Here is a 57,671-nt window from a genome sequence, read left to right as displayed (position 1 = left end):
CAGGTGCCGACCACCCGGCCACCGACCACGACCGTGGCCTGGAAGACACCATTGCCACCAGGGATGATGGCCTGCTTGTGCTCCGGGTCGAGCATCAGCGCGCGGTCCTTGTAGCCGAGCAGATACTCGTCGAAGCCGGGCAACACCAGCACCTCATCGGCCGCAATCCGGGGCGCGTCCAGCAGCGGGGTGTGCAGCACCGCCTCGGCGCCGTCGACCACAACGGTGGTCAGGTCGTCACCGGCGGCGGCGATGCCGCGCTTCGCGTCGGCGGCGGTCAGGCCGGTCCAACCGGCGAAGTCCTGCCGGGTGGTGGGGCCGTGGCTACGGAAGTAGCGCAGCGCCAGGGCGGCCAGCGCCTCGTCGCGGTCGAGTTGGTGCTGGTCGGGCGCCCACTCGTCGAGCAGTGCGAAGGTCTGCTCGGTGCCGATGTTGGGGGCGATGCAGGTGACGCCGCGCTGGGCCGCGTACCACAGCAGGTGGTAGCCGCGTTGGCCGGCGCCGTCGATGCCGGCTGCGACAAGCGCGGCGACGCACTCGGTGCGGGTCAGGCGGGTGCCGCCGGCCAGGGCCGCGCCCAGCACGTCGACGGCGCGGTCGGCCTCGGCCTCGGACAGGCCGAGGAACTCCCGCCGCTTCGCGGCACCGGCCAATGCGCGTACGCCGGTCAGTTCCAGCAGCCAGCGGGCGTCCCGGGCCGGAACCAGGTGGATGGTGCCGCGCATCGGCCAGGTCCGCAGCGCCTCCCGGCGTTCCAGCGCGGCGTGCACGTCCGCGTGGATCGACCCGGGCAGTCGTACGCCCAACGACCACATGCCGCTGGCCAGGTCCTGCGCCTGCATCGCGCCGAACCACTCCACCACCTCGGCGACCGTGGTGAGCGGCGGGGCGGTGGCGTGCGGGCGCAACCGGAGACCGGCCATCCGCAGGGCGAGCGCCTCGGCGCCGGTCAGCGCCGTCGAAACGGTGGGTGCCACGAGGTGGGCCGCCTTCCCTTGCTGCTGGTCCACCGCAGCATAGGAGTGCCCACCGACATCAGCGGGCCACGACATCCGCGAGCGGGCCACGACATCCAGGCGAGCCGGCATCCCCCCTGATCGCGCTACGCCAGCTTCGTCGGTGGCGGAGCGCGATCCCCCGTTCAGGTTCGCCGCCGCGGGGCGGCGATGCGAAGTCGCCGGCAGCGGTCTTCACAGGATGGCGCTTTCCAGCCCGGCCGAGAACCATATGAAGGGCACCTTGCGGAACTCTTGAGCAAAGGCGCAAGCCTGACCGGCCGCCCGCACCGCGCCGCTCAGCCCTGGCGGGGCTGCGGCACCCGTACCGCCGCCATGCCGGCGGCCGTGGCGGATTCGATCCCGAGGTCGGCGTCCTCGAAAACCAGACAGGCCTCCGGGGGTACGCCGAGCAGCTCGGCGGCGCGCAGGAACGGCTCCGGGTCGGGCTTGGGTCGGGTGTAGTCGCCGGCGCAGACCAGCACGTCGAACCGGTCGAGGATGCCCAGCGCGCCGAGGGAGGCGGTGACCGCCTCGCGGGTACTGCCGGAGACCACCGCGAACGGGATCCGTCCGTGGGCGTCGTCGATGTGGTGCAGCACCCCGGGGATGCCGGCCGCGCTGGGCAGCAGCTGCTGGTAGAGCGCCTCCCGGCGGGCGATGACCGCCTCCAGCGGCATGTTCAGCCGTTGCTGCTCGTTGAGCGCGGCGACGATGTCGGCGGTCGGCCGTCCGGCCCAGGCGTAGAACAACTCCTCGGGGAACTCGCAGCCCCACTCGTCGAGGGCCTGCCGCCACGCCGTGTAGTGCTGGGGCATCGAGTCGACGATGGTGCCGTCGCAGTCGAACAGGTACGCCTTGAAGTCGCCGGAGGGCAGGGGGAGCATCACGCGGCCCAGGCTATCCGGCCGTACGACGAGCGCCCGGATCAGAGCCGCTGGTACATCACGAGCAGGTCGACGTAGCCCTCGTCGGGGTGGTGGAAGCCCTCCGGGATCCGCCCGACCACCTCGAACCCGAGCGACCGCCACAACGCCACCGCCCGGGTGTTGCTGGCCACCACGGCGTTGAACTGCATCGCCCGGTAGCCGTCGGCGCGGGCCAGGTCGAGCACGTGCCGCCCGAGCGCCCGACCGATGCCACGCCCGGCCGCCCACGGGGCGACCATGAAGCTGGCGTTGGCGACGTGGGCGCCGGGGCCCAGCTGGTTGGGGGTCAGCTTCGCCGAGCCGAGCACCGTGCCGTCGGCTTCGACCGCGACCACCGTACGACCGGGTGCGGGCACCAGCCACATGCCCCGCGCCTGTTCCGCACCGACGTCGCGGGGCCAGGTGTACGTCTGGCCGGCCGCGACGATCTCCCGCAGGAAGGGCCAGATCCCCGACCAGTCGTCGGCCGTCGCAATCCTGATCTCCATGGCCGCGAGCATGCCAGCCGGCAGGCTGCCCGAGCCAACCGTTATCGCCGCGTGGGTCAGCGCATACCGCCGTGATCGCGACCAGGTCAGGCAGTGCCGCGAATGTTCACCGACGCGAAGTTCGGGTAACTGCGAAGCCTGCTCATGATCGAGGAAGGGGGCGTGTGATGGCGGCACAGGTCAAGGTGGCGGTCATCTACTACAGCGCGACCGGCATCACGTATCAGATGGCTCAGGCGGCCCGAGAGGCTGCCGGTGACGCGGGGGCCGAGGTGCGGCTGCGCAAGGTGCGGGAGTTGGCGCCCGACGAGGCGATCCGGTCGAACGCGGGGTGGTCGGCACACCACCTGGAGACGCAGCACATCGAGGAGGCGCAGCTGGACGACCTGAGCTGGGCCGACGTGGTGATCCTCGGGGCGCCGACCCGGTACGGCATGGTCGCCGCCCAGCTCAAGCAGTTCATCGACACCACCGGCCCGCTGTGGGCCCAGGGTGCGCTGGTCAACAAGGTCTACTCGGCGTTCACCTCCACCGCCACCAAGCACGGTGGGCAGGAGTCGACGCTGCTGTCGTTGTTCAACGTCTTCTACCACTGGGGTGGGATCGTGGTCACCCCCGGTTACACCGATCCCAGCCAGTTCGTCGCCGGCAACCCGTACGGTGCGTCGCACGTCAGCAACAACGGCGAGACCGCACCGGACGACGTCGCCCTGACCGCGACGGCGCTGACCGCCCGCCGGGCGGTGCAGATCGGCGCGGCGGTCAAGAAGGGCCTGGCCGGTTGAGCGTCGACGGACCGGTGGCCCGGGCGGGGGCTCTCAAACCCGCCCGGGCCACCGGCCGTCAGCAGCGCTACCCCGGATCCGCGCCGCTATGCCTGCACGGTGGGGGAGAGTTCACCGGCCGCTGCCGGCAGCAGGTCCCGCAGCAGGTCGGCCAGCACGGCCAGACCGTCGGGGCTGAGCACCGATTCGGGGTGGAACTGCACCCCGGCGAAGCCCGGGCCGCGCAGCGCGTGCACCGCCCCGTCGGCCTCGTCGCGGGCCAGTTCGACCGGACCGTACGGGCTGTCCTGCCGGTCGGCGGCGGCGCGGGCGGTGAAGGTGGCGTAGAAGCCGAGGCGTCGGGGCGTACCGAACATCGGCACCGTGCGTTGCAGACCCTGGTAGGGCGCGGCGCGACGGTCGACCGGCAACCCGAGCAGCCCGGCCAGCAGTTGGTGGCCGAGGCAGACCGCGAGCGTCGGTCGGCCGTCGGCCAGCAACACCCGCAGCAGGGCCCGTAACCGCTGCATCTTCGGGGTGTCGCTGTTCGGGTCACCGGGTCCGGGCCCGACCAGGACCAGGTCGTACCCGGACAGCGGGGCGTCGGCGTGCCAGGGCTGCACGGTGACCGTCAGGCCCAGCGCCCCCAACTGGTGGGCGAGCATCCCGGTGAAGGTGTCCTCACCGTCGACGATCAGCGCCCGACGGTTGGTCAGCGCGGGCACGGCGAGTGCCCCCGGCGGACGCTGGTCCAGCCAGAACCGGGACAGTGGCGCGTTGCGGGCCGCCAGTGCCGCGCGTACCTGCGGATCGTCGGCGAGCCGGCCCACCGGGCCGGACCCGGCGGTCGGCGCCTGCGGTCCCAGGCCCAGGGCCGCCAGCACGCCGGCCGCCTTGGCGTGGGTCTCGGCGACCTCGGCTGCTGGGGTGGAGTGCCGCACCAGGGTGGCACCGACCGGCACCCGCAGCGCCCCGTCGGGAGCGATCTCGGCGGTACGGATGAGAATGGGCGCGTCGAGGGTCTGCCGGCCCGTGTCGTCGTGACCGAGCAGGGCCAGCACGCCCGCGTAGTAGCGGCGGCCGGTGCGCTCGTGTCGGGCGATCACCCGACAGGCGTTCTCCATCGGGCTGCCCGTCACCGTCGGGGCGAACATGGTCTCCCGCAGCACGTCGCGGACGTCCTTCGAGCCGCGACCGGCGAGCAGGTACTCGGTGTGCGCCAGGTGGGACATCTCCTTGAGGTACGGCCCGACCACCTGACCACCGTGCTCGGCCACCGTGGCCATCATCTTCAGTTCCTCGTCGAGGACCATGTACAGCTCCTCGATCTCCTTGGTGTCGGCGAGGAAACGCAGCAGCGCCGCCCGGTCCGCCGCCGCGCCGGTGTGCCGGAAGGTGCCGCTGATCGGGTTCATCATGACCAGCCCGTCGTCGACGCTGACATGCCGTTCAGGGCTGGCGCCGACCAGCGTGCGTGTGCCGGTGTGCACCACGAACGTCCAGTACGCGCCGCGTTCGCGCAGCAGCAGGGAACGCAGCGCGGCCAGCGCGGCGGTCAGCGGCGCACCCTGCACCTGGGCGTGCAGGGTGCGGTGGATGACGAAGTTGGCCCCCTCGCCGCGGCCGATCTCGTCGGCGAGCACCCGGGCCACGGTGTCGGCGTACTCGTCGTCGCTGATGTCGAAGGCCGCGCCGGTGGTGCGTACCGGGCCGTCGGGCAGCGCGTCGAGGACCTCGGCCAGCGGCAACCGGGCCCGACTGTCGATGCGCAGGCACTCAAGCGGCACGCCGTCGTCGACGCAGGCGAAGCCCCGCTCCGCGACCTGCCGGAACGGCACCAGGGCCAGCGTGGTGGGGCCGGCCGGTCCGGCGGGCAACGGAATGTCGGCGAGCCGGTCGACGGTGCCGACCGGGCCGGTGAACAGGTCGAGATGCTCGGCGCCGTCGCGGCGGATCAGGGCGAACGGGCCCGGGTCGCCGTCGGCGAGCGCGGCGAGCAGGTCGGTCAGCGGTGTCATCGGGTCTCCTCGGGCCGGGTGCCGCCGTCGGGGGCGGCCCACGGGCCGGAAGAGTTGACCGGCGGCCGCCTCGTCGGGCGGCCGCGTGGGGAAAGCTACGCGCGGGGATGGGCCGCCGGGTCGGCGGGCCACCAGCAGGACAGTCGCGCGAGCATGGGCTCATGCTACGCGCGGGGCGGGCGGTGGGGAAGCCGTTCGGCGTACCCGGGCACGCGGCAGGGTTGTGCTCGCCGGGCCACCGGGTACGTTGACCGGCGATGAACATTCTCGCGCTGGACCTGGGCACCTCCTCGGTGCGTGGGCTCGTGCTGGGTGACGACATCCAGCCGGTGCCGGGAGCGTTGGCCCGGCGTCGGATCGACCTGACCGTCGACGACGAGGGCACCGGCACCCTCGATGCCCGCGGCTACCTGGCCTGCCTCTTCGACTGCCTGGACGAGTTGAACGAGCAGGGTTGGCTGCGCGAGGTGGAGATGGTGGCGGTCAGCGCGCAGTGGCACTCCGTACTGCCGCTCGGCGTGGACGGCCAGCCGCTCGGCCCGACGCTCACCTGGCTGGACACCCGGCCCGAGCCCGCCCCGACGCAGACCGGCCCGGTCGATCCCGATGCCTACCACCAACGCACCGGCACCTGGTGGCACCGCTGCTACTGGTCGGTGCGGCTGCCCTGGCTGCGGGCCCGGTGCGGCAGCCCGGTGGCCCGGTTCGTCGGCCTGGTCGAGTACGCCCTCAGCCAGCTGCTCGACGACGCGCCGATGTCGATGTCCCAGGCGTCCGGCACCGGCCTGCTGGACATCAGCACCCTCGACTGGGATCCGGAGGCCTGCGCGTTGGCCGGTGTCGGCGGCGACGAACTGCCGCAACTGGCACCGCCGCACTGGCGGGGACGGCTGCGTCCGGCGTACGCCCGCCGGTGGCCGGCGTTGGCGCGGGCGTCCTGGTCGCCGCCGATCGGTGACGGTGCCGCCTCCAACGTCGGCTCCGGCTGCATCGACCACACCCGGGCGGCGGTGACCGTGGGCACCTCGTCGGCGGTGCGGCTGCTGCAACGGATGCCCGCGCACGCGCCGCTGGCCCCGCTGCCCCCGCGGCTGTGGCGCTACCGTGTCGACCACGAGCACGTGGTCACCGGGGCGGCGTACTCCTCCGGAGGGAACGTGTTCGCGTGGGCCGATCGGGAGTTGCGGCTCCCCGAGGGCCCGGCCCTGGAGGCGGCGCTGTGGGGGCTGTCGCCCGGCGACCGGCGCCCGGTGAACGTGGCCCTCGGCGGTGACCGGCCACCGGGCAGCCGTCGCGCCGGCTCGGGTGAGCTGGGTGGGTTGAGCTTCAGCACCACCGCGGTGCAGATGCTGGCCGGACTGCTGTACGGCGTGTGCGAGCAGGTCGTCGACGACCTGGCCGCGCTGGAGTCCACCGTCGGCGCACCGGTGGAGGTGGTCCTCGGCGGCGGGGCGATGGCCGCCTCGCCGTGGTGGCGGGCGGCATTCGTCGAGGTGTTGGCACCCCGGCAGGTACGTTTCGGGCGGCATCCGGAGATCGGCGCGACAGGTGCCGCGCTGGTCGCCTGTGACCGCATCGCCGACGCCGTCGAACTGGCCGATATCGGCCAGACGGATGATCAAAGCTCGCCGGGTACGGCATAGGGTGACGCCCGGCGGTGCCCTCCTGAACCAGCGTAAGGGCAGGGCGTTGACACTGGTCCGGGACCTGGTTGGATAACGGGCGCTCCCCGGGCCGCGGCGGACGCGTGGGAGGAGGAGCTCGTGGCAGCAGGACCGGACCAGGCCTCGACGGTGTCGAATCATCGTCGGCGACGGTTCGATGTCCGGGTGGTGCCCCACCGCCGCCGTTCGGCGCTGCGGCTGCGGGACTGGCGGATGCGCACCAAGCTCGCCACGGTGCTGGTGATCCCGTCGGTCGCCTTCCTGGTCCTGGCGGGTGTGCAGACCCAGAGCCTGGTCAGCCGGGCCAACACGTTGAGTGACTTCGCCGCGCAGGTGGGCATCGGGCCGGAGATCGCCGACCTGGTGCACTGGTTGCAGCAGGAACGCGACCGCACCGCCGGTGAGCTGTCCGCGTTGCGGGCCGCCTCCTCCGAGGAGGAGAGCGCGCAGGTGTTGGAGGTGCTGAGGCCGTACCGCGACGGCGTCGACCAGGCAGCGCAGGCGCTGCACCGGGCCGCCGAGCCGGTGGGCAAGGGCGACTCCTCCTGGGCGGAGACCTACTCGGTGGCCTACCAGGCGTACCAGCAGATCCTCTACATGCGCAACGTGATGACCACAGTGGTGTTGAGTGACGACACCATCCTCGGCAACTATCACCGGGCGGTCGACGCGCTGTTGACCCTGCTCGCCCAGCCGTCGCCGGGCGCCGAACGGCCGGAGTTGTCCGACGCGGTGCTGCGCTACGTGCAGTTCGCCCGGGCCAAGGATCTCTCCTCGCGGGTACGCGCGGAGCTCTACGCCGCCGCCCGCAACGGTGGGTACCAGGACAACGACCGGGTGCAGCTCAACGATCTACGATCGCGGCAGTTGACGGCGTTGGGCGCGTTCCGTGTCGCGGCGAGCAACGCGCAGGTGACCCGCTACGACCAGATGAGCCAGCAGGATCCCTTCGTCCAGGCCGGCCGGCTGGAGGAACGGGCGCTGACCCAGAACCCGACCGCGCTGACGTTGCTGGCCGACGACGACTGGTGGACGTTCAGTGAGGTCCGCCATGACCTGCTGCGGGATTTCGAAGCGGGGATCCTCGCGGACTCGGCGACCCAGGCGGACCGGGCCAGCGCCGCCCAGCTGCGGGAGACGCTGCTGATGGTCGGCGTGATCATCACGGTGCTGCTGGTGGCCGTGCTGATCTCGGTGCTGATCGGCCGGTCGATGGCCCGGTCGATCCGCCTGCTGCGCTCGCAGGCGTTGCGGATCGCGCAGATCGAGCTGCCCGACGCGTTGGCCCGCTTGCGGTCGGTCTCCGGCGGTGTGCCGCAGATCGAGGTCTCGCCGGCGGTGGTGCGCTCGCTCGACGAGATCGGTGAGCTGGCCGAGGCGTTCGTCGCGGTGCACCGCAGCGCGGTCGGGGTGGCCGTCGAGCAGGCGAACATGCGACGCAACGTCAACGCGATGTTCGTCAACCTCGCCCGGCGCAGCCAGGTGCTGGTGGAACGGCAGCTGGAGCTGCTCGACGACCTGGAACGCGAGGAGAGCGACCCGGACCAGTTGGAGAACCTGTTCAAGCTGGACCATCTCGCCGCCCGTATGCGACGTAACGACGAGAGCCTGCTGGTGCTGGCCGGTACCGAGTCGACCCGCCGCTGGAACCGGCCGGTCGGGTTGAACGCGGTGCTGCTGGCGGCGAGTGCCGAGATCGAGCAGTACCAGCGGGTGCGGCACGAGGCGGTGGCCGACCTGCATCTCGTGGGGCATGCCGTCGGCGAGGTGGTGCACCTGCTCGCCGAGCTGTTGGAGAATGCCACCGCGTTCTCCCGTCCCGACACGATCGTGCAGGTGATGGCCCGCGCGGAGGGCGCCGGCGCGACGGTCGAGATCGCCGACCAGGGTCTGGGCATGAGCCCGACCGCGCTGGCCGAGGCCAACGCCGTACTGGCCGAGCCGCCGGCGGCGGACGTGGCGACGGTCGAGCGGATGGGTCTGTTCGTGGTCAGCCACCTGGCGGCCCGGCACGGCATCGAGGTGCGGTTGCACGGCGGGACCGGCGGGCTGGTGGCCCGGATCCGGCTGCCCGGTGCGTTACTGGCGGCCCCACCGCCGCCGGGTCTGGACCCGGTGCCGTCGCCGCGCGCGCTGCCGGTGCCCCGCTCACAGGCACCGGTGACCGCCGCGCAGCCGGTGGAGTTGCCGGTGGCCGGGCGGCGACCGACCACCGTGCCCCGACAGGCTCACCCCGTGCCGGTACGCGCGGAGGACGTGCTCGCCCCGGCGGCCGCACCGGCGTCGACCGGCAGCGGCTGGTGGTCCCGGGAGGGGCCGTCGTCGCCGGCGACCGCCGGCAGTCCGGCACCGCCGTCGGTGCCGGTGACCGGGGGCACCAACGACCGGGGACTGCCGATGCGGGTGCCGATGGCCCAGTTGCGCAGCGTCACCCAGCCGGCCCAGCCCGGGCAGCAGCAGGTGGCGCGGCACGACCCGGACCCGGAGGCGGTCGGCGGCATGTTGTCGAAGCTGTACAGCGGTGTGCGACGTGCCGAGGCCGAGGAGACCACCGAGATACCCGTGCCACCGCCCGGGACATGGAGTGAAGGAGGACCCAAGTGACAACGTTGTCTCAGGAGGCCCGGGACCTCAGCTGGCTGGTCAGCGGGTTCGCGGAACGGGTGCCCGGTGTGGCGCACGCCGTGGTGGTGTCCTCCGACGGACTGCTGGTCGCCATCTCCGATCACCTGCCGCGCGACCACGCGGACAAGCTCGCCGCGGTCACCTCGGGCCTGATGAGCATCACCGCCGGTGCGGCCCAGATGTTCGACGGTGACGTGGTCAAGCAGACCGTGGTCGAGATGGGCCGTGGCTACTTCCTGGTGATGCAGATCCGCGACGGCTCGATCCTGGCCACCCTGGCTGCGGCGGATGCCGACATCGGTGTGGTGGGCTACGAGATGGCCCGGCTGGCGAAGCAGGCGGGGGAGATGCTGACCCCGGCCCTGCGCGCCGAGCTGCAGCAGGCCCTGCCCCGCTGACCCGGGCCCCTCGCCCAGCGGCCGGGGCCCTTCGTGACATCGCGCTCAGCGCAGGCCGAGGGCACCGGGCGTGGCGGGTCGGGAAGCGAGCCACCAGGCTGCGGTGGCGGCGACGGCGACCGCGCCGCTGAACACGAACGGCGCGCCCAGGCCGGCGCGGGCGGCCAGCGCGCCGCCGGCCAGCGCGCCGAGTGCCGTGGCGCTGTAGGTGACCAGGCGGGCAGCGGCGATGACCCGACCCAGCAACCCGCCGGGCACCAGCCGCTGCCGTACCGACAGGGCGGCGACGTTGAGCACGGCGAACGCCGCGCTGGTGGCGACCACCACGACCACGGCCACGGTCCGGTCGGCGACGACCGCCAGCAGCACCGGTACGCCCGCGGTGACCGCCATCGACCAGGTGAGCACGGCGCGGTGGCGGAACCGGGCGATCAGCCGGTCGGCGGTGAACGAGCCGAGCAGACCGCCGACCGCCCCGGTGGCCAGCAGCAGTCCGAAGCCGAACGCGCCGAGGTCGAGGGCGTCGCGGGCATAGAGCACGAAGATCGCGAACCAGGCGGTGTCGGCGGCGGCCACGGCGGCGGTGACGAGCACCAGGGTTCGTAGCATCGGCTGGCGCACCAGCCAGCGCAGGCCGGCCAGGACACCGTCGCCGTCGGCGACCGGGGCGTCGTCGTCGCTGCCGGGCCGGTGGGCCAGGGTCAGCGGCAGGGACAACACCAGCATCACCGCCAGGGCGAGCGTGGCGCCGTTGACGGCGAACGGAATGGCGGCGCCGACGACGAACAGCAGCGCCCCCACCGGCGGGCCGACGAACTCGTTGCCGACGATCTCACCGGCGACGAGCCGCCCGTTCGCCTTCTCCAACTGGGCGTCCGGGACGAGCCGGGGTACGGCGGTCTGGCTAGCCGTGTCGCGGATGGTCTCGCCGACGCCGAGCAGGAACGCGGCGGCCACCACGAGGGCGATGCTCGCCCAGCCGAGGGCGATCGCGGCGGCGAGCGTGCCGAGCACGACGACCCGGCCGGTGTCGGCGACGGTGAGCAGGCCGCGGGCTCCACGGCGGTCGGCGAGGGCGCCGGCGAGCAGGCCGGACACCAGCCAGGGCAGGAACTGGGCGGCGGCCACGGCGGCGACCGCCAGGGGATTGTCGGTGAGCGTCGCGGCCAGCAGCGGGAAGGCCGCCACCCGGATGCCGTCACCGAGGTTGGCCAGTGCGGCAGCGCTCCAGAACGTCCAGAACGGCCGGCCCAGTGGCCGTCGATTCCGATCCATCCCGCGAGCCTAGACGCAACTCGCGTCCGGCTGACACCACCCGGGCCGTCGGTGGGTCAGCCCGGCAGGCCCCGGTCGCGCGGCGGAATCCGATCATCGTAGGTCCCGGATCGCCCGGAGTAGCGGCGACCGTCGAGGTACGGCAGGCCGTTGGGCGTACAGCCGTGCAGGCCGAGGGTCTGCTGCTGCATCACCGGCGCCGGTCGGCCACGGCCCGGGCACAGTTCGTGACCCATGCCGAGCCGGTGACCGACCTCGTGATTGACCACGTACCGGCGGTAGTGGTCGACGTCGGTGCCGAAGCCGGGTGCGCCCTTGACCCAGCGGGCGACGTTGACGACCACCCGGTCACCGTTACGGCAGGAGGTGTAGCCGTCGGGGACGTCCTGGCACAGCCGGTCCCGGGTGACCGGGGTGGCCAGATAGATGGTGAAGTCAGGACGACGGTCCGGGCCGACCCGGCGCAGCCGCCACTGCCCACCGGCGCTCCAGCCCTGCGGGTCGGAGAGGATCCGGCTGACCTCGGCGGCGAACTCGGCCAGCGCGATGCCCTCGATGCCCCGCTCGATCGCCACCTGGTAGCGCAGCAGCCGACCCGGCCCGGTCCTCGGTGCCGCCTCGCCACCGGCGACGTCCCAGCGGTTGGCGCCCCGCGCCGGGTAGCTGACCGGCGCTGGTGGCGTGGACGCGAGCGGTGCGGCGGCCACTCTCGGTCGGTTGGTCGGCGGCGCGGTCACGACCGGCGCGACCGGCGCGGCGGGCGCGGGCATCGCCGGGGCACAACCGGCCAGCAGGACGGCGACCAGCGGGGACACCCACGCCCGGCCGCGATCGGCGGGCACCCGAGGGGCGTACGACATCATGGTTCTCCCTCCACTGCCTGCCCGGGTCGGGGCGGCGGGGAGGAAGACGACCGGCACCTGTGGAAAGTTGATCCGCCGACGGCTCAACCTTTTCGGGGCCTCGCTCGTCAGGATCGGTCGTGAGGCAGGCAAGAGGTGACGATGGCCAGGGGTGACGCCGAGTTCGTGGAGTTCGTCCAGGCGGCCTCCGGCCGGTTGGCCCATGCCGCGTACCTGATGACCGGCGACCACCATCAGGCCGAGGACGCCGCGCAGACCGCGCTGGTGCGTACCTATGCGTCGTGGTCGCGGGTACGCCGCGACGACCCCTACGCCTACACCCGACGAGTGATGATCAATTACATAGTGGACAACTGGCGACGTCCGATCCGGGAGTACCCGGTCGACGAGGTTCCGCACCAGCGACGCGGTGACGTCGCCGACGAGGTCACCGCCCGGCGCTGGCTGCAACTCGCCCTCGGCGCCCTCACCGCCCGCCAACGGGCGATCGTCGTGCTGCGCTACCTGTTCGACCTGCCCGAACAGCAGGTCGCCCGCGAGCTCGACGTTTCCCTGGGCACGGTGAAGAGCACCACCTCCCGGGCCCTGGAGAGGCTGCGGCAGACCCTTGTCGACCTGCCGACCGCGCCGGGAGGCGACCGATGAACGAGACAGATCGCCTCCGCGCGGCCATCCGGGCCACCGAACCGGACGGCCGGGGTCGGTTCGACGTGGACACGATCATGCGGCAGGGACGTCGGCTGCGCCGTCGGCGACGGGTGGTCCGGGGCGGCGCCGCCCTGCTCTCGGTCGTCGTGGTGGCCGTCGGTGTGGCGGCGGCCGTGCTCCGCCAACCCGATCCGTCCGAGCGCGGCGCGCCGCCCGCGACCACCTCGTCGACTGCCGCCAAGGTCACCGAGCCGACCGTCGGCGCGGCGACGCCGCCACCGGCACCGCCGCCGATCGGTACGGTCCTGAGCACCGGCATCCGGTACGGCGGCGACGAGCGGGTCTTCTACTTCGTCGAGGTCGACGTGCCCCGGGCTCCCGAGGTGACGATCGGTCTGGTCGCCGGCCGACGTTCCGCCACCGGCGCGCTGACCGTGGATTACCTGATCAACGACGTCGAGGGCAGCGACCGCCGACCCGGCTTCCACGAGATCGGGTACGAGCCGTCGGCGCAGCTGCTCCCCGACGATCCGGTGCCCACGTTCGGCTATTTCGTCGGACCGGCCACCCGGATCATCGGCTCGGTCGGCGGGCAGCGGTTGAAGGCGGAGTTGGCCACGTGGAGCGAGGACGACGACGTGGTGGTCTTCTGGTTCCATCCGCAGGTGCTGCGCCCAGGGCAACGGCTCGACGGCATCCTCGCCTGGGACGCGCAGGGCCGGCGGCTCTGATCCGTACGCCGGCCCGGCGCGTCACCGGGTCTCACACCGCGTTGTCGGCGATGACCTGGCGGTACCAGTGGGCGCTGCGCTTGAGCACGCGCCGCTGGGTGGGGTAGTCGATGTAGATGAGCCCCCAGCGCTGGTCGTAGCCCTCGGCCCACTCGAAGTTGTCGAGCAGCGACCAGACGTGGAAGCTCTCCAGAGGCACGCCGTCGGTGACGGCGCGGTGGGCGGCGGCCAGGTGGTCGCGCAGGAACGTGACCCGGCCGGTGTCCTCGACGGTGCCGTCGGCGGCGAGGACGTCGGGGGTGGGCAGCCCGTTCTCGGTGACGGTCAGCGGGATCGGGCCGTAGTCGCGGGTGACCCGGGTCAGGATGTCGTACATCCCGTCCGGGTAGATCTGCTGCCAGCTCGCCTCGGAGGTGGGCCAGCGGCGCACCGTGCCGCCGTTGGCGGTGACGTAGATCGGGGTGTAGTACTGCACCGCGAGCACGTCGACGGGGGAGGAAATGATCTCCAGGTCGCCGTCGCGGATGCCCCGGACCATCCGACTGGTCGGCCCGAGGTCGGCCAGGACGTCCTCCGGGTAGCTGCCCTTGAGGGCGGAGTCGAGGTAGAGGCGGTTCTCGTACCCGTCGTACAGCCGGGTGGCCTCGGCGGCGGCGGGCGAGTCGTCGGCGGGGTAGCAGGGGTGCAGGTTGAAGGCCGGCCCGATGCGGCCGGCGCCATCCTCGGCGCGCAGTGCCTGCACCGCGAGGCCGTGGGCGAGTTGCAGATGGTGGGCGACGAGGTAGGCGGCGTCCGGGTCCTGCCGGCCGGGGGCGTGGTGGCCGAACAGGTAGCCGTTCTGCACGACGGTCTTGGGCTCGTTGATGGTGAGCCAGACGGGCACCCGGTCGCCGAGCGCCTCGAACACGGTCGCCGCGTAGTCGGCGAAGCGGTACGCCACGTCGCGGGACTCCCAGCCGCCGGCGTCCTGCAGCGTCTGCGGCAGGTCCCAGTGGAACAGGGTGGCCATCGGGGAGATGCCGCGCTCGTGCAGCCCGTCGACCAGGCGGCGGTAGAAGTCGATGCCCCGCTGGTTGGCGGCGCCGGTGCCGTCGGGCTGGATGCGCGGCCAGGAGATGGAGAACCGGTAGCTGCGCAGCCCCAGGTCGCGCATCAGATCGAGGTCTTCGGCGTAGCGGTGGTAGTGGTCGGCGGCGACGTCACCGGTGTCGCCGTTGCGGATGCGTCCCGGCGTGTGGCTGAAGGTGTCCCAGACCGACTCGCCCCGGCCGTCCTCCTTGGCGGCGCCTTCGATCTGGTACGCCGAGGTGGCCGCGCCCCAGCCGAAGTTCACCGGGAACTGCAACCGGGCGGCGGAACTGGCGGTCGGCTCGGTGGGTGCGACGTCCTCGCCGGGCTGGCAGCCGGCAAGGGCGGTGGCGCCGGCTGCGGTGGTGACCGCGCCCAGTGCGGCGCCGGCCGGTGTCACGGCGGTGGCCGACAGCGCCGCGCGGCGCAGCAGGTGGCGCCTGGTGAGCATCGACATGGGTTCTCCTCGTGGGTGGGGTGGCCGCCGCGCCCCTCGGGAGCGCTCCCAATACAGCGTAAAGGGTGGGCGGCCGCCGCTGGCGCATGATCGTCGCAGATCACGGACGACCGCGGTGGCGGCGGTGACAAAGGTGGGGGTTCTGGCGTCAGCCGGTCGGGCATCGGGTGTGGCGGGACCGGGGTGCGCCGAGTTCCGCGGGCGGACCGGCGGCGTGCTCCCGGAGGTGGTCGGCGGGGCAGCGCACGGTCGGCGGGCGGGGCATACTGCCGTGCGGGGCGCGCGGGTGATGCGCGTCTGACCCGTCGGCCTCTTTTCCCATCGTGAACGGGGGTTTAGTGTGGGGACGGGGGAGGGCAACCCCCGTCCCCACCGTGTTGCGGTACACGCACGTGCGGATTGGCGTCCCAGTCGTGCGTGTCGCGCGGGAGCCGGGCCACGCGAGTGGCTTGAGGATCCACCTCCCCTCACTGTGGTGGGGTGACGGCTGACGGCGGTGTCCGGGCTGGCCCGCCGTCGGCCTGCGGTCTTAGTACCCGTTGCTGTGGGCACAGCGCCGGGTAATCCAATGCTTGGAGCTCCGTCGATGGAAGCGCTCCCATCGACGTTGTTTGCGACTGTAACGCCCGTCACGGCTTTGTGAAAGCCCCAAAATAAGATCGAAACAACCGAGTGCTTCCGGAAGTGTGATCTCTGGTGCTGGGAGCGCTTCCATGGCACACTGTCGATCGACCACGTGGAGCCAGGTATGCGTGAGCGTGGGGCCGCCGAGGGCTTCCGGTGTATCCGGTACGGCGCCCTGATCGCAGTGGGTGTCTGACGACGACCTGCTGCGTTCCGGCCGGTCGGCCGGCCCACCACCATCCACCGGCGTCTCGCGTCCTGTCGTCTGCGAGGCGTCCCGCCGGGGCGGCACCGCACCCGGCCTGGTTCGAGGAGACACCGCGCAGATGAGAAATCTGGCAAGACGTCGCCGCCTGGCGTGGCTCGGCGCCGCGGCACTGGCGATCGGCGGGGTGACCGTACCCGCCGGCGCCGCGCAGGCCGCACCGGCCTGCGACGTGGTCTATGAGACCAACGACTGGAGCAACGGCTTCACCGCCAACATCACCCTCAAGAACCTCGGCGACCCGGTCAACGGCTGGACCCTGCGGTTCGCCTTCCCCGGCAACCAGCGGGTCACCAACGGCTGGTCGGCCCGGTGGAGCCAGAGCGGCAACGAGGTCACCGCCGTCAACGAGGCGTGGAACGGCAGCATGGCCACCGGCGCCAGCACCACCATCGGCTTCAACGGCTCGTACACCGGCAGCAACCCGAAGCCGACCTCGTTCTCCGTCAACGGGGTCACCTGCGGTGGCGTCGCCCAGCAGCCCCCGACGGTGAGCCTGTCGGTCCCCGCCGGCCCGTTCACCGCCCCGGCGACCGTGCCGCTGACCGCCACCGCGAGCGACCCGGACGGCACCATCGCCCGCGTCGAGTTCTACCGCAACGGACTGCTGGTCAACACCGACACCACCGCGCCGTACGCGTACACCCTGGAGAGCCTGCCGGCCGGTGACTACACCGTGCAGGCCCGGGCGTACGACAACAGTGGACTGTCGGCGATCGCCGAGCGGGCGTTCACCGTCACCGCGTCCACCTCACCGGCGGTGGTGGCCACCCCGACCGCACTGACCGTGCCCGAGGGCGGCAGCTCGACGTTCAACATCAAGCTGAACCGGGCGCCCACCGCCAACGTCTCGGTGAGCCTGACCCGCACCGGCGACGCGGACATCACCGTCCCGTCGACGCCGCTGACGCTGACCACGAGCAACTGGAACAACGGCGTCGACGTGACCGTCAGTGCCGCCGAGGACGCCGACACCGTGGGTGGTACCGCGACGATCACCGCCTCGGCCTCGGGCCACACGCCGGCGACGGTCACCGTCACCGAGATCGACAACGACGTGCCGGGCGGCGACGGCGAGTACGTGCAGCGCTTCCTCACCCAGTACAACAAGATCAAGAACTCGGGCTACTTCAGCCCGGAGGGCGTGCCGTACCACTCGATCGAGACGCTGATCGTCGAGGCGCCCGACCACGGCCACCAGACCACCTCCGAGGCGTTCAGCTTCTGGCTGTGGCTGGAGGCGTACTACGGTCGGGTCACCCAGAACTGGGCGCCGTTCAACAACGCCTGGACGGTGATGGAGACCTACATCATCCCGTCCACGGCCGACCAGCCGACCGCCGGCTCCGCCGGTGACGCCACCTACGCCGCAGAGCACGACCTGCCCAACCAGTACCCGTCGCAGCTCGACGCGAACGTGCCGGTCGGCAAGGACCCGCTGCGCGCGGAACTGCAGCAGACCTACGGCACCGGCAGCATCTACGGCATGCACTGGCTGCTGGACGTGGACAACGTCTACGGCTTCGGCCGCTGCGGCAACGGCACCACCCGTCCCGCGTACATCAACACCTTCCAGCGGGGCACCCAGGAGTCGGTGTGGGAGACCGTGCCGCACCCCTCCTGCGACACCTTCGCCCACGGCGGCCCGAACGGCTACCTGGACCTGTTCATCAAGGAGTCCGGCGCCCCGGCCAAGCAGTGGAAGTACACCAACGCCCCGGACGCCGACGCCCGCGCCGTGCAGGCCGCCTACTGGGCGCTGACCTGGGCCAAGGAGCAGAACAAGCAGGCCGACGTGGCGGCCACCGTGGCCAAGGCCGCCAAGATGGGTGACTACCTGCGGTACGCGCTGTTCGACAAGTACTTCAAGCGCATCGGCAACTGCGTCGGGGCCACCCAGTGCCCGGCCGGTAACAACCGCGAGTCCGCCCACTACCTGCTCTCCTGGTACTACGCCTGGGGTGGCGCGTACGAGACCAGCCAGAACTGGTCGTGGCGGATCGGTTCCAGCCACAGCCACTTCGGCTACCAGAACCCGTTCGCGGCCTGGGCGCTGACCAACGTCAACGAGCTCAAGCCGCGCTCGTCGACCGCGGCGGCAGACTGGAACAACAGCCTCACCCGGCAGCTGGAGCTCTACACCTGGCTCCAGTCGGCCGAGGGTGGCATCGCCGGTGGCGCGACCAACAGTTGGGGCGGGCACTACGGCACGCCGCCGGCCGGCACCGCCACCTTCTACGGCATGTTCTACGACGAGGACCCGGTCTACAACGACCCGCCGTCGAACCAGTGGTTCGGCATGCAGGCCTGGTCGATGCAGCGCATCGCCGAGCTGTACCTGGTCAGCGGCGACGCCCGAGCCAAGGCGCTGCTGGACAAGTGGGTGCCGTGGGCGATCTCCCACACCACGTTGGGTGAGGACTGGTCCATCCCGTCGGACATGAAGTGGACCGGCCAGCCCAACAACTGGAACCCGACCAACCCGCAGCCCAACACCAACCTGCACGTCGAGGTCACGGTCAAGGGCCAGGACGTCGGCGTCGCCGCCGCCTACGCCCGCACGCTCATCGCGTACGCGGCGAAGTCGGGCAACACGGCGGCGAAGAACACCGCCAAGGGGCTGTTGGACGCGCTGCACGGGGAAAGTGACGCGCAGGGTGTGTCGACGGTGGAGAAGCGCGGCGACTACCGGCGCTTCGACGACGTCTACAACGCCTCCACCGGGGATGGCCTGTACATCCCGCAGGGCTGGACCGGCCGCATGCCCAACGGTGACGTGATCGCCCCGGGCAAGAGCTTCGTCGACATCCGGTCGTTCTACAAGAACGACCCGGCGTGGCCGAAGGTCCAGGCGTACCTCGACGGTGGACCGGAGCCGGAGTTCCGCTACCACCGGTTCTGGGCCCAGGCGGACGTCGCGATGGCGTACGCCGACTACGGAAAGCTGTTCCCGAACGGCTGACGAACAACGTCCTCCGGGTGGGCGGTGACCCACCCGGAGGCTCCGGCCGGGCCTCGGGGGTAGAGGCAGGACCGGCCGGCGGCCTGACGCCCACGGTCAGGCCGGGGTGGGTCGGCCCTCTGGCCGACGCAGCGGAGCAGTCGACCCACCCCACCGCCCCCCCGATTCGACAGCGACACCACGCAGATCGTGAAAAAAAGTGACCGCCTCGGGATAACAACACCGCCGGGGACGGAGTAACGTACATCACCGGAGAGGCCGCTCCCCCCGTGGCGGCCTCTCCCTTTTGCTGTTGCGGCCACAATCCTTCCCGCCCGCCGGCCCGAAGCCTCGCAACATCTCCGTGCCGCTCACCGTTACCCCTGCTCAGCTGCGCTTGGCGCCGGTGCCGATGCAGCCGGCGGGCCACTGGCAGACCGGCGGGCAACGGCGGCTAAGTTGTCCGGGTGCGCGTGACGCCGAGGGGTGGGACTGCGGTCTGGTTGGTCTTGTTGGCCCTTGTCCAGACGGCGGCCTTCATCGTCGTCTGGCGATTCGCCCTCTACACCGACGTCGGCCAGTGGATCGACACGGTGGCGTTGACCGGCAACCGGATCGGCCGTGACCACATCGAGGATCCGGTGGACCGGATCCTCAACGCGATGTCCGTGGTGTCGCTGCTGGCGGCCACCGTGACGATCGGGTTCATCGCGCTGATCCGGGGCCGGGTGGCCCTGGCGGTGGCGGCCACCCTGCTGATCGCCGGGGCCAACGTCACCACCCAGTTGCTCAAGTACGGCCTGGTCCGGCCCGACTACGGCATCGACCCGGAACGGGCGTACGTGGGCAACAGCCTGCCCAGCGGGCACACCACCGTCGCCGCCTCGGTGGCGGTGGCGCTGGTGCTCGTCCTGCCACCCAAGGGCCGGGCCTTCGCCGCCGTGGTCGGTGCCGCCTACGCGGCCCTCGCCGGGGTGGCGACCCTCTCGGCGGGCTGGCACCGCCCCAGCGACGCGGTGGCCGCGTTCCTCGTCGTCGGCGTGTGGGCCGCGCTGGCCGGCCTGCTGCTGCTGATCACCCAACGGGAACAGGCGAAGGTCTCCTCGGCCGACGCGCACCGAGGCGTCGCCCTGCTGCTCGGCATCGGTGGACTCCTGGCGATCGCGGGCTGCGCGCTGGCACTGTCCTGGCTGGCCGGGCAACGCGCCACCGCAGCCGCCGAGTTGCCCCGCCACCCCCTGTTCGTCGGGTACGCCGGCAGCGCCGCCGGCATCGCCGGAACGATGGGGGTGGTCATGGCCCTGGCCCTCTCCGCCGTGCACCGCATCGTCCCCCGCCACAAGGGCTGACCACCCTCACGCCGACCGTGTGCCAGGTCGCGGTGGGGCTGACCGCCTCCACGCCGACCGTGTGCCAGGTCGCGGTGGGGCTGACCGCCTCCACGCCGACCGCGTACCTGGTCGCGCTGGGGCTGACCGCCCCCACGCCGACCGCGTACCTGGTCGCGCTGGGGCTGTCCGCCCCCACGCAGACCGCCCACCAGGTCACGGCGGACTGGCCATACCTTCTGGCGCGCTGAGGAGTAGCGGTGTGCGGGTCGTGATGGGGCTGGCCCTGCTTCCTGGCGCGCCCGGTGTGGTTGCCGGGCGTCGGTGGAACGCCAGGTGATCGGCCCGCCCGCCTTCACCGCCGACCGGGTGAGGTACCCGTGTTCCGCGTCGGCTCCCACCTGCACGACAACCTGACAGTCTTAAGGTCTTGCCGGACAGACGGCCTTCACCCGCTCCCCGCCACGGGCACCGACCACATCGACCCGTCTCACCCGTGCCCCAACACCACCGCGGCCGGCCCTTGCCTGCAAGATCATGCTCGATCCACGATCGAGTGGGTTGAGTATGAAAACGAGGCCACTCGATCCGGGATCGAGCGCGATCATGAACCGTCGATCGGTGGCAGGAGTTGGCTATCTGTCCACCGGCCGCCCTGCGGGACCACACCACCCGCACCCGGTGCGGCGACGATGCTGGCCAGCCCGCTGGCCCTCAGCGCCGAGCCGAGTGGCGGGGGTGCGCCCTTCGTCGAGCGTCGACCTGCAAAGCGGTCGGAGGTGGGACGCCAGGGGATGGTGCCTCGGGCTGAAGATGGGGGATCGGCAGGTCCAGTGGAGGGTGGAGAGGTGCGATTGACGGGCGATCGGCGATGTTCATGACAGGGCCGCCCGAGATGGGGCCGTCCCGGCCGGGGCTGTCCGAGACGGAGTTGCCCGAGCCGGGGCCGTCCGAAGCAGGACTGTCCGAGGTTGGGTTGCCCGAGCTAGGGCTGTCCGACGCTGGGCTGTCCGAGGTTGGGTTGCCCGAGGTTGGGTTGCCCGAGCTGGGGCCGTCCGACGCTGGGTTGCCCGATGTGGGGTTGTCCGAGGTGGGGGAGCATTTGAGGGACGCCGATTTCGTTCGGGCGGCTTTCCGCGAGGAGTGCCTGCGGCTTGGGGAGGTGCTGGCGACCCTCGATCCGAAGGACCTGGCCCGGCCGACCGGCTGCGTGCCGTGGACGGTGGCTGAACTGCTGGCACATGTCCGCACCGGTGCGGGCCGGCTGATCGACATGCTGGCCGCACCGCCACCGAACGGCACCCTGGTCGACGCCGCCGGCTACTTCGGCGCCGCCAAGTTCACCCCCGAGGTCGATGCCGCCCGCATCGAGTCGGCCCGCGCCGAGTCCGCTCGCATCGAAGCCGCTCGTGGCGTTGCTCATGCCGAGGCCGGTCGCATTGAGGCCGCTGGTGCCGAGGCTGCTCGTGCCGAGGCTGCTCCGGTCGTGGCTGTTCCGGTGGAGGCGGCTCGTGTCGGGGTCGCTCGGGGCGGAGCGGCTCAGGCGGGAGACGGGCGGGTTGACTGTGATGGGAAGAGGCTCGACTCGGAGGGCACGGGTTGGAGGGCTGGCTTGGGTGAGGACTTCGAACGGGCCTGGCGTGCTGCCCTCGCGGCCGTCGAGGCGTACCCAACGGATCGGGTGGTACGCACCCGGCACGGCGATGCGATGACGGTGACGGAGTTCCTGCGTACCCGGGTGGTGGAGGTCGGGGTGCACGGCCTGGACCTGGCGGTGGCGCTGGACCGGCCGCCGTGGCTGACCACGGCCGCCAGCCGGGTCATCGCCGATCTGCTCACCGCGGGCCGCTCCCTGCCGGCGGAGCTGGGCTGGGACCGGCTGACCCTGATCGCCAAGGTGACCGGGCGGATGCCGTGCAGTCCTGCCGAGCAGGCAGCCCTCGCCCGGGTCGGCCTGCCGCTGCTGGCCTTCGGCCCCTGATCCCCGCCGAGCGGGCTGGCTGTGCCGAGCGGGCTGGCTGCGTCGAGGAGGCTGGCTGCGCCGAGCGGGCTGGCTGCGTAGGGAAGGCTGGTTGCGTCGAGTGGGGCGCTTTACCGTGCCGACTCAGGCTCGCTGCCCACCTGGGCCGCGAAGTCACCGCCCGCGCCGACGGCTGCGTCAGGATCCGCTGACGCCGCACCTCGGGGAGCGGGTACGTGGGGGAGGGCGGCACGCAGGCGGGTCAGCACCACCGGGTCGATGCGGCCGGGGGCCAGCCGTTCCTCCAGGTTCTCCAGGCCGGCCCACTCGATCAGGGCGTCCTGCGGATCGGCCGGGTCCGCCGGGTGGCCGAGGGCGGTGAGCAGGCCGGCCACCTCGGCGGCCACCGCGCCGGTCAGGTCGAGCAGGGTGGCCGGGTCGGGGCGGCTGAACATGAGGGTGTGCACGGCCAGCAGTCGGTCGAGTTCGGTGATCGGGTCGGGGTGGTCGTCGACCCGCAGATCGATCATGAGGTCGCCGGTGCCGCCGTACCCTCCGCCGCGACGGACCACGACGAGCCCGGCGCTCTGCTGGCCGCGTCGGTCGCCGCCAGCCTCTTGGCCGGCGCGCAGCGCGGCGAGCAGTCGCTGCGCGAACGGCAGGTCGGTACGGGTCAGCCAGGTGTCGCGCAGCGCGTCGATCACCTCGGGGCCGGTGAGGATGTTGCCCTGCGCGGCCCAGCCGTCGCCGGCCTGGCCGCCCGCCCAGTCCCGGCAGTGCTCCCCGGTGTACGTGGCGCCGGGGCCGGTGGCGGCGACCACACCGACCTGGCGGTGGTCGCGTTCCGGGTCGGCGGCGACCAGGCCGGCGACCACACCCGCCGCCGTCACCCCGGTACGCAGCAGGGCCAGCCCTTGCGGCCGGTAGGCCAGGTTCACGTGCGCCTGGGTGGCGATCGCGCCGACCTGCGCCTCGGCCGCCGGCACCAGCGCGCCCGCAGCCAGGAAACGACTGGCCACGGCGACACCGTGCAGGTGGCCGTCGGCGGAGCGGGCGACGAGTGAGAAGGTCACGTCGGCAAGGTTAGCGCTGGTCACGGCCGGGTTGCCGATTCGGCGAGGGCTTCCCGGTCGACCGGGAAAGCCGACAGGATCTTGCCTGGGGGACCGCGCGGCGGGCACCATCGATCGATGACGACGCGATGGGCGATGACGGTGCCGTTGGACGGGGTCGCGCTGGCCGACCATGCCGCCGTGTACGAGGCTCTTGCCGATGCCGGGTTCACCGACCTGTGGTCCTCCGAGGTCAACGGTGTCGACGCCTTCACCCCGCTGACGCTGGCCGCCGTCTGGCAGCCGGGGTTGCGGCTGGGCACCGCGGTCACGCCGGTGTTCACCCGTGGGCCCGGCCTGCTGGCGATGAGCGCCGCCGCGCTCGCCGACGTCGCGCCGGGCCGGTTCGCCCTGGGCATCGGCGCGTCGTCGCCGGTGGTGGTGTCGGACTGGAACGCGGTCGAGTTCACCGAGCCGTTTCGGCGTACCCGTGACGTGCTGCGGTTCCTGCGGGCGGCGTTGCGGGGGGAGACCGTCGACGGGGCCTTCGACACCTTCGCGGTGCGGCGGTTCAGCCTGCAACGTCCGCCGGCCGTACCGCCGCCGTTGCTGCTGGGCGCGTTGCGGCCGGGCATGCTGCGGCTGGCCGCCGCCGAAGCCGACGGGGTCATTCTGAACTGGCTCGCCGCCACCGACGTACCCCGTGCCGTGGCCGAACTCGGCGAACGCCGTCCGCAGTTCGAGGTGGTCGCCCGGATCTTCGTCTGCCCCACCGAGGACGCCGGGTACGCCCGCACCCTGGGCCGCCGCATGATCACCAGCTACCTGACGGTGCCCGCGTACGCGGAATTCCACAGGTGGCTCGGCCGCCAGGAGGCGCTGTCGGGGATGTGGGAGGCCTGGGCGGCCGGTGACCGGCGAGCCGCGCTCGCCGCCGTGCCGGACGAGGTGGTGGACGCGCTGATCGTGCACGGCTCACCCGAGCAGTGCCGGGCCAAGGTCCGCCGGTACGCCGAGGCAGGGGTGGACGTCCCCGTACTGGCGCTGCTGCCCACCCCCGAACTGGCTGCCGGGGACACGGCGGCCCTGACCACGATGATCGCCCGGCTCGGCCTCGGCTGATCGGATCGTCCTGTGTCGCGCTGAGCCCGGACGGGCCGCAGCGAGGAGTGACCGGCCAGCCGGTCAGCGCCACCGCCGGGCGACGCCGGTATCAGCGCCCCCGCCGGGCGATGCCGGTCTTCAGTGTCACCGCCGGGCGGCGTCGTCTCGGCGTCGCCAGCGCAGCGGCCCCGGATGCACCGACCAGAGCAGCCGCCGCCACCGGGACCGGGCGGCGCGCAGCGCGCCCGTGTAGCGGGTGGCCGCGTCGGCGGCGGCGTCGGCCTGCGCGTCGGTCACCTGACCGGGGGCGAACCCGACCTGGTTGACCAGCCGGGCCAGGTCGTCCACCGCCCGGTACGCGCCCACCGACTGATGCCCGGCCGGTCCCGCCCCAGCGACCTGCGATCCAGCGACCTGCGACACGGCGACCTGCGACACGGCGGCTGGCGACGTGGCGGACAGGGCACGGCGAGCCGCGGCGGCGACCTCGGTGGCGGACAGGTCGGTGGGGACCGGCCGCCCGGCCAGCCGCAGCCCGTCGGTCAGTTCCCGCCAGGCACCGGCGACCCGCAGGTCGGCCGGACCCCGGTGCAGCCGGTTGCGGGTCAGCGCCCGGCGCAGGCCGGCCAGGGTGGCCAGCGCCGCCACGACCAGCAGCAGGAAACCGGCGGTGGCGCCGGCGGCCAGCATCGGCGTGGACAGCCCGGCCTGATCGTCACCGCCCTCGGCAGATGCCGGGGGAGCGGAGGACGCGGACGGTTCCACGGTCGGCTCCGGCTGCTCCGACGGCGGCGGCTTCTCCGGCTGCGGACGGAAGTCCTCTTCCACCGGTCGCGGCTCGTCGTCCGGGCGGGGCAGCGGGTCGAACGGTACCCAGCCCACCCCGTCGAAGAGCACCTCCGGCCAGGCGTACGCGTCACCGGCCCGCACCGGCCCGTCGCCCGGCGCGGCGAACCCGACCACCACCCGCGTCGGTAACCCGGCCAACCGGCCCAGCACCGCGAACGAGGCCGCGAACTGTTCGGAGGTGCCCCGCTGCCCGCCACCGTTACGCGGCCCGAACAGGAAGAACGCCAGATTCGGGTACGCGTGACCACTGGGCGCGTCGGCGACCAGCCGGTAGTGCTCGGCCAGCCACTGCTCGATCGCTGCCGCCCGGGCGTACGGGGCGCCGTTCTCCTCGGCCAGTTGGGCGGCGAGCCGGCGCAACTGGTCGGGTGCGCCGTCCGGCACGTGCAGTACCCGGGCCACCTCGTCCCCGACCGGGGTGTTCGCGGTGGCCAGCAGGTTCGCGTCCGGACGTTCCCGGGCGGAGATCACCGTGTAGCGCAGCCCCGGACTGAGCCCGTCGGGCCGGATCAGGGTGCCGGTGCCCGGGTCGTAGGCCACCCGCGCGCCGGTGACCTCGCGTGGCGTGGCCACCGCCGGCAACAACCGGCCACTCAGCTCGTCGACGGTGATCTCCTGCCGGACCGTCTCCACGGTGGCGTACGTCGCCGGCTGGACCGTCGGCAGGATCCGGCCGGCGTTGCGGTAGGTGGCACCGACCCGCCAGGTCACCCCGTCGTAGTCGCTGAGCACGGCCAGCCGGATCCGGTTGCCACCACCGGCTTCGGTGCGCACCTGAAACAGGTGCTGGTCGGGGCGCAGCGCCCAGCCGGAGATCCGGATCAGCGGGTTCTCGTCCAGCGTCTCGACCTGCGGCGGCTCGACGTAGCGGCGCGGGTCCACCGGTCGTACCTCCACCAGGGCGGCCACCGCCGGGCCGAGCAGCGTCGCCGCCGCGACCACCACCGCCGTACCGGCGGCCGAGGCCACCGCCAGCCGGGCCCGTACCCGTGAGCGCACCGTCGGGGCCAGCGTGTCGAGCGGGTCGTCGCCGCGTCGGGCCGAGGCGGCCAGGCCGAGCCCGGCCAGCACCACCAGCGCCACGGTCGGGCCGATCGCCGGTTCGGCGTTGGGCCCGACGACGTACACCGCGCCGACGTGGAGCAGCACCGGTGGGAGGTAGCCCAGCAGCACCCGCCCGGCGCGCAGGGCCACCTCCGCGCCGGCCAGCCCGGCCAGCCAGGCACCCACCAGCGGCACCAGGACGGTGTCCGGGGTCGGTTCCACCGGGATCATCGCGGTCAGCAGCCGGGGAATGCCGTTACCGGCGGCGTCGGCGGCCACCTGGGCGAACCCGCCCGGCAGACCGGCCCGATCGGCGGTCAGCCGCAGGCACCACGCCGTCCAGCCGGCCATCACCAGCACCGACACCGGCGCGACCAGCCACGACGGCAGCCGCCGCGCCGCGACGCTGACTCCCACCGACCCGAGGGCCGCGCCGGCCACCAGGGCGGTCAGCAGCGAACCCGCGTACACCCGGTCCAGCGTCACCCCGGCCAGGACGACCATGCCGACCAGCGCCGCCGGCACCGGCACCGCCCGCAGCAGCCTCACCACCGGCGTACCCCGTCCCACTCGGCGGCGAACCCGGCCCCGTCGGCCGCGTCCACCACGAGCAGTCCGCCGGTCCCCGGCGGTGTCGGTTCCGCCGCGCCGAAAACCCCGACCACCACCGAGGGGTACGCCCCGCGCAGCGCACCGACGTGCCCCAGGTCGTCGCGCCCACCGGGCCCGGTGAGTACGACCAGGGTGTCGCCGAGACGATCGCGGCGCAGCCGTGCCGCCGCAGCCTCCAACGTGCCCTCGTCCGACAGCGACACCGCCGCCAACCGGTCCAACGGCCCGGTCGGTCCACCGTCGCCGGACCCGTCCGCTGCGGTGCCCTCCCCGCCGAGGTTGTCCGGCGCGGCGAGGTTGTCCGGGGCGGCGACGAAGAGCAGCGTCACGGGCAGGTCCTCGCGTACCGCCGCGGTGACCACCGAGGCCGCCGCCTCACATGCCGACTCGAACGACTCGGCCACTCCGCGTACCCGCTGCGGATGCGCCGCCAGCCGGTTGTCCAGCAGCACCACGATCCGGGGCAGGCTGGTGTCCACGTTCTCCCGCACCATCAGCTCACCGACCCGGGCACTGGTACGCCAGTGCACCCGCCGCAACTCGTCACCCACGACGTACTCCCGCAACGAGTCGAAGGTGATCGAACCGTGCGGTACGGCGTCGACCCGGCCGTCGAGACTGCGGCCCGCGCCGGTGGGCACCGCGCGCAACGGATGGATCGTCGGGTGCACCCACACCGGCACGCTGTCGCCGTAGCTGCGCGCCACCACGACCAGGCCGAGGGGATCGCGGCGGGTCACCCGCAGCGGACCCACCGGCACCACGCCCCGGCGGGCGGTCGGCACCTCGTAGCGGACTGTGGTGTCGGTCCCCGGTCGCAGCCGCAGCACCGGCACCGGCACCACCTGGTCGCCGCACCGGTCGGCGGCGAGCAGACTCGCCGACCGCAACCGACCCACGTTGCGTACGGTCAACGTCATCGCCGCCGGCTCACCCCGCGCCACCCGGTCCGGATCCGCCTGCCGGCGCACCTGCAACCTGGGCCGCCATGCCGCGCTCAACACCGCGACCGCCACGGCGACGCCGGCCGCCGCACCGAGCACCGTCAACTCCGGGTACCCGAACCGGAACCCGGCGCCGAGCAGCAGCACCCCGGCGACGAGCAGACCGATACCCCGGGCGGTGATCCCCACGCCGCTCCTCGCGATCAGGGCTGCGCCGGCGCCGGCTGCCCCGACGGCAACGGCACCGGCACCGACGCGACGGCCTGGCGCAACACGTCCCCGGCGGTCACACCACGCACCTGCGCGTCCGGAGTGAGCAGCAGCCGGTGGGCGAAGACCGGCTCGGCGAGCGTCTTGAGATCCTCCGGCATGATCCAACCCCGGCCGTCGATCAGCGCGTACGCGCACGCCGCCCGGGTCAACGCGATCACCCCGCGCGGGCTCACCCCGACCCGCACCTGCGGATGGGTACGGGTCGCCGCAGCCAGCCGCACCGCGTACGTGTACAGCGGCTCGGCGATGTGCACCCGGCGGGCCATCCGGACCATCTCCCCGATCGTGGTGGTGTCGGTGATCGCGGCCAGCGCCTCGGGGGAGCGGACCGTCGCCCCGCGCAGCACCTCCACCTCCACCGACTCGTCCGGGTAGCCGACGGAAAGCTTGACCAGGAACCGGTCCAGCTGCGCCTCCGGCAGCCGGTAGGTGCCGTCCATCTCCACCGGGTTCTGCGTCGCCACCACCAGGAACGGCTGCGGCACCGGATGGCGTACGCCGTCCACGGTGACCGTGCGCTCCTCCATCACCTCCAGCAGCGCCGACTGCGTCTTCGGCGACGCCCGGTTGATCTCGTCGGCGATGACGATGTTGGCGAACACCGGACCCGGATGGAACTCGAACCCCCGGGTGGCCTGGTTGAAGATGGTCACCCCGGACACGTCCGACGGCAGCAGGTCCGGCGTGAACTGGATCCGCCGCCACTGCCCCTTCACCGTCGCCGCGATCGCCCGCGCGAGGGTCGTCTTACCCACCCCGGGCACGTCCTCCAGCAGCACGTGCCCCTGGGCGAACAGCGCCGTCAACGCCAGCCGGACCACCTGCGGCTTACCGAGCACCACCGCGTTGACGTTCTCCGCCAGCCGGGCGGCCAGGGCGGCGAAGCCCTGCACCTCCTGGTGGTTGAGGGGTTCCTGGCTGTTCACGGTGGTGCTCCTTGCCTGGGGTGGATCAGCAGGTGGGCAGAACGTTGATGTTGTCGCCGTCCTCCAGGTTCAACCAGACCCACGGGATGTAGTTGCGACCGCTGTACTCGACCCGCACCCACCAGGTGCTGCGCTTGTTGTTGTTGTAGACGTACGCGTACACCTCCTCGCCGCGGACCTTGCACAGCGCCTTCAGCCGGGTGCCGGGCTTGGCCCAGCCGACCTGCCGGTCGTTGTCCTGCCGGGGCACCGAGAAGATCTCGTTGCCGTTGCGGCCGTCGCGGTCCCGGTCGCAGTAGGTGCGCTGCTCCGGCTCGTCGCCGTTGACGCAGGTGGCGATGCCGTAGAGCGCATCGGTTTGCTGGGCGCGGGTCGCCGTACCCGAACCGGCGGCGTTGCTGGCCGTCACCGTGAACGTGTAACCGGTGCCCGGCGTCAACCCACCCATCGTGATGCTGGAGCACGGGCCGCTGGTGGCCGGCTGACCTGACCGGGACAGCGTGCACGTCGCCTGCCCACCGCCGGCGTCCACGGTGAACGCCACCGTCGCCGACGTCGCGGTCGCCGACGAACCGGTCACCGTCACCCGGGGCGGCGCCACCGTCCGCGCCGTCGTCGTCGCCTCCGGACCCGCACCGGCCTCGTTGACCGCCCGGACCCGTACCGTCACGTTCTGCCCGTCACCCAGGCCACCCACCGTCGTGCGGGTGTCGGTGACCTCGCTGCGCTGTTCGCCCACCTCCACCACGTACCCGGTGACCGGGCGGCCGTTGGCCTCGGCCGGGGCCCACTGCACCGACACCGTGCCCGGCCGATCCGCCACCGTGCCCGCCGTCAACTCCACCGGCGCACCGGGCACCGTGAACGGCACCACCGTGTCGCTGACCGGCGACGACTCCGACGCCGCACCCTTGTCGTTGACCGCCACCACCGTGAACGCGTACTGCGTGCCGTACGCCAACTCACCGGCGGCGATCACCAACTCGGTGCCCTCCGACTCGCCGGCCGGAGCGTTCGTCCCCGCCGACGTGGCCGTCACCGCGTACCGGGCGATCTTGTTGCCCTGCCCGTTCGCCTCCGGCCAGGTCACCACCACCGTGCCGTCCGGCCGCGCCTGCGCCGAGACGCTGGCCGGCGCGTCCGGCACCTCCGCCGTCGGGCTCACCGGGTTGCTCTTGCGCGACGGTCCCGCACCCTTGGCGTTCACCGCGTGCACGGCGAAGGTGTACGTCTCCCCGTTGGTCAACTCCTTGACCTGCACCGACCGCTGGTTCGCCCCCACCTCCAGGCGCTGCCCGGCACCCTCCACCACGTAGCGGACGATCTCCGCGCCGTTGGCCGCCGCCGGCCGCCAACTCACCCGCGCCTGCGCGTCACCTGCCGACGCGGTCACGCTGCGCGGCGCGCCCGGCTTGCTCACCTGCGGCTTGCGCGGCGGGGGAGGCGGCGGCGGTGGCGGCTCCTCCGGCGGGTCACCACCGAGCACGTCGTTGGCGTACTTGTCGACCTCACGCACCTCGTGCCGATCGTTGACCACCCGGGCGGTCGCCGCGTTCGGTGCGTTGATGAACAGGTGGTTCTCCCGCACCTCCAACTCCAGCGGCCCGCCCCAACGGCCCCGGATGGTGTCCACCAACTGGCCCGCCGCGTCGAACGCGTACACCACACCCGCCGCGTCGTCGGCACAGTAGATCCGACCCGCCCAGGCCACCGCGGCGCCCAGCCGGTCACCCTCACCCGGCACCGTGAACGACCGCACCTCGCCGTCGGCGACCGCGTGCACCTGCCGCTGCCCGGCCACCGTCACCGGCACCACCGGCCCGCTGGTACGCGTCGGCAACGTGCCCGGCCCGGTCAACTGCTCACCCAGCACCGTACGACGTGTCTCGCCCCGCACCACCGTCACCAGCGCCCCGGCCGTACGGTCCAGCACCGCCACACCGTCATCCAGCGTGGACACCATCAACTCGTGGCTGGGCTCCGCCACGTCATGGGTCTCGACCTGCTGCGGCGACACCGGCGCATCCGACGCCCCCGACGCCGGCAACCGGGCGGCGGTGATCGCCGACACCGTGCCCTCGGCCGGCACCGCGATCCACAACCGACCCTCGCCGTCGAACGTGCCACCGGTGATCCCCGGCGGGTACCGCACCGGCTCACCCACCGGCGTCAGCGACCGGGGATCCAACTGCCGCACCACACCCTGCACCGCGTCCACCACGAACGCGGCATCCTCGTGCAGCGCCACACTGACGCCCAACCCGGGCGTGGTCGGCGTGGTCGCGGTGATCTGGAGCGTGGCCAGGTCCAGCGCGCTGATCTGGCCACTGTGCAGGTCGCGCAGCACCAACATCCGATCCGTCTGCACCACCTGCATCGGATGCCGCCGCGCCGCAGGCACCTCCATCCGGGTGTCCACCCGGGCGGTCACCCCGTTGACCCGGGCCAGTTCGCTGCGCGCCGCGCTCCACAACCAGGAACTCGCGTCGTAGCTGGCCACCGCGTTGTCCGCCGAGCCGAGACCGAGCACGGTCAGACCCATCGCCGCCAGCAGCGCCAGCACCGTCGCCACGGTGACCAGACCACCCCGCAGCCGGGACCGGGACCGGGTCGTGCGGGTCGGAACGACCTCGTCCATGCTCGCCACAGTTGGCGCCTCCCGTGTCGTCCTGGCAGGTGGCGCCCCCGTACGGCAACCCCTCCCCTGAGCCGGGAGCCATCATATGGTCACGCTACGGACGCCGGGAACCCGCATTGTCCGCCTGTGGACACCCTGCGTGGCGTGTCGTCGGCGTGTCCTCGGACCACCGTCGAGCTGCGACGGCGTACCGGTCAGTTCGTCGGCTCGCCGTCCTCCCGGCTGGTGCACACCTGGCTGGAGGTGGCGAACTGGTCGGTGCCGTAGACAGCGAGCACGGTGAAGCAGTAGTCCACCTGGGAGTTCAGCCCGTTGACCGTGTACCTGGTCTCCCCGGGCCCCACGGTGGCCATCACGCCCAGCGACTGACCGGCCCGCCCACCGGCCACCATGAACGGCACCAGCCCGTCCGCCGGATCGACCCAGGTCAGGGTGATCGTGCTCCGATCGTCGCGCAACGCGAGCTCCGCAGGCGGCGCCCCACCCTGCGGCTGCGCCGCCGAGTCGGGCGCCGTCGGCGACGCGGCGGACCGCCGGTCGAGGAGCAACAGCCCGACCCCGAGCATCGCCGCGAGAGCCACCACCACCGCGACCACGGCCACCACCACCACGACCCGGCTCCGGCCGGGCGCCGGCGTCATCATGGGATGTTGGTACGGCGGCGTGCCCCCCGATCGCGCCGGCATCCCCGCTGGCGGCTGACCGGGCGGTTGCTGCCCCCAACCGGCCGACGGGTACGCCGGACCACTGGACGGTGGGTAGGCCTGCGGTGTAGCTGGTTGCGTCGGCGGGTAGGCCTGCGGTGCCGCTGGTTGCGTCGGCGGTGGGTAGGCGTGCGGCGTCGCTGGTGGTGCGGGCGGGGGATAAGCCTGCGATGTCGCTGGTGGTGCGGGCGGTGGGAAAGCCTGCGGTGTCGCTGGTGGTGCGGGCGAGGGGTGAGCCTGCGGTGTCGTGGCTTGCGTGGGTGGTGGGTACGCCGGCGACGTCGTTGCTTGCCCGGGCGGGGGATATGCCTGTGGTGCGGGCGGTGTCGTTGGTGGCGTGGACGGCGGGTAAGTCGGCGATCCGGACTGGCCCGGCGATGGATGAGCCTGCGGTGTCGTCGGTTGCGGGGGCGGTGAGTAGGTCGGCGGAGGGGGCGGGATCTGCTGGGCCGACCGCTGCGGGTGCTCGGCACCGAAACCACCGTGTTGCTGCGGCCCGCCCGCGCTGCCGTAACCACCCGAACTGACGGATGGGTCGCCAGCCGGCAGGCGGTGCGGCGGCCCACTGATCGGACGGTACGCCGGTGTCTCCGCGGCAGGGCCGGGAAGGCTGCCGGCGGCTGCGCGCGGGAACGGCACCCTGCCCGGCGGCCCGCTCGTCGGTCCGGGCTGGGGCAGCGGCGCGGTCAACTCGTGCGCCGCCGGGCTCACCGGCGCGACCTGTCCCGCGTCGCCGAACCCCGGCACCTGGTGCGGCTGCGGCCGGGACCGATCATCACTCGGCACCGAGGGTGGGGCACTGGTCGGTGCTCCGCCGAGTGGGGGCGCGCTGTGCGGTGGTCCGCTGACCGGGGGTGCGCTCTGCGGTGGCCCGCTGACGGGGAGCGTGCCGTGTGGGGGTGCGCTGACCGGAAGTGTGCCGTGCGGTGGTCCGCTGATCGGGGCTGCGCTGTGCGGGGGTGCGCTGACCGGCAGGGCGCCGTGGGGTGGTCCGCTGATCGGCGGTGCGCTGTGCTGGGGTCCGCTGGCTGGTGCTGCGCTGTGCGGTGGTGCGCTGCTGGTGGGTGCCGTGGCGAACGGTGGGCCGCTGACGGGCGGCGCTGTGTCGGCGGGCGGCGTCGTAGCCTGCGCCCGGGAGCCGAGGCGAGCCGCCTCCTCCGCCAACAGCGGCCCGATCTGCTGGACCGGAATCGTCGGATTTGCCCATTGCGGCTGGGGTGGCGCGGCCGGCTGGTCGCCCTCCGGCTCCGCCGGCTCGGTGGACGGCGCAGGCTCCGTCAGGCCCAGCACCTCCGTCGCGTCGACCATCTCCGGCGAGGTTGCCGTTGGCGACGATGCTCCGGGTGTCATCGCTTCGCGCGACGCCGCCTCGGGCTGCAGCGCCAGACCTGGCTCGCCCAAGCGGGTGGTCTGGTCGTGGAGGGCGGCCCTGGGCGCAGGTACCACCGGAGCAGGCGGCACCGATGTTGCCGGGCCGGGGATCGGCGGTGCCGTCGGTACGGGGCCAGGAGCCGACGGCGCGGACAGTGCTGGGCCAGGGGGCGGTAGCGCCGGGCCAGGAGGCGGCAGCGCTGATGGTGCTGGGTCAGGGGTCGGCGGCACCGGCGGGGTGGTCGGGGCGGGAGGCGGCAGGTCGGGCGCATAGGGGACGGCTGGGGCGGCCGGCGCAGCGGGTGCCACCGGGCGCAGTGGAGCGGTGACGATCGACGCGTCGTGCGGCTGCCAGGCGGTCGACAGCACGGCCAGCGACACCGTCGGCTCGGCAAGCGCTCCATGCGGCGACTGATCGACCGGAGTCGGTTGACCAGCCGGGGGAGCTGCCGGCTGGAGGGCGGGCGTGGCGTCGCCGAGATACTCGCGTGCTGCGCGTACCGCGGGATGATCCACACCGAGCACGGCGGGGCCGGCGGTCGCGACGCGCATGTAGTTTCGGCGGGCCTCGTGGCGGTTGCCCAGCTCGTCCGCGACGGATCCCAGCTCATACGACAAGGCCAGCATCAGCGGGTCCGACAGCGGCCACCGGCGCTCCCCGGCGGCGAACGCCTCCTCCAGCACCCGGCGGGCGGCACTCGGCTCGTCCGCCTCCCGGTGCAGCCGAGCCAGCAGGTGCGCGGTGCTCAGGACGTCCGGATGATCCTTGCCGAACGGCGGCCGAGCAGACTCGAACGCGTCACTCAGCAGCTCACGGGCGGCGGCAAGGTTGCCCGCCCCACGCAGTGCAAGGGCACGCTGCTGGGCGACGGCCAGGGGAGAGGCATGGGGCACGTGGCCCATGCTGCCGGGTACCGCCGCTGCACCGCTACCCGACCCGCGGACCCGGCACGCACGCGTCCCCGGACCCTGGCCCGTCGGGCCTGGGCGGGCGGCGGATGCCGATGTGCATGATCCATCTGCGGCGTGTACAGTAACTCCCCGTGCGGCCCGCTGGGCGGCTTTCGGATGGTGGACCACCGAGGCCGGCAGGGTAGGCTGGACAGAGCAGGTCCGGGTGGCGGAATGGCAGACGCGCTAGCTTGAGGTGCTAGTGCCCGTATAGGGCGTGGGGGTTCAAGTCCCCCCTCGGACACAATCTTGGAACCCACGGTAGAAGGCCGTTGACCTGGCAGAACACAGGTCAGCGGCCTTGATCGTTTCTCGGGCTGTTGCCGCCGTGGGATCACCGTGGGATCACCGGCTACGAGTCGCGCCGTCCGCAGCAGCGGGCGGCGCGATCTTGTCTCAGCACGCCAACGCGGTTACGGTCCCATTGCTGCGCATACAAGCGCGGTCGGCGGCAGAGCCCGCGACACCGGGTCGAGGCCGCCCGCTCACGTGGAGGAACGGTGGCGACGATCGAGAAGAGGACAACCAAAGACGGCAAGAACACCCGGTGGCGGGTGAAGTGGCGCGACGGCGGCCGCCGCGACGGCGATTGGGACGGCGAGACGTTCGACTACCAGGCCGACGCGAAGCGCTTCAAGGCGCTCGTCGACGCCAACGGCAACCACCGGCCGTCGCCGGAGCAGCTGGTCGAGCACGGCTTCGGGCACCTGGCGCCCGCCCCGCCTGCGGCGCCCGTCGACGATCCGACGGCGATGACGTTCCGGCAGTACGCCCTGACGTGGCTGGACACCCTGACGAAGCCGAGCGCCGAGACGAAGCGGAAGTACCTGGAGCGACTGGAGAAGCACGTCTTCCCGACGCTGGGCGACGTGCCGATCGCCAGCATCACCCGGCGGATGATGCGCGAGTGGCAGACCCAGATGATGGTCTCGGGCCTGTCCCGCAAGACGATCGCCAACATCCGAGGCGAGTCGCTGTTCCCGATCTTCCGCGCCGCGTGCCTGCCCGGCGAGGACGAGGAGCCGCCGCTGCGGACGTACAACCCGCTGGAAGGGCTGGCCCTGCCCGACGGCCCCCGCTTCGAGCGGGACATCCTGGAGACGCCCGAGCAGGCGTCGATCCTGCTCACCGCGGCGTACGAAGTGGACCCGGAGGCCGCCGACCTGCTCCTGACGAAGCTGGCCGGCGGACTGCGCTGGGGTGAGGTGGCCGCCCTCCCGCCCGAAGCCGTCCGCAAGCACCTCGGCACCATCGAGATCCGGCAGGTCCTCCGCAAGGTCGAGGGACGCTGGACGGTCCAGCCGAAACCGAAGACGAAGAACGGCTACCGGCAGGTGCCCCTGCACCCGCTGGTGATGCACGTCGTCAACCAGCGCGTCGAGAAAGCCGGCAAGTTCCTGTTCTGGGCGCCCCGGGGGAACCACTGGCGGTACGAGGACTTCTACGACTGGCGGTGGGTGAAGATCCGGCACCTGGCCGAGTCACGCGGGCTGCGCGGGCACATGACGATGCACGGGCTGCGGCACTCGCTGCTGACGCTCCTCGCGACCGAGGGCCTGGACCTGCCGGGCCTCAAGGGCGTCGCCGGGCACGCCCAGGTGTCCACCACGATGGACGTGTACGTGCACCACACGACGGCGCACCACGAGCCGGTCCGGCGGATCGTCGGCGGCTTCCTGGAGGCCGGCATCCAGGCCGGCGAGCAGCAGCGCGCCGCCGGAGTCATGCGCGCCGCCGAGATCCGTGGCCGGATCCACCGGTCGTCGAAGGAGACGGCGGCGCGGTACGCCGACAAGACGCGACCCGGCCGGTAGCCGGAGACGAAGAAGCGGGCGGCGAGCCACAGAGTCTTCGCCGCCCGCTTCGTGCGCCGGTCGCACCTACCCTGGCGGCATGAGCGCTGAGTCGACGAGCCCGATGAGTAACTTCGTGTACTCGTTCGCCGCCGCCCGGGTGCTGCTTCAGCGGGCACACGAGCACGGCTTCTTGATTGAGGGCATGGTGCTGTACGTCTCGCTGATCGACGGGCTGCTGCGTTTGGCGATCATCCTGGATAAGCAACTCGCGGGCGATGCGGTCACCGTGGGCGAGTACATGGAGCAGGTGCCGGGCGGGGCGAAGCTCAGCGAGCGGGCGATCTACCAGGAGGCCCGGCGGCGCGGCATCATCGACGAGCCGTTGATGAACGAGGTCGTTGACCTCTACGAGCACCGGAATGCGATCGTGCACCGGTTCTTTCTGACCAGGCTTCAGTATGCCGACTTGGGGCCACACCTCGTCCGCTACGAGATGGTGTATGACCAGTGCTCCGCGATTGTGGCCGAGTTGGAGGACCGCCAGGTTCGCGAAGGCAAGGGCATGACCGTCGCCGACGGCTCGCAGGCTGACCGGCGAGTTGTCCTCGTCGAGGTGCTCGGGAAGTTGGGGTTTAACCCCGACCTGTCTGAGCGAGATCCGACGACCCGATCCTCCTAGGACGGTCTACAGGGTGTGGGGTGGTGCGGGGGCCTCCGGCTGCCGGCATCCGGCCGGCCGATACGGATGAGTGCGCAGCACAAACGAGCGCCCGGAGGCCCCCACGTCAGCGGCGGCCCGCCAGCGCCGGGCAGCTCTTGTACGCAGCGGCCAGGTCCTCGTCGGTGAACCGGACCAGCCGGCCGAGGCGCTGGCACGGCACGCGGCCCTTCGACACCCAGCGCCGCAGGGTGGTCTCCGCGATGCGGAGCTTCGCCGCGGCCTCCGCGTAGGTGTAGTCCTGGCTCACCTGCCTGCCCTCCCGTCTCAGCGCGTCGTGCGGGGTCACAATAGACCACTGCGGCCGGATAGGTCTACGGCGGGCTACGCCAGGCCACAGGGCGGGCGGAACTGTGCCGACCCTCTCACCTACCGGCCAGGTGTACGGCTACCATCGGGCACTGCGCGTGCATGGCACGCGCCGCGCGCTGGAAGTGCTGTTGGTGGCACGCCGCCCTACCGGGGCGGAGGCCCAGGTTCAAGTCCTGGCCGGCGCTCTCGACGCCCGGCCACAGGGGAAGGTGGTGAGAGGCGCGTGTTCCACGGCAGCATCCCGGCCGACCTGCGCTCGATCATCTACGAGCACGCCGAGTCGTGGCCCGACACCGACCTGTACGTCGGCTGCTCGGGGAACTTCACGATCGAGCGGACGCTCCACTCAAGACCGGGTGAGCGGCGGGCCATCCACGGCAACGACGTCCAGGCGTACTCGAGCGCCCTCGGCTGGTGGCTCGCCGGCCGGCCCCTCGACTACCGGCTCAAGGACGAGCACCGCGACCTGCTCGCCTGGCTGGAGCCGTACCTCACGACGTCGACCGACACGCTGGCGTCGCTGATGCTCGGCACCCGGTTCCTCCAGTACGTCGGCCGACCCGGCGTCTACTACGAGCGGATGGTCCGCGCCACGGTCGGCCAGTTCCCGACGATGCACGCCAAGACGGTGGCGAAGCTGAACGCGCTGACGCTGCGCCTCGCCTCCTACTACTGCGGCGACGTGCGCGAGTACCTGGAGACGGTCGTGCCGGCCGACGCGCCGGTGGCGATGTTCCCGCCGTTCTACGCGGGCGACTACGAGGCGCAGTTCGCCGGCATCGACGAGTTCTTCGACTGGCCGGCGCCGGACTATCCGATGCTCGATGAGGACGGCAAGGAGCAGATCATCGGCGCGGTCCTCGACCGCCCCCATTGGATCCTCGGTCTGCACATCCCGCGTGACGAGTTGCGGCCCTGGCTGCGGGGCGTCGTGCAGACGTCCAACCGCGGCATGCCGATCTACGTGTACGCCTCGTCGGGGGCCCGGCGGGTCGTCGCCCCCGCCCAGGACGTCGCGCCGATCCTCGCGCCGAAGATCGGCCCCGCCGAGCAGCTCGGCGACCGCATGGCCATCCACGTCCTGTCCGGCGGCCAGTTCGCCGCGATCCGCTCGCAGTTCATGAGCAAGACGATCCTGCCCGGGTCGCCGCTGCTCGCCTGCGGCGTCAGCGTCGACGGCAAGCTCATCGGCGCGTTCGCGTACCTGCCGCCCAAGTTCGACCCGGCCTGCGCCTACCTGATGAGCGACTTCCCCGTGTCGTGGACCCGGTACCGGCGGCTGGCGAAGCTGATCGTGATGGCGGCCGCCAGCCGCGAGACGCAGCTGCTGTTGCAGCGGTCCCTGTCGAAGCGGCTCACCTCGTGGTCGACCACGGCGTTCACGGACCGGCCGAACTCGGCGAAGTACGGCCGGGGCATCCCCGGCGTGAAGTTGCAGAAGCGCAGCGAGCCGGCCGCCGACGGCATCCACCGATACCAGCTCCAGTACGGCGGCCCGCTGGGCGACTGGACGCTGCACGAGGCGCTGGCGGAGTGGAAGCGCCGCCACGGGAAGGACATGCGATGAACGACGACCAGCACGGCGGCCAGCAGCCGGCCGCCGAGCCGGCCGGCTGTCCCAAGGTGATGTGGGACGGCCCCGACCATATTCGATGCAACCAGGGCGCCGACAACGGCGTCTGCCCGCTGCACGGCCGGTTCCGGCACCCGCAGCCGGCCGACCCTGACCGGCCGTGCCTCCACACCGACATGCACCTGGACGCCGACGTGCAGCGGCTAACCGCCTCCGACGACGACCCCACCGTGGTGGCGTACATCGTCGAGCTTCAGGTGCGCTGCCTGGCCTGCCAGGAGCGGTTCCGCTGGGTCGGTGTCCCCGCCGGTCTGATGCCGGGCCGTCCCGCCTGTAGCCCGGACGAGTTCACGCTGCACGCGCCGATCCGGCCGTCCACCGCCGACCCCGACTTCGGCCTCGGCATCCCGGGGTTCGCCATCCAGTACCGGGACGGTGAGCGGTGAACGACGAGTACCACGACGCCGGAGTCTGGTGCGGAGAGTCAGCGCATTGCGTGCCGCCCTACCCGGGGGCGCTGCCCGGCACACCGTACCCGGAGGCCACCGACGTCGACCTGGCGGTCCGGGCTGCCGCCAGGGCCCGCTACCTCCGCGCGTACCCGGCCGACCAGGAGCGGGCCGACGGGTACACCGAGCGGATGGCCGCCGACCCGGCGTTCCGCGCGGAAATGACCGCCGCCGTCGCGGCTCTCGCCGGCGCCGGCCGCATGATGCCCGTCGACGCGGAGACGGCGCACCTGATCGAGCTAACGGCCGACGGGTGGACCGTCCAGCACCCGCTGTCGTGCCGGCCGAACCTGTTCCGATGCGAGGTGAGCCGGGCCGCTGGGCGCGACCTGACCGTCGCCCCCGAGACCCTGGGCGTCTTCGAGTGCGAAGTGCAGGACGGCCGGTTCGTTATCGGGGCAGCGCGATGAGCGACGAGCGCCGCGACGACGGCCCGCTGAACCTGAGCCCCGCCAGGGTCGACCCGCGCAGCCTGACGCTGCTGGAGGTCAACGCGCGATACATGCGGAAGGAGACGTACGACCGCCTGGTGGCGAACGTCCGCCGAGACGGGGCGCTGACCAGCACGCCGCTGGTGTGGAACGACGAGCAGGGCGGCCGAATGGTGGTGCTGTCCGGCAACCACCGCATCATGGCGGCCCGCGACGCCGGCCTGGAGCTGGTCGACGTCATCGTGGTCGACCAGCCGCTCACCCGCGCCCGGCAGGTCGCGTTGCAGCTGTCCCACAACGCCATCGAGGGCGAGGACGACCCGGCCACGTTGAAACAGCTGTACGAGGAGCTGGACGACGTGGACTGGCGGGCCTACTCGGGCCTGGACGACAAGCAGCTCGACCTGCTCGCCCAGGTCGACCTCGAAGGGCTCAGCGAGGCGAACCTGGACTTCGCCACCGTCCAGCTGGTGTTCCTGCCGCACGAGTTGGAAGCCGCGCGCACCTCGTTCGACGAGGCCCGCAAGCTCGTTCAAGCCGACGCCCGCTGGCTCGCCGGGTACGCCGACTACGAAACCACCCTGGACGCCCTCGCGACCGCCCACGGCGCCCACAACGTCGGCAACGTGGCCACCGCCCTCGGCCTGATCCTGACGGTGTTCGAGCGGCACCTTGGCGAGCTGCGCGACGGCGTATGGCTCGACCCCGACAGCGGCGAGCCGATCGGCCCGGCAAGCCGGCTCGTCCCCATCGAGACGGTGCTGGAGACACGCTCGATGCCTGCCGACGCCGCCGCCGTGCTGACTCGCGCCGTCAACAAGCTCGTCGCGTCCGGCGAGATCCCGGCCGACCAGCGGTGGCGCGCCCTGGAGCTGCTGGCCGCCGACTACCTCGCCGGCTGACCGCCGGCGGAGCCCCCGGGCCGGACGGCAGCCCGTCGCCCGGCCCACAGCCCACCGGCCGCAGTCCCGCATTGCGGCCCCCCAAAGAGAGGAGCCACATGGCACCCGACCCGACCGGCACCGACGCCGACGACCCGCCCGCCGAGTTCGTCACCCGCTTGGAGCACGAGGCGAAGCTGGCGGCGCTGACCGAGGAGTGCGAGCAACTTCGCGCCCAACTCTCCGGGCTCCAGAGGCTGGGCGCCCTGAACCTGAGGCGCGTCACGGCACTGGAGAAGGCGGCCGAGATCGCCAAGGGCCTGCGGTCGACCGGGCTCGCCCGGGCCGACGCGGTGCCCCACCCGGCTCTGCTGGCGTACGCCGAGTTCCTGCTCACCGAGCCCCCCGAGGAAGAGGTGGCCGGCCTAGCGAAGTCCACGACAGAGACCCCCTAGCGAGGAGGATCCACATGGCACCCGAACCGACCAGCCACGCCGACGACGACCCGTACGCCAGCCTGGACGAGCGGCAGCGCTACGAACTCGACCGGCGCTGCGACCACCACCCGCCGAAGGACCTCGCCACCGCCGAAGCGCACGGGCGGTGGCGTGCCGCCATCAAGGTGACCATGGCCGAGGCGATGCGCAGCCTCCCGCCCTGCCGCGAAACGTCGATGGTCCTGACCGCCCTGGACGACGCCCTCATGTACGGCAACGCGGCGATCGCCCGCCCGCCGATGGTCAACGGCCGCCGGCCGGGCCACTGACCGGGTGGCCCGGCCGGCACTTCCCCGCCCGCCGGGCCACCCCCCCGAGCACCACAAGGAGGTGACCGTGAGCGAGCCGGAGATCCTGCCCTGGGACCGGCAGGACCGTGAGCCCGAGAAGGCGTACGGCTACTTCGTGCTGTACCGCGACTTGGGCCGCACCCGGACCGTCGCGAAGGTCGCCTCCGAGGTCAACAAGAGCCGGGATTACCTCCACAAGCTGGCCACCGCCTGGAAGTGGGTGCAGCGGGCGGCGGCGTGGGACCGGGAAGAGGACCGGCAGTACGTCGAGGGCTTGGCCGAGCAGCGACGGGACATGGCGAAGCGGCACGCGCGGATCGCGTCGGCGCTGCAAGCCAAGATCGTGGCCCGGTTGCAGTCCCTCGACGCGTCGAAGCTCAGCCCCGGCGACATCGCCCGGTGGCTGGAGGTGGCGACCCGGGTCGAGCGCCTGGCCCTGGGCCTGCCCGACTCGACCACGGCGCACACCGGCCCGGACGGCGGCCCGATCCGCGCCGAGGTCGAGCAGATGACCGAACAGCAGCGCGCCGACTTCTTCCGGGCGCTGATGGCCGAGGCGGCGGCCCGCGCCGGCCAGGCCAACCCGACCGCCGGCCCCGATGACCCGGCCGGCGACGACGAGCGCGAGGAGGGTGCAGGTGGAGCGTCGACGGAGGACTGACGGGCGAGTGCGGCTCGCGGTCGAGCTGCACGCCCCCCGTTGGGCGGTGTGGTCGGCAGGGCTGGGCCTGCTGGTGCTCGGCGTGAGCAACGCGGCCGCCGTGGTGGTGCTGATGGTGGTGCGGTGACCCGAGGGCCCCGCTCGGTGCGGCTGCTGACCGGCCACCGCCGGCCGGCAGCCGCCCGGTCCGCGTACCGGCCGGGCGGCCCGATCGCAGGGGTCGGCCCGCAGACGTGGGCGACGCTGAACGTCCAGGGTCGGGCGGTCGGCCGAGCCCGGGTGGTCACGCTGCCGCCAGCGCAACTGGCCGCGTTCCGGCGGCGTGTGTGGGCGTGGCGGCTGCTGCTCGCCGGCTGGCTCGGTGTGACCGGCCTCGCCGGCTGGCTGGCGCTGCGGTGGATCGGCCCGGCCGGGTTCGCCTGCCTGGCGCCGATGGTGGCGGCGCTGCTGCTGCTGGTCTGGTGCTCGATCGTGGACCTGCGCGAGCAGGAGTCCGAGTTGTGGTGCGGGCGCTGACCGATGCTGCTGTCGTACCCGGACCCGGCGCTGATGACGGACGCCGAGCTGGCCGCGTACCTGCGCGAGGTGTCCGAGGTGCAGGGCATGGTCCGGTACGACTGGCAGCGCCAGGCCCGGCCGGAGCAGATGGAGCCGGCGTACTACCGGATCTGGATGCTGCTGGCCGGTCGTGGCTTCGGCAAGACGCGCACCGGCGCGGAGACGGTACGCGGCTGGGCCGGTACGCGGCCGGGCGGGCACTACGCGGTGATCGCAAAGACGCACCGCGAGGTCTACAACGTGTGCTTCACCGCCAGGAGGGCCGGGCTGCTGGCGGTGATCCCGCCGAAGCAGGTGCGGACGTTCAACCGCAGCGAGCCGTACCTGGAGCTCACGAACGGCGCGATCATCCGCGGGTTCGGCGCGCAGGACCCGGACACGCTGCGCGGCTACGACTTCGACGGCTGCTGGCTCGACGAGTACGCGGCCTGGCCGTTGCAGACGGCGCAGGGCGTGTTCGACATGCTGTGGTTCTGCATGCGTGAGGCACCCGAGCCGCGCATGGTCATCAGCACGACGCCGAAGCCGCTGCCGCACGTGAAGAAGCTGCTGACGCGGGCGAAGAAGCAGCTAGCGCGCAGCCGCCGACCCCGGGTGGTGATTACCCGCGGCAAGACGCTGGACAACGCGGCGAACCTCAGCCCGGAGGCGTTGGAGGAGCTGCTGGAGCAGTACGGCGGCACCCGGCTGGGCAGGCAGGAACTGGACGCCGAGCTGCTGACCGATGTCGAGGGCGCGCTGTGGAAGTCGGCATGGATCGAGGCGGGGCGGGTCGACAAGGACGAGGTGCCCCCGCTGGTCCGGACCGTCGTGTCGGTGGACCCGGCGGACACGGTGTCGGAGACGAGCGACGAGACGGGCATCGTCGCGGTCGGCCGGGGCGAGGACGGCGAGCACTACGTGCTGGCCGACCGAAGCATGAAGATCGCCGGCATAGCGGCGGCCCGCCGGATCTGGCAGTGCTACCTGGACGTCGACGCGGACGTGGTGGTGTACGAGGGCTCGTCGGCGTGGCTGCGGGACATCCTGGTCGACGCCTGGGTGGCCATGCAGAAGGAGGGCCTGATCGGCGGCGGTGACCCGCCGATCGACGTGGTGCAGGCCCGCCAGTCGAAGCGAGTGCGGGCGGAACCGGTCGCGGCCCGGTACGAGGTGGACCCGCCTCGGGTGCATCACGTCGGCGCGTTCCCGACGCTGGAGGACCAGCTGACGACGTGGACGCCGGAGTCGGGCGACTCGCCGGACCGGCTTGACGCGCTGGTGCACGGGGTGACGTATCTGCGGGCGAAGGAGTCTCGCCGCGCGATGGTGGCCTCGCCACTCGGACAGCGGGCCCGGCCCACCTCAGGACTGCGCTGATGGCGGAATCAGCCCAGCGCCTCCGAGAGAACCTGGACGCCCGTTGCCTCGGCCCAACGGGCGATCCGCTCATGTCCGGACCGGTTCCACTCCGGGAGGCGGATTTCGCCGTCTGCGGTGATCTGTGCTACCTCGGGTGCGCCGAACGCTTGGAACAGCTCGCTGGTCAGGCGGTACGTCGTGGCGACCAGGCCGCTGCCCCCGGTGCAGAGGTCGTCGAGATCGGCGACGGTGTCGGCGTACGGCTGTTCGGTGATGGATTCGGTACCGATCGGATCGTTCGCCCAGCCGAGGTTGGAAACCAGCGTGACCGGGCCATGCGTTGGCCAGATCGTTGCGCGGACGGTCGCGAGCCCACCGGCCGCCGCACGATCGCGTGCGTGGCGGGCAAGGAGTTGAAGCCCTGCGGCGACCCCCAAGGTGAGCCACTGCGAGTCCACCAGACGACCACCGGGATCCATGTTCCCGGATTTCTCCGAGCTGACGTTAGTGGAGAATGCGCCGCTGCCGTTCTCGTGAAGTTCGCAGGCGCCGCGCGAGTAGGGCCTGCCGGGCTCGAAGGTGCCAATACCTACCAGGCGGCGATGCCGGACAGTCGAGTGGAGGAAGCTGCGTACCTGGATGCCGAAGGCGTCGGCGGGCTTCATGTTGCTCAGCTGGAAGTCCCTCAGGGTGGCTGTGTCGATCGTGAAGCCGCCTGGCACGTCCGGGACGAGGGTGACCAGCACGAACAGTTCCGTGGGGGCATGGCGCGAGGTGAAATCGGCTTCGAGGCGTACGGCCTCTTCGATACGGCTGGTCAAGCCGGCGAACCGTGCCCGGTACGCCTCGGCGACCTCGCTCTCGGACAACCAGATCGTCTCGGTGCCGATCCGCTTGGGGTAGAGCAACGACTTGTTCTCGTTGACGTAGGCGTGGGGCGCGTGTGCCGATCGCGCGACCCAGATGATGAGGAAGCCTTTGCCGGGCCGGTCGGGGTCTTCGACGGGGATGACGTCGAAGGTCGGCGTCGGCTGGATGTTGCCGTAGACGGTCTGTCGGAGGCGTCGCCGTTCGTCGTCACTGATGTCGACGCCGGTGTCGTGCTTCGCGCGGCCTTGTTCGTCTTCGTCCATGCCGAGGATGAGGATGCCGCCGGTGGCGTTCGCGAGAGCGCCGACGTCGCCGCAGAGCTTCTTTCGCTCGCTGCTGCTGCCGCCATAGGTGTCCCGCTTGAAGTCCAGGTCGGGGCCTTCGGTCGTCGCGGGGATCAATCCCTTGACTTGGCTGTAGGTCAGGGATTCGTCGATTGGTCCGCCGAGGAGCTGTTCGAGTCGACGGTTCCGCAGTGTCGGCATGGATTCGATCGTGGACCGCCGGGCGCCTTCAGGCAAATTCGCAGGTCAGACGGGGTTTCGATTAGACGGGCGATGATCTTGAGTGATACAATGAATATGTACGGCATGAGCTGTACGCAGTTCACGTGGAAGAGGAAGGACCACCAGTGACAGCAGCCACCGAGCGGCGCCCGAAGGCCAAGGCGCCGTACCTCGCGGACATCGACCCGCGCGACCTGCTGGCCAACCCGCGGAACGTCCGCACCCAGCACGGCGACCTGACCGAGCTGCGCGCCTCGATCGCCGCCAGCGGCGTCCTCCAGGCCCTGCTCGTGGTCCCCGACAACGGCGGCCACCTCATCGTCGCCGGCCACCGTCGCGCCAAGGCCGCCGCCGAGGTACTCGAAGCCGGGGAATGGCCCGACGGCGTGCCGCCGACCGTGCCGTGCCTTGTGCGCCCCGACCTGGCCGGCGTGCCCGCTAGCCAGGTCGTGTCCATGCTGATCGAGAACGACCAGCGCGCCGACCTCACGCCCACCGAACGGGCCGTCGCGTACGCGCAGCTGGAGCTGTTCGGTCTCGACCCGAGCCAGATCGCCCAGCGCACCGGGCGCAGCTACAAGCACGTCCACGACTCGCTGCGGCTGGTCAAGCTCGGTGAGAAAGCCACCGCGGCCGCCGACGCCGGCCGGCTGTCCCTCGACGACGTTGCCGAGCTGGCCGAGTTCGAGGACGACCCGAAGACGCTGGAGAAGATCCTCAAGGACGTCGACACCAGCTGGGGCATCAAGCACAAGGTCGGCGAGGAACGCCGCAAGCGCACGGTCAAGGAAGCCGTCGCGGCGCTCAGAGCCGAACTCGAAGCGGCCGGCGTGACCATCGTCAAGAAGCCCAAGGACGGGTGGCCGTACAACTGCCAGATGGCGCGGCTCGACCAGCTCACCACCGCCGACGGCGAGAGCATCGACCCGGAGACGGTAAAGACCCTCGACGGGTACGGCGCACTGATCGAGGAACGCTGGGAAAGCGCCGAGGCCGTCATCGTCTGCCTCGACCCGGAGGCCCACGGCTACCAGCGGACCGGGCACAGCTACTGGAAGAGCCCCGCCGAGATCGCCGCGAAGGAGGCCGAAGCGAAGGCGAAGGAGGAACGCCGCGAGCGGTTGAAGGAAGCCGCCACGGTGCGCCGCAAGTTCCTGGTCGAGAAGTACGGCAGCGCGAAGGGCGCCAAGACGCTCCTGGTCGACGCGATGCGGCTCGCCGTGGTGGAGCCCCGCTTCCTGGTGCACCAGATCGACGAGGAGCTGATCCGCGAGCTGGCCGGCGGCGAGCTGGCCGACGGCCTCACCGCCGGGCAGGACCGGCTGAACCGGCTGCTCGTGGCCCGCATGATCGGCGCGCAGGAGTACAACGCCGGTGAGGCTGCCCTAGGCCGCTGGACCCAGCGGAAAGACCTGATCGTGCCCTGGCTGACCCGACTGGAGGCGGACGGCTACGAGCTGTCCGACGCCGAAGCCGAATGGCGCACCGCGCTCATCGCCGAGGAAGAAGCCGAGCTCCTGCGGTACGAGGCCGAGGAAGACGACGAGGACGGCGAACAGGACCACGCCGAGCCGGGGATCGTGGACGTGGCCTTGCCCGAGCACGACGTCGACCCCGGCTCCGAACTCGACCCGGACCCGCGCACCGAAGCTGACACGGAGGGGGTAGCGCAGGCATGACGCGACTCGTCCCTGCCTGGGACGGGCGGGAGGCGGCCACCGCAGTGGCCGCCTCCCGGCGCCTCCCGACACCACCCCCGAACGCGCCTGACCTCGCGGAATGCGACGTGGTCGTGGCCAACCACAGCGGCGGAAAGGACTCCCTGGCCATGCTGGACGTCGTCGCGCACGCCGCCGACGCCGCCGGGGTACTCAACCGCGTGGTCGTGCAGCACAACGACCTCGGCCGGGTCGAGTGGCCCGGCGCCCGTGAGATCGCCCAGCAGCACGCCGAGCACTACGGGCTTCGGTTCGAGGTGCGCAGTCGCCGCGGCCCGGACCTCCTGGACGACATCCGCCGGCGAGGGAAGTTCCCCGACGCCGCGCGGCGGTGGTGCAGCAGCGACCATAAGCGTGGGCCCGGCCGGACCCTGCTGACAGAGCTGGCGCGCGAACTCGCCTTGGACCGGCCCGCGCGGATCGTGCAGTGCTACGGCTTCCGCGCCCAGGAGTCGCGGGGTCGGGCGGCCAAGGAACCGTTCGCCTACGACCAGGCAGCGTCGACGCAGACGACCCGGCATGTGTGGACGTGGCTGCCCGTCCTCGGCTGGACCGTCGATCAGGTGTGGGACCGGATCCGCGCCAGGGGTCTGCCGTACCACCCCGCGTACGACGAGGGCATGTCGCGGCTGTCGTGCTCGTTCTGTGTGCTCGCGTCGCGGCAGGATCTGCTGACCGCGTGCCGCCTTCGTCCTGACCTGGCGCGCGAGTATGCCGCAGTGGAAGCGGAGATCGGGCACCGCTTCCGCCAGGACCTCAGCATGGCGCAGATCCTCGACGAGGCCGGGGTGTGACGTGGACGAGGAGCTGTTGCGCGGCAGCTGCCCGGCCTGCGAGGTCGGGATCGGTGAGACGCACGCCGACGACTGCGACGTGGCCGAGTGCCTGGCCACCGGCCGCAAGCGCATGTGGTGCTGGGCCCAGGCCGACACGGCAGGACACGACTGCGGGCAGGCCGACTGGACGGGCCGGTGGCCCGGCCACCGGGAGTGCCGCGAGTTTGGCTGGCACGTCCAGTGGGACCGCGAGGCCCAAACCTGGTCGCGGTGCTCCTCGGACGTGCCCGGGTCGGGGCCGGAGCTGACCCGCCTGTACGCGCAGGCCCGCTGGAACGCGGACCAGCGGCAGTGGGAGCGGCGGCGGGCGGTGGTGTTCATCGGCGTGCTGCGCGGTGGCCGGGCGGCCGCCGAGGAGCTGGCGAAGGTGGCGCAGCGCTGGGCGGTGCACGAGGGCTTGGACGTGGTGTGTGAGCACGTCGGTGCTCACGCGTGGCGGTCCGTGGTCGCGGACGTGGCGGACGGCCGCGTCGAGCTGGTGGTGGTGCCGTCGGTGGCGGCGCTGGGCCACGGCCGGCAGCTGTTCGCCCGGATCGCGGCGGTACGCGACGCGGGCGGGAACGTCGCCGGGCCCGGCGTGGTGGTCGACGAGGACGGGCGGGTCGTCGAGAAGACGCTCCCCGGGGAAGCGAGGAGAATTCACGATGGAGGACGGTAAGCGCAGCGCGTTCGATGTGGCGCGGGAAGCCCTGCTGAACCGCTTCGGGACGCTCGACCCGGAGCGGATGCGGGCGCTCGGCGCGGATGACGTCGAGGTCGGCGCGGCGGTGAACATCGCCCAGCGCGACGGCGGCCTGGCACGGGACAAGCGGATGATCCTGGCGTGCCCGCCGACGAACATGAACGAGCTGCTGGAGGGCGCGGACGTGCCCCGGTACGTGCCGACCGTCGACCACTCGCTGACGCGGTGCGGCGACTGCGGCACGGACATGTGGATTGGCCCGAGGCAGCAGGCGGTGGCGATGCGGGCACCGGACGCGACCCTGGTGCTGTGCATGGTGTGCGCGGTCCAGGAGACGGAACGGCGCGGGGCAGCGGCGCTGGTCGGGAACCTCGGCGGCAACGATGGGAGGCCACGACTGGCGGGCTAGTCCGCCCTGCGGACCAGCGGCCCCCGCACCAGACGGTGCGGGGGCCGTCCTGCCTTAGCGGAGCTGCCGGGTCACCTGGTCCATCACCAGGTACGCGATGAGGCCCAAGCTCACCGCGCTGCCGATCTCGTCCAGAGTGAAGTGTTCGCCGACCCCGATACCAGCGGCGATAGTCAGCTTGATGAGGATGCTGACGGGAAGAAGCCGTTCGCGCGTTGATATTGACGTTGTAATTGTGGTCGGCGCGATCGGCCCGGACTGTGGAACTGATTGTGGAACGGAATTTAGAACGGAGTTTCCGACCCCATGATGGGGTTCTGCGTTGCCAGGCCGTACGCTAGACATGCGTTGGCCTCCTTCTGCGGTTGGATGCGAATACGGTCGACGTACCTGACGGGCACCCGGCGGCCACCGGGTGCCCGTCGCTTGTCCCGTGCCGGGTAGCACGGTAGACGAGCCTGCCGAGTGGGTTGACGCGATCGGCACGTCCACCCTCCGACAAGAGACTGTAGATGCGTATCGGGAGGCTTTCCAAGCCGGTAGTGATATCGGGCCACCGGAGCGCGTTAGTCGACGATCAGTCGCCAAGTTGGGCCCGATAACGTTCGCGAGGAATACTGCCTGGCACGGTGGGGCGACGTCCAGGGTTTCACCGCTTCGCCACCGAGATTCGGTGGGCTCTTGCCGCTGTTCGGCGCACGCTGTCGGCCGCGCGGCTGTCCGCCGGACGTCCCTAGTTGGGGCGGACGTCGCACCCGCTCTCGATCGGCGGATCCGCCAAGACGTCGCCGCAGAGGCAGCGCAGCACCAAGTGGCCGCCGCACGAGCACGCCCACCAGTCCCGGACGGGTCGGGTCGCGGACCCACCGGCGTAGGGGTGCCCGACGCGGCATTGCTGCGGCTCGTCGCCGACCAGCTCCCGCACCTGCCGGTACGGGAAGGCGGCCACGTGCGGGTCGGCGCGGGCCCGTGCGACCAGCTGCCGCAGCTGGGCCGGGGAGTCGACGGCGCGCTCGATGACCGTCACGCCGGCTGGGCTGTTGTCGGCCTGGTCCCAGCGGATGGTGATGTACCACCGGTTGCGCCACTCCACGTCTCGCAGGATAGTCGTACATGTGTTCGAGCATGCGTGAGACTGTCCGACCTCGCGGACATACTGGCGGGATGTCCAGTGAGATCAATGTGACGTACCGGGTAGTCCGTGACCTGCCGGCTGCCCAGCGGGCAAACTGGAGCACCTTGCTTGCCGAGTTCGCCGCCGAGGTGCCCGACCCGGACAAGGTTGAGGTGGTCATCACCGACGAGTACGAGAAGGTGGCCGGCGAGTACCTGGTACAGGAGGTCGACCGCGCGAACCAGTCGATGACCGCCGAGCAGTACCGGGCCGACAGGGCCGACGGGGCGCGGGCTGCAGCCAAGACCTGCGTCTTGCCGGGCGGCAGGATCGTGGTCGTGGCCAGCAGCGGCCTGATGCCGCACGGGATCCGGCCCGCCCGGCACATGCTGCTCCACGAGGCGCAGCATGTGCGCCTGCATCAGCACGGAGACGCTGCGTTGGCAGTGCACCGGCGGGTGCCGTTCACGCTGCCGCAACGGGAAATCATGTGGGAGTACCTGTGGCTCGCCGAGAGCGCGATCGACGAGTTCCGGTGTGAGCGGACCGTGCATGAGCGGGGGTGGACGGACCCCGCGAACCTGGTCGGCCCGGGCGACGTTTCCGGCGTCGTTGCTACCTTCCGCGCTGCTCGGACCGCCTGGGACGTCACGGGTGACGTGATGGGCGCGTACCACGCTGCGTTCGCTTCGCTGGACCGCATGTCGAAGGTCCTCGGCTACGGTGCGGCCGGCGTCGTCACCGGTGTGATATCGCCAGCGGCATGGGCGAGGGTCCCGGTGGCTGGCCGGATCCTGGATGTCGTGGAGGATCTGCCCGGCGCCGACGTGGTCCTACCGCGTGAGGATCTGATCGCCGCAGCCGTAGAGGTGGCGAAGCGGCTGAGGCGGATCTTGAAGGAGATGGGCTTCGACTACTTCCATACGCCCGGCGGCGGTGGATACCTCAAGGTGTTGTGATACCCGGTCCGTCAGATGATCTGACGGGCTGGCGCCGACGGATGGTGTCCGGCCGCAGTGCCTTTGCATATGCTCATAGCCGTGACGGGGCTGATCGAGATCGCGGTGGTGCTGCTGGTCGTGGCCCGGGTGACCCGGCTGATCGTCGCCGACGAGATCACCCGCCCGCTGCGGGAAGCGATTGTGAGGCGACTCCCCGAGGGCAGCCCGCTGGCGTACCTGCTGATGTGCCGGTGGTGTCTGTCCGTGTGGGTGGCCGTGCCGGCCGCCGCCGGCTGGTGGCACCTGTCGTACCTGCCCCGCTGGTCCGGTTACTGGTGGGTGGACGTGCCGACCATGGCCCTGGCCCTGTCGTACGCGACCGGCCTGCTCGTGCGCGCCGAGCCGGAGGCGTAGTCGATGGCCTGGTGGGGCACGAAGCCGAACGCCGACAGCCCGCTCGGCAAGGCGACCGCAGTCGTCGCGTCGGCGGCGAAGATGCGCTACGAGTCCAGCGGCGCGCTGCGGAAGGTGACGAAGCAGCAGTGGCAGGAAGAGGCGTGGCGGCACTACGAGGAGTGCGGCGAACTGGCCTACCTGGTGAACACGATCGCCAAGGCAATGGGCCGGGCCCGGCTGTACATCACGCAGGTCAACGACGCGGGGCGGCCCGTCGAGACGCCGGATCAGGCGCCGGCCGGCGTTAACGAGACGTTCCTCGGCGGCCCGAGCAAGCAAGCCGAGTTGCTGTCCGATGCCGGAATCCAGCTTGGTGTGCCCGGCGAGTGCTACCTGATCGGTGAGCCGGAACGCGACGAGGACGGCAATGCCACCGACCGGGAGACGTGGATCATCGCGTCGACGGAGGAACTGTCCGAGCGTGCCGGGAAGTACGTCCTCGACCAGGGCGCGGGCGCCAGGGAACTGGAGCCCGACGAGACGGTCATCGTGCGGATCTGGTCGCCGAGCCCCCGCAAGCACGCCCTGCCGTCATCACAGGTGCAGTCCAACCGGCGGGTGCTGCGGCTGATCGAGCGGCTGACGCAGTACGTGCAGTCGCAGATCGACTCCCGGTTGGCGGGCGCGGGTGTGCTGCTGCTGCCGAACGAGCTGAGCTTCGTCGCCCCCGAGCAGGAGGAGAACCCGGAGGACGGGGTGTCGTCGTTCCTGGCGACGCTGACCGAGGCGATGACCACCGCGGTGAAGGACCGCGACTCAGTTGCCGCGTTGGTGCCGATCGTCGTGCAGGGGCCGGCGGAGCACTTGGAGAAGGCTCGTCTGCTCAGCTTCGCCACGGAACTGTCGTCGTCGGTGCCGTCGATGCTCGACGGCGCGATCCGCCGGCTCGCCCTCGGTCTCGACGCTCCACCCGAGATGCTGCTGGGCATGACCCAGGCGAACCATTGGGGCGCCTGGATGACCGACGAGGCGACGATCAAGTACCACGTCGAGAGCAAGCTGGAGCTGGTGTGCGCGGCACTGACCCAGCAGATGCTGTGGCCGGCGCTCGAGGGCGCGGCCGGCGTCGCAGACCCGAAGCGATGGATCGTCTGGTACGACACCAGCGAACTGACGCAGAGCCCGGACAAGGGTGCCGACGCGAAAGACCTCTACGGACTCGGTGAGCTGTCCGGCGACGCGCTGCGCCGGGAGACGGGGTTCGGTGACGAGGACAAGCCCACAGACGATGAGCGGGAATTGCGCCGACTCCTGGAGATCATCCGGACGGTGCCGGCGGCTGGTCCGCTGCTCGTGCAGCGGCTGCTGGAGGTCGCCCAGGTGGGCGTGCAGGTCGACCCGGCAGAGCTGAAGCCGCCCGCGCCGGCCGAACTTCCCGCCGGCGAGCCACCGACCGCCGAAGACCCCGCGCCGGCCACGGCGCCGCCGCCCGACGGCGACACCGAACGCCGTGGGCCGCCCGAGAAGGCGGCGCTCGTAGCTGCGGCGGAACCGCTGAGCGGACCATTCGTGGCCGCGTGCGAGGCCCTGGCGCTGCGGGCGCTGGAAGTCGCCGGGAAGCGGGTCATCGGCCGTGAGCGGTACCGGCACACCGACCTGTCCGTGTGGGAGTACCACACGGTGCGGCAGTCCACGCCCACGTCGGTGCCCCGCCTGCTTCAGGGCGCGTTCACGGCGGTCCCGGCCGTGGCCGGCCGGCTCGGCGTCGACCCGGACAAGCTGACGGCCGCCCTCACCGGCTACGTCGGTGCGCTGCTGGTGAGCGGGCGGCGGCACGACGTCGACGAGCTGCGCGAGCACCTGGCGCGCACCGTCGCGGGGGAGCTGGTGCCGGCGTGACCGCCCCGACCGGCCTCGTCCCTGAGCTGGTGCTGGCGCACGGGCACGCCTGCCAGCGGTCCGGGCGCGGCAAGGGCTGCCAGGTCATCCGCTGGTCGCGGTGCCGCACCTGCGGCTGGTGGGGCGAGCTGTGGGGCGGCGACCAGCCGCCCCTGACCGACGCGGAGCACACCTGCGACCCGCAGGAGGCGGCCCGCTACCAGCAGACCAGGAGGACCAGTGGCTGACCCGGCGAACGTGACCCTCACCCAGCTGCGTGATGCGTTCGCGCTGATTGGGATTCAGCTCGACGACGACTTCGTGCGGCTGGAGCTGCGCGAGGACCTGCTGACGATCTACCGGGTGGTGCGCACCGGCTCCGGGATGCCCCGCTGCCTGCCTGACGGTGGTGCGCAGACCCAGGGCTCGACGGTCAACGTGGTCGCCGCGCTGCCGCCCGCCCCAGAGGGATAGGCGTGGCCGAGCGGGACCAGTGGCTGCCGCTGCGGCTCACCCACGAGGCGCGGGTGATTGCCGCCGAGAAGCGCGTCGAGCGGGCCGCCCGCGCGGCGCTGGCCGCCTGGCTGCGGTCGGCCCGCGCCGTGGCGCTGCCTGTCACCGCGGCGGCCCTGCCCCCGGACCCGAGCGCGCTCGCCGGCGCCGGGCAAGCATGGTTCGAGGCGATGACCGCGCACCTGCTGCCTGCCGTCGACGATACGTTCCTCGAGGGCGTCGCCGCCGCGGGCGGCGACGTCGACGTGCTGCGGGTGGAGCAGCTGAAAGACGAGTACCTGGCGCAGTTGCCGAACCGGCTCCAGGGGGTGCCGGACTCGGCGTGGACGCAGGTCACGGCGGCGGTTGCTGAGCTGTCGGCCGAGGGTGCGAGCATCCCGCGGATCCGCGACGCCATCGAGCAGCTGCTCGGCGAACTGGCGTGGGAGGACCGGGCGGTGACGATCGCCCGCACGGAGACGATCGGCGCCTACAACGCGGGCACCCTGACGGCCTGGTTGACGTCCGCGCGGGCGCTCGACGAGAAGTTGGACAAGGTGTGGGTGTCCACCCACGACACGCGGACGAGGCGCGACCACCGGGACGCGGACGGGCAGCGCGTCGCCCTGGACGGCGTGTTCATGGTCGGCGGGGTGCCGCTGCGGTTCCCGGGCGACCCGGCGGCACCGCCCGGCCAGGTCGTGAACTGCCGCTGCACCATGATCGAGGTAGAGGCGGGGGAGCCGCTACCTGCGATCCCGAAGCACCCGTGGCCGCGACGGGCTACCGGGTTGGACATCACGGTGACGGCGGCGGCAGCCGCGAAGGGTGGCAAGCAGATGACGACGTGGAAGGGAACGCTGGCGCCCCTGGGCGCCGTGTCCGGCGATCGGCGGATCTTCGCGGCAGACGGCGAGTGGTCGTTCCGCGACCTGCCGCTGCCGCTGAGGTGGGCGAGGGAAGACGCACCCGGGCACGAGGGCGCGGTCACGATCGGCCGAATCACGGCCGGCGAGGTGCAGGCGACGCAGCTGACCGGCGAGGGTGACTTCATCGACGCTGTGCCGGAACTGGCCGAGGCGCTGGAGCTGTGGCGGGCCGGGGTGCTGTTCCCGAGCGTGGACCTGGACGACTTCGAGTTCGTGTACACCGACGGCGACGGCAAGCCGATCGCGGACATGAGCGACGAGGAGTGGGAAGCGTTCATCGAGTCCGGCGAGGAGCCGTACATCACGGTGACGAAGGGCCGGGTCATGGCGGTGACGATGCTCGGTACGCAGGCGTTCATGGAGGCGCGCCTGGACCTGGTCGACGACGTGCCTGCCGACGAGGCCGACGAGGATGCGCCCTCGGACGAGCCGGAGGACGAGGAAGCCGCGGTCACCGCGGCCGGCACGGGCGGGACGCCGAAGCAGGTCGCTCCGCTGTACCCGCCCCGGGCGTGGTTCGACGACCCCGGCCTGTCCGAGCTGACGCCCATCCAGGTGACCGCTGACGGGCGGGTGTTCGGGCACCTCGCGGACAACGACTGCCACCTGACGTTCCTCACCGGCGGGCAGTGCGTGCTGCCGCCGGCGGAGGGCGGGTTCGACTGGTTCCACCGGCCGGAGATCCAGACCGCCGAGGGTGACCTGGTGGCGGTCGGGCACATCACTGCCGGGACCGGGCACGCCGACCTGGCGCTGAACGCCGCCGCGGCGGTGTCGCACTACGACGACACCGGCACGCAGGTGGCGGTGGTCCGGGCCGGCCGGGACGCGCACGGCACGTGGGTCGCCGGGTCGCTGGTGCCCGAGGCCACCGAGGAGCAGGTGCAGCTGCTGCGCCGGTCGCCGCTGTCCGGGGACTGGCGGTGGATCGGCGGAGCCCGGCAGCTCGTCGCAGCGCTGTGCGTCAACGTCGGCGGCTTCCCCGTCGTGCGCGGACGGTCGTCGGGCGGGCGGGCGTATGCGATGGTGGCCTCCGGCTGGGCTGGCTGGAAGCCGGCCGGCCCGGCCGTCGGCCGGCGCGACACGGCCGGGCTGTCCCCGGCCGTCCTGGATGCGGCGGTGCGGCGTGCGGTCGCGGCCGGGTTCGCCGCCGAGCGGCAGCGGGTCGCGAACGCGGCGGTCGCCGACCGGATCGCCGCGACGATCGGCCGCGACCGGCGCACGCTCGTGGCGGCATTGGCCGCCGAGGTGCACAGCAGGTAAGGGGGAAGCTGGTGGGCTGCAACTGCGGCAGTAAGGCACGGCGCACCGTGTGGGTGCTGTCCTACGAGGACGGCCGTGCCGGTGGCGAGTACAACTCGAAGACGGCGGCGGAGGTCGCCGACGTCCAGAAGGGCGGCGGCGGCGCGATTCGCCAGGTGCGGAAGTAGCCAGGGTTGGAATATCGCTGAATGTCTATTTCTGGGGGGCGTCGTCGCCTGCGGCTGGCCGTTACCCTCTGTGAATTCGAGGGGATGCGGTGGCGCCCTCTCTGGGTGGGGGTTCAGGTTGAAGGTGGACGGGCCTTGCGGCGCAAGGCAAGGTCGACGTGATGTGAATCACCTCTGGCCCCCCGTTCGGTCGCGGCGACAAATGGCTCGAAAGCCGCATAGCGTCCTGGTTGGGAAGGTGCGATGCCGGAATGTTTCCGACCCGGAAGGCTAGGAGGGCGGCGCGCTGGAACCTCAAGCGACTGTGCCTGCCGATGCCGTCGTCGACGAACGCGGCTCTGCTGATCTTGCGCGGACGCCTGCACGTAGGCTGCCCTGCTGGGCACCGTGTTCTTGGCGCGAACACTGTCGACGCTCAGCCAGGTGCCCCTCCTGCGGACAGCCGGACTTGCTGGCAAGACGCGCCTGGTCGCGTATGTCTCGGTCATGCGCCGCTTCGTAGCCGAGCTCCGTCCACACTGGCCAGCTCGACGCCAGCGTTGCATCCGGCTTCTGCGGTCGGCATCCCTGAAGGCGTCTCAACTGTTTGTTGGCCAGCGAAAAGGCGCAACCGGCGGCACGCAAGGGTTATTGCCCGTAGCGGTGATGCTTGTTGGTGGGGACGTTCGATTTCTCGGGGTGGAAGCCAGGCACAGAAGCAAGTGTTCAGCAGGACGGGGTGCTCTGAGTCAGTCGGTGTGGACACGTCTGGCGTAGCCGGACCTCCGGAGCGGCCGTGGACCCTGCGGCATGGGGGGCGGGTGGTAGAGGGTGGTCGTTCGCCGGGATGGCTGCCGGGCTCTCGTCATCGTCACCCTGACCGGTCGTCACCGTCACTCTGACGGTCACCCTGACCGGTCACCGTCACCCTGACCGGTCGTCACCGTCACCCTGACCGGTCACCGTCACCCTGACCCGTCGCCGTATTGACGGGCAAGCGGTGACGAAGTCGCCGGAGACCGAAGCGGAGGACGGGTCGGAACCTCGCGGAGGCCGAGACCGGAGCGGAGACAGTACGGCGGACACAACCGGGGCGGGGCGGGGCGGAGACAGCGGAGCGGAGACAGCGGGGCGGAGACAACCGGGGCGGGGCACCGATGGTGATTGCATCCCGCCGAACGGATGCCAGCGCGGTGTAGGGAGCATGCGGCGACGGGTGTAGTGGCGTGCCGGCTCACCGACTCAGGACCGACCGACTCGCGTGTTGGATCCGCGCTGCCCGCGCGCCGGATCCGCGCTGCCCGCGCGCTGGCTCACCGACTCAGGACCGACCGACTCGCGTGTTGGATCCGCGCTGCCCGCGCGCTGGCTCACCGACTCAGGACCGACCGACTCGCGTGTTGGATCCGCGCTGC

50 protein-coding genes, 2 tRNA genes and 1 pseudogene (1 of these 53 running past the window's edge) are annotated in these 57,671 nt (G+C 71.8%); 36 read left to right on the top strand and 17 right to left on the bottom strand.

What is annotated here, in order from left to right:
• The 3 genes from JMF97_RS04295 to JMF97_RS04285 form a co-directional block, all read right to left on the bottom strand.
• Positions 1-923: the 5' portion of a winged helix DNA-binding domain-containing protein gene (locus JMF97_RS04295; RefSeq protein WP_203220857.1), read on the bottom strand. It extends 148 nt beyond the left edge of the window; 923 of the gene's 1,071 nt are visible here — the first part of the coding sequence; the start codon lies at positions 921-923; the stop codon falls past the left edge of the window.
• 371 nt (positions 924-1,294) lie between these two features.
• Complete coding sequence (locus JMF97_RS04290) at positions 1,295-1,882, bottom strand: HAD family hydrolase (protein WP_238358824.1); 588 nt, start codon at positions 1,880-1,882, stop codon at positions 1,295-1,297.
• A gap of 41 nt (positions 1,883-1,923) precedes the next feature.
• A complete protein-coding gene (locus JMF97_RS04285; RefSeq protein ID WP_203220360.1) occupies positions 1,924-2,412 on the bottom strand; it encodes a GNAT family N-acetyltransferase in 489 nt (162 codons plus the stop codon).
• Between the two features lie 167 nt (positions 2,413-2,579).
• Between JMF97_RS04285 and wrbA the strand changes: the two genes are divergently transcribed.
• Positions 2,580-3,197, top strand: coding sequence for an NAD(P)H:quinone oxidoreductase (wrbA, locus tag JMF97_RS04280; RefSeq protein WP_203220359.1), 618 nt, complete (start codon positions 2,580-2,582; stop codon positions 3,195-3,197).
• Positions 3,198-3,283: 86 nt separating this feature from the next.
• On the opposite strand, the gene JMF97_RS04275 is transcribed toward wrbA, so the two are convergent.
• A complete protein-coding gene (locus JMF97_RS04275) occupies positions 3,284-5,194 on the bottom strand; it encodes an anthranilate synthase family protein (RefSeq protein WP_203220358.1) in 1,911 nt (636 codons plus the stop codon).
• A gap of 257 nt (positions 5,195-5,451) precedes the next feature.
• Between JMF97_RS04275 and JMF97_RS04270 the strand changes: the two genes are divergently transcribed.
• From JMF97_RS04270 to JMF97_RS04260, 3 genes are all read left to right on the top strand, one after another.
• Positions 5,452-6,837 carry an FGGY family carbohydrate kinase gene (locus tag JMF97_RS04270; protein WP_203220357.1) on the top strand — a complete coding sequence of 462 codons (1,386 nt, stop codon included), beginning with the start codon at positions 5,452-5,454 and terminating at the stop codon, positions 6,835-6,837.
• A 120-nt stretch (positions 6,838-6,957) separates the two neighbouring features.
• Positions 6,958-9,462, top strand: a complete 2,505-nt coding sequence (locus JMF97_RS04265) for a sensor histidine kinase (RefSeq protein ID WP_203220356.1) — start codon at positions 6,958-6,960, stop codon at positions 9,460-9,462.
• On the top strand, positions 9,459-9,881 hold the full coding sequence (locus JMF97_RS04260) for a roadblock/LC7 domain-containing protein (RefSeq protein ID WP_013734773.1): 423 nt from the start codon (positions 9,459-9,461) through the stop codon (positions 9,879-9,881). Before JMF97_RS04265 ends, JMF97_RS04260 begins: the two co-directional genes overlap by 4 nt.
• A 45-nt stretch (positions 9,882-9,926) precedes the next feature.
• Here JMF97_RS04260 and JMF97_RS04255 read toward each other — a convergent pair whose 3' ends face one another.
• Positions 9,927-11,156 carry an MFS transporter gene (locus JMF97_RS04255; RefSeq protein WP_203220355.1) on the bottom strand — a complete coding sequence of 410 codons (1,230 nt, stop codon included), beginning with the start codon at positions 11,154-11,156 and terminating at the stop codon, positions 9,927-9,929.
• Positions 11,157-11,212: 56 nt separating this feature from the next.
• Positions 11,213-12,016 (bottom strand): DUF3152 domain-containing protein, encoded by an 804-nt coding sequence (locus JMF97_RS04250; RefSeq protein WP_203220354.1) that lies wholly within the window; start codon positions 12,014-12,016, stop codon positions 11,213-11,215.
• Between the two features lie 144 nt (positions 12,017-12,160).
• On the opposite strand from JMF97_RS04250, the gene JMF97_RS04245 reads away from it, so the two are divergent.
• The gene (locus JMF97_RS04245) at positions 12,161-12,664 is read left to right on the top strand and encodes a SigE family RNA polymerase sigma factor (protein ID WP_203220353.1); all 504 of its coding nucleotides are present in this window, start codon (positions 12,161-12,163) and stop codon (positions 12,662-12,664) included.
• The gene (locus JMF97_RS04240; RefSeq protein ID WP_203220352.1) at positions 12,661-13,398 is read left to right on the top strand and encodes a hypothetical protein; all 738 of its coding nucleotides are present in this window, start codon (positions 12,661-12,663) and stop codon (positions 13,396-13,398) included. Before JMF97_RS04245 ends, JMF97_RS04240 begins: the two co-directional genes overlap by 4 nt.
• Before the next feature lie 31 nt (positions 13,399-13,429).
• Here the strand turns inward: JMF97_RS04240 and JMF97_RS04235 are convergent, their stop codons facing one another.
• Positions 13,430-14,923, bottom strand: a complete 1,494-nt coding sequence (locus JMF97_RS04235) for a GH1 family beta-glucosidase (RefSeq protein ID WP_238358769.1) — start codon at positions 14,921-14,923, stop codon at positions 13,430-13,432.
• A gap of 950 nt (positions 14,924-15,873) precedes the next feature.
• On the opposite strand from JMF97_RS04235, the gene JMF97_RS04230 reads away from it, so the two are divergent.
• The 4 genes from JMF97_RS04230 (at position 15,874) to JMF97_RS04215 (ending at position 22,062) form a co-directional block, all read left to right on the top strand.
• Positions 15,874-18,774 (top strand): glycoside hydrolase family 48 protein, encoded by a 2,901-nt coding sequence (locus JMF97_RS04230; protein ID WP_203220855.1) that lies wholly within the window; start codon positions 15,874-15,876, stop codon positions 18,772-18,774.
• 446 nt (positions 18,775-19,220) lie between these two features.
• Positions 19,221-20,102: a phosphatase PAP2 family protein gene (locus JMF97_RS04225; protein ID WP_203220351.1), complete on the top strand. Its 882-nt coding sequence runs from the start codon at positions 19,221-19,223 to the stop codon at positions 20,100-20,102.
• A 17-nt stretch (positions 20,103-20,119) separates the two neighbouring features.
• Complete coding sequence (locus JMF97_RS04220) at positions 20,120-20,332, top strand: hypothetical protein (RefSeq protein WP_203220350.1); 213 nt, start codon at positions 20,120-20,122, stop codon at positions 20,330-20,332.
• An 851-nt stretch (positions 20,333-21,183) separates the two neighbouring features.
• On the top strand, positions 21,184-22,062 hold the full coding sequence (locus tag JMF97_RS04215) for a maleylpyruvate isomerase N-terminal domain-containing protein (RefSeq protein WP_203220349.1): 879 nt from the start codon (positions 21,184-21,186) through the stop codon (positions 22,060-22,062).
• 110 nt (positions 22,063-22,172) lie between these two features.
• Here the strand turns inward: JMF97_RS04215 and JMF97_RS04210 are convergent, their stop codons facing one another.
• On the bottom strand, positions 22,173-23,114 hold the full coding sequence (locus tag JMF97_RS04210; RefSeq protein ID WP_203220348.1) for a DUF1028 domain-containing protein: 942 nt from the start codon (positions 23,112-23,114) through the stop codon (positions 22,173-22,175).
• A 135-nt stretch (positions 23,115-23,249) separates the two neighbouring features.
• Here JMF97_RS04210 and JMF97_RS04205 point away from each other — a divergent pair, with 135 nt between their 5' ends.
• Positions 23,250-24,215 carry an LLM class F420-dependent oxidoreductase gene (locus tag JMF97_RS04205; RefSeq protein WP_203220854.1) on the top strand — a complete coding sequence of 322 codons (966 nt, stop codon included), beginning with the start codon at positions 23,250-23,252 and terminating at the stop codon, positions 24,213-24,215.
• Positions 24,216-24,341: 126 nt separating this feature from the next.
• Here JMF97_RS04205 and JMF97_RS04200 read toward each other — a convergent pair whose 3' ends face one another.
• The 5 genes from JMF97_RS04200 to JMF97_RS04180 all read right to left on the bottom strand — a co-directional run bounded on the left by JMF97_RS04200 (position 24,342) and on the right by JMF97_RS04180 (position 32,124).
• Positions 24,342-26,660 carry a transglutaminase TgpA family protein gene (locus JMF97_RS04200; protein ID WP_203220347.1) on the bottom strand — a complete coding sequence of 773 codons (2,319 nt, stop codon included), beginning with the start codon at positions 26,658-26,660 and terminating at the stop codon, positions 24,342-24,344.
• Positions 26,636-27,835, bottom strand: coding sequence for a DUF58 domain-containing protein (locus tag JMF97_RS04195; protein ID WP_203220346.1), 1,200 nt, complete (start codon positions 27,833-27,835; stop codon positions 26,636-26,638). The genes JMF97_RS04200 and JMF97_RS04195 overlap by 25 nt, the downstream gene beginning before the upstream one ends.
• A 14-nt stretch (positions 27,836-27,849) precedes the next feature.
• A complete protein-coding gene (locus JMF97_RS04190; RefSeq protein WP_013734760.1) occupies positions 27,850-28,845 on the bottom strand; it encodes an AAA family ATPase in 996 nt (331 codons plus the stop codon).
• Between the two features lie 25 nt (positions 28,846-28,870).
• Complete coding sequence (locus JMF97_RS04185) at positions 28,871-31,483, bottom strand: fibronectin type III domain-containing protein (RefSeq protein ID WP_203220345.1); 2,613 nt, start codon at positions 31,481-31,483, stop codon at positions 28,871-28,873.
• 194 nt (positions 31,484-31,677) lie between these two features.
• On the bottom strand, positions 31,678-32,124 hold the full coding sequence (locus JMF97_RS04180; protein WP_238358817.1) for a fibronectin type III domain-containing protein: 447 nt from the start codon (positions 32,122-32,124) through the stop codon (positions 31,678-31,680).
• Positions 32,125-33,674: 1,550 nt separating this feature from the next.
• Here JMF97_RS04180 and JMF97_RS04175 point away from each other — a divergent pair.
• Positions 33,675-33,887 (top strand): hypothetical protein, encoded by a 213-nt coding sequence (locus JMF97_RS04175; RefSeq protein WP_203220934.1) that lies wholly within the window; start codon positions 33,675-33,677, stop codon positions 33,885-33,887.
• Here the strand turns inward: JMF97_RS04175 and JMF97_RS32305 are convergent.
• Positions 33,850-34,461: pseudogene (locus JMF97_RS32305) on the bottom strand (tetratricopeptide repeat protein); the annotation flags it as partial. The gene JMF97_RS04175 and the pseudogene JMF97_RS32305 overlap by 38 nt on opposite strands.
• A 208-nt stretch (positions 34,462-34,669) precedes the next feature.
• On the opposite strand from JMF97_RS32305, the gene JMF97_RS04165 reads away from it, so the two are divergent.
• From JMF97_RS04165 to JMF97_RS04155, 3 genes are all read left to right on the top strand, one after another.
• A tRNA-Leu gene (locus tag JMF97_RS04165) sits at positions 34,670-34,753 on the top strand.
• A gap of 256 nt (positions 34,754-35,009) precedes the next feature.
• Positions 35,010-36,323 (top strand): tyrosine-type recombinase/integrase, encoded by a 1,314-nt coding sequence (locus JMF97_RS04160; RefSeq protein ID WP_203220344.1) that lies wholly within the window; start codon positions 35,010-35,012, stop codon positions 36,321-36,323.
• A 79-nt stretch (positions 36,324-36,402) separates the two neighbouring features.
• A complete protein-coding gene (locus JMF97_RS04155) occupies positions 36,403-36,984 on the top strand; it encodes a hypothetical protein (protein ID WP_203220343.1) in 582 nt (193 codons plus the stop codon).
• Positions 36,985-37,090: 106 nt separating this feature from the next.
• Here the strand turns inward: JMF97_RS04155 and JMF97_RS31725 are convergent, their stop codons facing one another.
• Positions 37,091-37,273: a helix-turn-helix domain-containing protein gene (locus JMF97_RS31725; protein WP_169596521.1), complete on the bottom strand. Its 183-nt coding sequence runs from the start codon at positions 37,271-37,273 to the stop codon at positions 37,091-37,093.
• 175 nt (positions 37,274-37,448) lie between these two features.
• On the opposite strand from JMF97_RS31725, the gene JMF97_RS04145 reads away from it, so the two are divergent.
• The 10 genes from JMF97_RS04145 to JMF97_RS04100 all read left to right on the top strand — a co-directional run bounded on the left by JMF97_RS04145 (position 37,449) and on the right by JMF97_RS04100 (position 44,094).
• A tRNA-Gly gene (locus tag JMF97_RS04145) sits at positions 37,449-37,520 on the top strand.
• A 38-nt stretch (positions 37,521-37,558) separates the two neighbouring features.
• A complete protein-coding gene (locus JMF97_RS04140; protein WP_203220342.1) occupies positions 37,559-38,902 on the top strand; it encodes a putative antirestriction adenine methyltransferase in 1,344 nt (447 codons plus the stop codon).
• Positions 38,899-39,354 carry a hypothetical protein gene (locus JMF97_RS04135; RefSeq protein ID WP_203220341.1) on the top strand — a complete coding sequence of 152 codons (456 nt, stop codon included), beginning with the start codon at positions 38,899-38,901 and terminating at the stop codon, positions 39,352-39,354. The genes JMF97_RS04140 and JMF97_RS04135 overlap by 4 nt, the downstream gene beginning before the upstream one ends.
• Positions 39,351-39,827 carry a DUF6085 family protein gene (locus JMF97_RS31915; RefSeq protein WP_203220340.1) on the top strand — a complete coding sequence of 159 codons (477 nt, stop codon included), beginning with the start codon at positions 39,351-39,353 and terminating at the stop codon, positions 39,825-39,827. The genes JMF97_RS04135 and JMF97_RS31915 overlap by 4 nt, the downstream gene beginning before the upstream one ends.
• Complete coding sequence (locus JMF97_RS04125) at positions 39,824-40,750, top strand: ParB N-terminal domain-containing protein (RefSeq protein WP_203220339.1); 927 nt, start codon at positions 39,824-39,826, stop codon at positions 40,748-40,750. The genes JMF97_RS31915 and JMF97_RS04125 overlap by 4 nt, the downstream gene beginning before the upstream one ends.
• 98 nt (positions 40,751-40,848) lie before the next feature.
• Complete coding sequence (locus tag JMF97_RS04120) at positions 40,849-41,184, top strand: hypothetical protein (protein WP_203220338.1); 336 nt, start codon at positions 40,849-40,851, stop codon at positions 41,182-41,184.
• A 14-nt stretch (positions 41,185-41,198) separates the two neighbouring features.
• The gene (locus JMF97_RS04115; protein WP_203220337.1) at positions 41,199-41,495 is read left to right on the top strand and encodes an Acb2/Tad1 domain-containing protein; all 297 of its coding nucleotides are present in this window, start codon (positions 41,199-41,201) and stop codon (positions 41,493-41,495) included.
• A gap of 67 nt (positions 41,496-41,562) precedes the next feature.
• Positions 41,563-42,177, top strand: a complete 615-nt coding sequence (locus JMF97_RS04110) for a hypothetical protein (protein WP_203220336.1) — start codon at positions 41,563-41,565, stop codon at positions 42,175-42,177.
• Between the two features lie 123 nt (positions 42,178-42,300).
• Positions 42,301-42,693: a hypothetical protein gene (locus tag JMF97_RS04105; RefSeq protein WP_203220335.1), complete on the top strand. Its 393-nt coding sequence runs from the start codon at positions 42,301-42,303 to the stop codon at positions 42,691-42,693.
• Between the two features lie 3 nt (positions 42,694-42,696).
• Complete coding sequence (locus tag JMF97_RS04100) at positions 42,697-44,094, top strand: terminase large subunit domain-containing protein (protein ID WP_203220334.1); 1,398 nt, start codon at positions 42,697-42,699, stop codon at positions 44,092-44,094.
• Positions 44,095-44,102: 8 nt separating this feature from the next.
• Here the strand turns inward: JMF97_RS04100 and JMF97_RS04095 are convergent, their stop codons facing one another.
• Positions 44,103-45,431 (bottom strand): AlbA family DNA-binding domain-containing protein, encoded by a 1,329-nt coding sequence (locus tag JMF97_RS04095; protein ID WP_203220333.1) that lies wholly within the window; start codon positions 45,429-45,431, stop codon positions 44,103-44,105.
• A gap of 146 nt (positions 45,432-45,577) precedes the next feature.
• On the opposite strand from JMF97_RS04095, the gene JMF97_RS04090 reads away from it, so the two are divergent.
• From JMF97_RS04090 to JMF97_RS04075, 4 genes are read left to right on the top strand one after another with little or no spacing between them, the layout of a single operon-like run.
• Complete coding sequence (locus JMF97_RS04090; protein WP_203220332.1) at positions 45,578-47,131, top strand: ParB/RepB/Spo0J family partition protein; 1,554 nt, start codon at positions 45,578-45,580, stop codon at positions 47,129-47,131.
• Positions 47,128-47,964 (top strand): phosphoadenosine phosphosulfate reductase domain-containing protein, encoded by an 837-nt coding sequence (locus JMF97_RS04085; RefSeq protein ID WP_203220331.1) that lies wholly within the window; start codon positions 47,128-47,130, stop codon positions 47,962-47,964. The genes JMF97_RS04090 and JMF97_RS04085 overlap by 4 nt, the downstream gene beginning before the upstream one ends.
• Before the next feature lies 1 nt (position 47,965).
• A complete protein-coding gene (locus JMF97_RS04080) occupies positions 47,966-48,664 on the top strand; it encodes a hypothetical protein (RefSeq protein ID WP_203220330.1) in 699 nt (232 codons plus the stop codon).
• Positions 48,651-49,097, top strand: a complete 447-nt coding sequence (locus JMF97_RS04075; RefSeq protein WP_203220329.1) for a hypothetical protein — start codon at positions 48,651-48,653, stop codon at positions 49,095-49,097. Before JMF97_RS04080 ends, JMF97_RS04075 begins: the two co-directional genes overlap by 14 nt.
• 733 nt (positions 49,098-49,830) lie before the next feature.
• Here JMF97_RS04075 and JMF97_RS04070 read toward each other — a convergent pair.
• Positions 49,831-50,190, bottom strand: a complete 360-nt coding sequence (locus tag JMF97_RS04070) for a hypothetical protein (protein ID WP_203220328.1) — start codon at positions 50,188-50,190, stop codon at positions 49,831-49,833.
• A 71-nt stretch (positions 50,191-50,261) separates the two neighbouring features.
• Here JMF97_RS04070 and JMF97_RS04065 point away from each other — a divergent pair, with 71 nt between their 5' ends.
• From JMF97_RS04065 to JMF97_RS04035, 7 genes are all read left to right on the top strand, one after another.
• Positions 50,262-51,170 (top strand): hypothetical protein, encoded by a 909-nt coding sequence (locus tag JMF97_RS04065; RefSeq protein WP_203220327.1) that lies wholly within the window; start codon positions 50,262-50,264, stop codon positions 51,168-51,170.
• Positions 51,171-51,251: 81 nt separating this feature from the next.
• Complete coding sequence (locus tag JMF97_RS04060) at positions 51,252-51,566, top strand: hypothetical protein (protein WP_203220326.1); 315 nt, start codon at positions 51,252-51,254, stop codon at positions 51,564-51,566.
• 3 nt (positions 51,567-51,569) lie between these two features.
• Complete coding sequence (locus JMF97_RS04055; RefSeq protein ID WP_203220325.1) at positions 51,570-53,447, top strand: hypothetical protein; 1,878 nt, start codon at positions 51,570-51,572, stop codon at positions 53,445-53,447.
• Complete coding sequence (locus tag JMF97_RS04050) at positions 53,444-53,674, top strand: hypothetical protein (RefSeq protein ID WP_203220324.1); 231 nt, start codon at positions 53,444-53,446, stop codon at positions 53,672-53,674. Before JMF97_RS04055 ends, JMF97_RS04050 begins: the two co-directional genes overlap by 4 nt.
• Positions 53,667-53,900, top strand: a complete 234-nt coding sequence (locus tag JMF97_RS04045; protein ID WP_203220323.1) for a hypothetical protein — start codon at positions 53,667-53,669, stop codon at positions 53,898-53,900. Before JMF97_RS04050 ends, JMF97_RS04045 begins: the two co-directional genes overlap by 8 nt.
• Before the next feature lie 2 nt (positions 53,901-53,902).
• Complete coding sequence (locus JMF97_RS04040; protein WP_203220322.1) at positions 53,903-56,110, top strand: phage minor head protein; 2,208 nt, start codon at positions 53,903-53,905, stop codon at positions 56,108-56,110.
• 11 nt (positions 56,111-56,121) lie between these two features.
• Positions 56,122-56,277 (top strand): uS7 family ribosomal protein, encoded by a 156-nt coding sequence (locus JMF97_RS04035; RefSeq protein ID WP_203220321.1) that lies wholly within the window; start codon positions 56,122-56,124, stop codon positions 56,275-56,277.
• Positions 56,278-57,671 lie beyond the last annotated feature (1,394 nt).

Origin of the sequence: Micromonospora fiedleri, assembly GCF_016774385.1 — a bacterium.
GTDB lineage: Bacteria > Actinomycetota > Actinomycetes > Mycobacteriales > Micromonosporaceae > Micromonospora > Micromonospora gifhornensis.
Note: the sequence above shows the minus strand (reverse complement) of the source record. Positions and strands in the feature narration are given on the sequence as shown.

Coding starts and splice junctions, on each gene's coding strand:
- JMF97_RS04270 (WP_203220357.1), top strand. CDS start 5,452: ATGAACATTCTCGCGCTGGACCTGGGCACCTCCTCGGTGCGTGGGCTC.
- JMF97_RS04255 (WP_203220355.1), bottom strand. CDS start 11,156: ATGGATCGGAATCGACGGCCACTGGGCCGGCCGTTCTGGACGTTCTGG.
- JMF97_RS04085 (WP_203220331.1), top strand. CDS start 47,128: ATGACGCGACTCGTCCCTGCCTGGGACGGGCGGGAGGCGGCCACCGCA.
- JMF97_RS04205 (WP_203220854.1), top strand. CDS start 23,250: ATGACGGTGCCGTTGGACGGGGTCGCGCTGGCCGACCATGCCGCCGTG.
- JMF97_RS04115 (WP_203220337.1), top strand. CDS start 41,199: ATGGCACCCGAACCGACCAGCCACGCCGACGACGACCCGTACGCCAGC.
- wrbA (WP_203220359.1), top strand. CDS start 2,580: ATGGCGGCACAGGTCAAGGTGGCGGTCATCTACTACAGCGCGACCGGC.
- JMF97_RS04245 (WP_203220353.1), top strand. CDS start 12,161: ATGGCCAGGGGTGACGCCGAGTTCGTGGAGTTCGTCCAGGCGGCCTCC.
- JMF97_RS04120 (WP_203220338.1), top strand. CDS start 40,849: ATGGCACCCGACCCGACCGGCACCGACGCCGACGACCCGCCCGCCGAG.
- JMF97_RS04135 (WP_203220341.1), top strand. CDS start 38,899: ATGAACGACGACCAGCACGGCGGCCAGCAGCCGGCCGCCGAGCCGGCC.
- JMF97_RS04075 (WP_203220329.1), top strand. CDS start 48,651: ATGGAGGACGGTAAGCGCAGCGCGTTCGATGTGGCGCGGGAAGCCCTG.
- JMF97_RS04125 (WP_203220339.1), top strand. CDS start 39,824: ATGAGCGACGAGCGCCGCGACGACGGCCCGCTGAACCTGAGCCCCGCC.
- JMF97_RS04065 (WP_203220327.1), top strand. CDS start 50,262: ATGTCCAGTGAGATCAATGTGACGTACCGGGTAGTCCGTGACCTGCCG.
- JMF97_RS04230 (WP_203220855.1), top strand. CDS start 15,874: ATGAGAAATCTGGCAAGACGTCGCCGCCTGGCGTGGCTCGGCGCCGCG.
- JMF97_RS04250 (WP_203220354.1), bottom strand. CDS start 12,016: ATGTCGTACGCCCCTCGGGTGCCCGCCGATCGCGGCCGGGCGTGGGTG.
- JMF97_RS04235 (WP_238358769.1), bottom strand. CDS start 14,923: ATGTCGATGCTCACCAGGCGCCACCTGCTGCGCCGCGCGGCGCTGTCG.
- JMF97_RS04275 (WP_203220358.1), bottom strand. CDS start 5,194: ATGACACCGCTGACCGACCTGCTCGCCGCGCTCGCCGACGGCGACCCG.
- JMF97_RS04180 (WP_238358817.1), bottom strand. CDS start 32,124: ATGACGCCGGCGCCCGGCCGGAGCCGGGTCGTGGTGGTGGTGGCCGTG.
- JMF97_RS04100 (WP_203220334.1), top strand. CDS start 42,697: ATGCTGCTGTCGTACCCGGACCCGGCGCTGATGACGGACGCCGAGCTG.
- JMF97_RS04155 (WP_203220343.1), top strand. CDS start 36,403: ATGAGCGCTGAGTCGACGAGCCCGATGAGTAACTTCGTGTACTCGTTC.
- JMF97_RS04055 (WP_203220325.1), top strand. CDS start 51,570: ATGGCCTGGTGGGGCACGAAGCCGAACGCCGACAGCCCGCTCGGCAAG.
- JMF97_RS04240 (WP_203220352.1), top strand. CDS start 12,661: ATGAACGAGACAGATCGCCTCCGCGCGGCCATCCGGGCCACCGAACCG.
- JMF97_RS04290 (WP_238358824.1), bottom strand. CDS start 1,882: ATGCTCCCCCTGCCCTCCGGCGACTTCAAGGCGTACCTGTTCGACTGC.
- JMF97_RS04185 (WP_203220345.1), bottom strand. CDS start 31,483: ATGGACGAGGTCGTTCCGACCCGCACGACCCGGTCCCGGTCCCGGCTG.
- JMF97_RS04095 (WP_203220333.1), bottom strand. CDS start 45,431: ATGCCGACACTGCGGAACCGTCGACTCGAACAGCTCCTCGGCGGACCA.
- JMF97_RS04285 (WP_203220360.1), bottom strand. CDS start 2,412: ATGGAGATCAGGATTGCGACGGCCGACGACTGGTCGGGGATCTGGCCC.